Origin of the sequence: Acidovorax sp., from assembly GCF_034519795.1 — a bacterium.
Classification (GTDB): Bacteria; Pseudomonadota; Gammaproteobacteria; order Burkholderiales; family Burkholderiaceae_C; genus Acidovorax.
Genome location: NZ_JAXHOB010000027.1, coordinates 168,163 through 223,278, shown reverse-complemented (window position 1 = coordinate 223,278; position 55,116 = coordinate 168,163). Strand labels below are relative to the sequence as shown.

Below are 55,116 nucleotides of genomic sequence, written 5' to 3'. Positions count from 1 at the left end.
AGGGCTTCGCGCGAATCCCCTCGTGTCTTCTATGGGCCCATCGCGTATTTACCAACCTATTTAAGACCAGGAGCCATCATGGCCGTTCAGCAAAACAAAAAGTCCCCTTCCAAGCGCGGTATGCACCGTTCGCACAATGCCCTGAATGTGCCAGGCATTGCAGTGGAACCCACCACCGGCGAAACCCATCTGCGTCACCACATCAGCCCCAACGGTTTCTACCGTGGCCGTCAGGTGCTCAAGAACAAGTCTGAAGCCTGATCTTCAGTACCCCTCAAAGGCCCGTTGCTACTAAATTTGTAGCGCGGGCCTTTGTTTTGACCGTTGTATCCATCTTCCGGCCCGCGCTGTTGGCCGGACAAGTCGCCCATGATCACACTGGCTGTTGACTGCATGGGGGGCGATCACGGCCCCCGCGTCACGCTCGCGGCGTGCCGTCAGTTCCTTGGCAATCACCCGGATGCCCGCTTGCTGCTGGTCGGCCTGGCGGACAGCCTGAAGGATTTTTCCCACGACCGCGCCACCATTGTCCCCGCCACCGAGGTGGTGGCCATGGACGACCCGGTCGAAGTGGCCTTGCGCCGCAAAAAAGACTCTTCCATGCGCGTGGCCATCCAGCAGGTCAAGGATGGCACGGCGGCGGCTGCGGTCTCTGCCGGCAACACCGGCGCCCTGATGGCCATTGCGCGCTACCTGCTCAAGACCCTGGACGGCATCGACCGGCCTGCCATTGCCACCCAGTTGCCCAACAACCAGGGGCGCGCCACCACGGTGCTCGACCTGGGTGCCAATGTGGACTGCTCGGCAGAGCATCTGCTGCAGTTCGCGGTGATGGGCTCGGCCTTGGTGTCGGCCCTGCGCGATGATGGCGGGGAGCCCACCGTCGGACTGCTCAATATTGGTGAAGAAATCATCAAAGGCAGCGAAATCATCAAAAAAGCTGGCGAACTGCTGCGATCTGCGGCGGAAGCGGGTGATCTCAATTTCTACGGCAACGTCGAGGGCAATGACATCTTCAAGGGCACGGTGGACATCGTGGTCTGTGACGGATTTGTCGGCAACGTGGCGCTCAAGGCCAGCGAAGGGGTCGCGGCCATGGTAATTGGAGGGCTCAAGAATGAGTTTTCCCGAAACATTTTTACCAAAGCTGCTGCCATCGTCGCTTATCCGGTGCTAAAAGCTCTGATGGCCCGTATGGACTACCGGCGCTACAACGGCGCAGCCCTGCTCGGGTTGCGCGGACTGGTGTTCAAGAGCCATGGTTCGGCCGATGCCATGGCCTTCGAGCAGGCCTTGAACCGGGCGTATGATGCAGCCCGCAACAACCTGCTCGACCGTGTCCGGGCCCGGATTGCGCATGCGGCGCCGCTCCTGGCCCCTGCCGATGCCCAGCCCCGGCCTGCAGCGGCGACGACACATTAATGAGACGCTATTCCCGCATCACCGGCACTGGCAGCTATCTGCCACCGCGCCGGCTCACGAATGCCGACCTGGTGGCCGAGCTGGCCCGTGATGGCATCGAAACTTCGGACGAATGGATCGTCGAGCGCACGGGAATCCGGGCGCGGCATTTTGCAGCCCCCGATGTGGCGGCCAGCGATCTGGGTCTCGAAGCGGCGCGCAATGCCCTTTCGGCTGCGGGCCTGCAGGCGCAGGACATCGACCTGATCATCGTCGCCACGTCCACGCCGGACATGGTGTTTCCCTCGGTGGCCTGCATTCTGCAGAACAAGCTCGGGGCCAACGGCTGCCCGGCCTTCGATGTGCAGGCCGTGTGCAGCGGCTTCGTCTATGCGCTGTCGGTGGCCGATGCCATGATCCAGACCGGCGCTGCCAACCGCGCCCTGGTGATCGGCGCCGAGGTGTTCAGCCGCATCCTCGATTTCAAAGACCGCACCACCTGCGTGCTGTTCGGTGATGGTGCCGGGGCCGTGGTGCTGGAAGCGTCCGACACGCCGGGCATCCTGTCGAGCGACCTGCATGCCGATGGCAAGCATGTCGGCATCCTGTGCGTGCCGGGCAATGTCTCGGGTGGCCAGGTGCTCGGCGATCCCGTGCTCAAGATGGACGGACAAGCCGTGTTCCGGCTGGCCGTAGGGGTGCTGGAAAAGGCGGCCCACGCGGTGCTGGCCAAGGCCGGCTTGACCGAGGCCGATGTGGACTGGCTGATTCCCCACCAGGCCAACATCCGCATCATGCAGGGCACGGCCCGCAAGCTCAAGCTGCCGATGGACAAGGTGGTGGTCACGGTGGACCAGCACGGCAATACCTCGGCGGCCTCCATTCCGCTGGCGCTCGACCACGGTGTGCGCAGCGGGCAGGTCAAGAAGGGTGAAACGCTGCTGCTCGAAGGCGTTGGCGGTGGATTCACCTGGGGCGCCGTGCTCCTGAAGCTGTAGGTTGCCGCCCCTGGGCGGTCTGCAGAACCCGATTCCTTTTATCTACCTGTGCTGGCATGAAGTCATTTGCATTTGTTTTTCCCGGGCAGGGCTCACAGTCGGTTGGCATGCTCGATGGCTGGGGTGATCACCCGGCGGTTGCCGAGGCCCTGCGCGAAGCCTCGGATGCGCTGGGCGAAGACATTGCCCTGCTGATCAAGGAGGGGCCCAGGGAGGCCCTGGCCCTGACCACCAACACCCAGCCCGTGATGCTGGCCGCCGGTGTGGCGGCGTGGCGTGTGTGGCGTGCCGAGGGCGGTGCCACGCCTGTCGCGCTGGCCGGACACTCGCTGGGGGAGTACTCGGCGCTGGTCGCCGCAGGCGTGTTGACGCTGTCGCAGGCAGCCCCTCTGGTGCGCCTGCGCGCCGCCGCGATGCAGGAGGCCGTACCCGTGGGCACCGGTGCCATGGCGGCCATCCTGGGCATGGATGCTTCCAAGGTCATCGCCGGTTGCGCCGAGGCGGCAGCCACGTTCGGTGCAGGCAGCACCGAGGTGGTGGAGGCCGTGAATTTCAACGACCCCATCCAGACCGTGATCGCTGGCACCAAGGCCGCGGTGGACAAGGCCTGCGAGGTGCTCAAGGCCGGCGGCGCCAAGCGCGCGCTGCTGCTGCCGGTGTCGGCGCCTTTCCATTCGAGCCTGATGAAGCCCGCAGCCGACAAGCTGCGCGAGGCGCTGGCCAGCGTGGCGCTGGCGGCGCCCGCCATTGCCGTGGTCAACAACGTGGATGTGGCGGTACACAGCGATGCCGACGCGATCCGTGATGCCCTGGTGCGCCAGGCCTTTGGCGCGGTGCGCTGGGTGGAGTGCGTGCAGGCGCTCAAGGCGCGCGGCGTGACGCACATCGTGGAGTGCGGCCCCGGCAAGGTGCTGGCGGGCCTGACCAAGCGCATCGACCCCGAACTGGTCGGTGCGGCAGTATTTGACACGGCCTCGCTGGCCGAAGCACGGGAGTTGCTGGCATGACGGAATCTGTTCAACCCACCCAGGTGGCCCTGGTCACCGGCGCGTCGCGCGGCATCGGCGCGGCGATTGCACTGGAGCTGGCCGTGCGCGGCTACCAGGTGGTCGGTACGGCCACCACCGACGAGGGTGCGGCGCGCATCTCTGCGGCCCTGGCGGGTTACCCGGGCAGCAAGGGGGTCAACCTCAACGTGAACGACGGTGCGGCCATCGAGGCCACCGTCGATGCCATCGTCAAGCAGCAGGGCGGCCTGCACGTGCTGGTGAACAATGCCGGCATCACGCGCGACACGCTGGCCATGCGCATGAAGGACGACGACTGGGATGCGGTGCTGGACACCAATCTCAAGGCGGTCTTTCGCGTGAGCCGTGCCGCGATCCGTCCCATGATGAAGCAGCGTTTCGGGCGCATCATCAGCATCACCAGCGTGGTCGGTGCATCGGGCAATCCGGGCCAGGCCAACTACGCTGCCGCCAAGGCCGGTGTGGCCGGCATGACGCGCGCACTGGCGCGCGAGCTGGGCAGCCGCAGCATCACCGTGAATTGCGTGGCCCCCGGGTTCATCGAGACGGACATGACGGCAGGCCTGCCCGAAGAGCAGCAAAAAGCCCTGCAAACGCAGATCGCTTTGGGCCATCTGGGCAAGCCTTCGGACATCGCCCACGCGGTCGCCTACCTCGCTTCACGCGAGGCGGGCTATGTGACCGGGCAGGAGTTGCATGTCAATGGCGGCATGTACATGTAATTGTTGAAAGATAACGCCGGTTCATCCGGACGGCGGGCTGCTGAGGGGCTTCTCCTTAAGCGGCTAGAATCGCGGATTCATTCACAACCCCCAGAGGGAAACCATGAGCGATATCGAAGCACGCGTCAAAAAAATCATTGCCGAACAACTCGGTGTGGAAGAGTCCCAAGTCACCAATGAAAAGGCCTTCGTGGCAGACCTCGGTGCCGACTCGCTCGACACGGTGGAGCTGGTGATGGCCTTGGAAGACGAGTTCGGCATCGAGATCCCTGACGAAGACGCCGAGAAGATCACGACGGTGCAAAACGCCATCGATTACGCCAACACCCACCAGAAGGCCTGAGCCGGCGCACTGCGCCTGACTTGAGCGATCAGCAGAAGGTTTTTACGCATGAGCCGTCGTCGCGTTGTCGTGACCGGCCTGGGTTGCGTCAGCCCCGTGGGAAACACGGTGGCCGATGCCTGGGCCAATGTCCTCGCTGGAAATTCCGGCATTGACCTCATCACCAAGTTCGATGCGTCGAACTTTGCCTGCAAGATTGCAGGGGAGGTCAAGGGGCTTGACCTGGAGTCGTACATCAGCGCCAAGGATGCGCGCGCGATGGACACCTTCATCCATTTCGGCATCGTCGCGGCAGCGCAGGCCATCCAGGATGCGGGGCTGCCCACCGGAGAGGCGCTGGACGACGAGTTCGCCACGCGCATCGCCTGCGTGATCGGATCTGGAATCGGCGGCCTGCCGCTGATCGAGGACACCCATGCCGAGCTGACCAACCGCGGGCCACGGCGCATCACGCCGTTCTTCGTGCCGGCATCCATCATCAACATGGTGGCGGGCCACGTGTCCATGCGTTTTGGCTTCAAGGGTCCGAACCTGGCAGTGGTGACGGCCTGCACGACGGGTCTGCACTGCATCGGCGAGGGCGGCCGCATGATCGAGTACGGCGACGCCGACGTCGTGATTGCCGGTGGCACGGAATCCACGGTGTCGCCCCTGGGCATCGGCGGCTTTGCCGCGATGCGTGCGCTGTCCACCCGCAACGACGATCCCAAGACGGCGTCGCGCCCCTGGGACAAGGACCGCGACGGCTTCGTGCTGGGCGAGGGAGCTGGCGTGCTGGTGCTCGAGGAGTATGAGCACGCCAAGGCCCGTGGCGCCAAGATCTATGCCGAGCTCAGCGGCTTCGGCATGAGTGCCGATGCCGGCCACATGACCGCTCCGAACATGGACGGCCCGCGCCGCGCCATGGTCAGCGCCATGCGCAACGCCGGCGTCAACCCCGGGGATGTGGGCTACCTGAACGCGCACGGCACTTCCACGCCCCTGGGTGACCTCAACGAGACCAATGCCATCAAGGCGGCGCTGGGCGATGCCGCCTACAAGACCGTGGTCAGCTCCACCAAGTCGATGACGGGCCACCTGCTGGGTGGCGCGGGCGGGATCGAAAGCGTGTTCACCGTGCTGGCGCTTCACCACCAGAAGGTGCCGCCGACCATCAACCTGTTCAACCAGGATCCCGAGTGCGATCTCGATTACTGTGCCAACACGGCCCGTGATCTGAAGATGGACTATGCGCTCAAGAACAACTTCGGCTTTGGCGGGACCAACGGCTCCCTGGTGTTCAAGCGGGTCTGAGCGACCTTTGCCTGCACGGCCTGGCTTGTGTAGCGCAGCCATGGCGCGCGCTGGCACGCGGTTTGCGGCAAACTGCAGGGCGATGATGTCCCTGCATTGCCCTTTTCCTCCATGAAATCTGCGGCGCGCCAGGCTCCTGCCGTGCGCTTTCCGGTGCGGCGCAGCCGCGCCGTGGGCGGCGTGCTGGCCGCCATCGCGCTGCTCGGAAGTGCAGCGTTGCTGGCCTGGTGGCTGCTCGGGATCGATCAGGGGCGGGCATCTGCCGGCGTCGGCGTTGCCGCCTGGCTGGCTGCGGTGGCCGGTGCCTGGCACTGGTGGCGTGGCCAATTTTGCGGGGAGCTGCAATGGGATGGCCAGCAGTGGCGGCTGGACAGCCTGCTGCCGGGGCGCTCGCCGATGCCGCTGCAAGGCGCGCCCGAGGTGCAGTGGGACCTGCAAGGCCACCTGTGGGTGTGTGTGCATGCAGCCGCCGGGCGGCCGCGCATCTGGCTATGGCTGGAGAGCCGCCAGCAGCCCGAGCGATGGCCTGATCTGCGCCGTGCGGTATATTCGCGCGCCGGAACGGGCACGGTGAGTGCCGGAGAATTCGCGCCGATCCACAGCCGACAGGCGTGAACCCAGAGATTCGATGACAGCCCAAACGCCGCCTCCCACACCCGACAACAGCGATCTTCTCCTGGTGGAGCGCACGGTGGCGGGCGACCAGCGGGCGTTCGAGCTGCTGGTCATCAAGTACCAGCGCCGCATCGAGCGCCTGATCGGTCGCATGGTGCGCGATACCGACCTCATCCCGGACATCGCCCAGGAAACCTTCATCCGCGCCTACCGGGCCCTGCACCAGTTCCGGGGCGATGCCCAGTTCTACACCTGGCTGTACCGGATTGCCGTCAATACGGCCAAGAAGGCGCTGATGGACATGAAGCGCAACCCGGTGATTTCGGAGAATGCGCTGAGGGGCGCCGACGATGACGATGAAACTTCTCGTGTCGGACACGAACTAACCAGCGACGAAACCCCTGAAACGGTGCTGGCGGCCAATGAAATAGCCCAGGCGGTGAATGCCGCCATGGAGGCGCTGCCCGAGGATTTGCGCCAGGCAGTGACATTGCGCGAGATCGAGGGGCTCAGTTACGAAGAGATCGCCGCCGCCATGGGGTGCCCCATCGGCACGGTGCGGTCGCGTATTTTCCGTGCGCGGGAGGCGATTTCGGCCCGCGTGCGCCCGATGCTGGAAAACCAGACGGGCAAAAGGTGGTGATGGTGGTGTACGGCAAGGGCGAAGCAGTGTCTGGTGGCGGATATGCAGGTGAGACCATGAACAATGATGTGACGACGACGAAGCGCGAACAGATTTCGGCACTGGCCGATGGCCAATTGCACGGCGATGCGTTTGCGGACGCCATGGCGTGTGCCGTCGATGACGATGGCCTGGCCACCTGGCAGCTCTACCACATGGTGGGGGATGTGCTGCGGTCGAACGAGCTGGCGCGGGCCGACGGCAGCAACCTGCTGCTTGCGCGCCTGCGCGAACAGATGGCCCAGGAGGCCCCGGTGCAGCGCCCGGTGGCGCTGGCGCCCGAGCCCGAACTGGCCGTGGTGGCGCAGGCGCAGCTGCCTGCGGCCAATGCCTCGGTGTTCCGCTGGAAGATGGTGGCCGGCGTGGCCTCCCTGGCGGCCGTGGCGGCCATCGGTTGGTCGTCCCTCGGCGTATTGCAGGGTGGCAGCGCGTCCCCTGGCGCGCAGATGGCGGCTGTAGGGGCCCCTGTGCTGCCGGTGGCCCAGGTCTCCCAGGGCACGCCGCCCCCGGCACCTCTGGTCGCCGTGGCCGACAGCGAAGGGCAGCAGGTCATGATCCGCGACCCGCGCCTGGATGAACTGCTGGCGGCCCACAAGCAGTTTGGCAGCACCTCTGCGTTGCAGATGCCTGCGGGCTTCCTGCGCAACGCCACGTTTGCCACGCCCGGCCGGTGAAGGTTGCCGGCTGCCTCGCAATGGGATTGATGCCTGATTTTGCCCTCGTGGATGCCGCGCAGCGCCTGCGCTGGCGCCAGGTGATTACCAGCGCGGCCTGGTGGGTCTGTGCCGGCATGGCGTCCGTTGCGGGCGTCCATGCCCAGTCCGTGCAAGGGGCGCCGGGATCGGCGCTGCCACCGCTGTCGGTGGTGACCCCTGCCCGGGATATCGGCCAGTGGATCGAGCGCATGCACCAGGCGCCGCGCAACCGTTCCTATGTCGGCACCTTCGTGGTGCTGTCCTCTTCGGGCGCCATGTTCAGCTCGCGCATCTGGAATGCCTGTGATGGCAAGCAGCAGCTCGAGCGTGTGGATGGCCTGAGCGGCAAGCCACGCAAGGTCTTTCGGCGCAACGACGAGGTGCGCACCTTCCTGCCCGAGGAGCGCACCGTGCGCACCGAGCGTGGGGACGCGCGGGGGCTCTTTCCGCAATTGCCGTCGGTGCAGGGTACGTCCCTGGCAAAACACTATGAAGCCCAGATGCTGGGCCAGGAGCGCGTGGCAGGCCTGGATGCCGATGTGGTCTGGTTCAAGCCGCTGGACCCCTTGCGCTTCGGTTACCGCATCTGGAGCGAACGGGAGTCGGGTCTGGTGGTCAAGATGCAGACCCTGGCGGCGGACGGCAGGGTGCTGGAGCAGGCGGCGTTCTCCGAGCTCGACCTCAACGCCTCCGTTCCCATGGACAAGCTCGCGCGCATGATGGACGACCTGTCGGGCTACAAGGTGATCGCTCCGGCGGCGGTCAAGACGACGGCTCTGGACGAGGGGTGGAGGCTGCGCCAGCCGGTGGCGGGTTTCGTCGCCCAGAGCTGCCACAAGAGGGCGTCTGCGGCTTCTTCTGGCGCACCTGCAGTGCTGCAGTGCCTGTATTCCGATGGCCTGGCCACGGTGTCGCTGTTCGTGGAGCCTTTCGATGCGCAGCGCCACGGTGCGCAGGGCCAACTGGGCAGTGTCGGGGCCACGCAGATGCTGGGCCAGCGCATGGTGCCCGATGCCTGGGTGACGGCGGTGGGTGAGGTGCCGATGCAGACGCTGCGCCTGTTCGTCGGGGCGCTGGAGCGCGCGCGCTGATCCAGGTCGCCGCCCTGCGGCGGGGGCCGGGGGTTTCGGGAACCATTTGCCGGCCCTCCTTTCACATGCAGTGACAGATTTTTGACGTTCCCCCCCATTTCATGAAAGGTCGATGATGTCCAAGTTTGATTGGAGTACGCTGCGTGCCCTGGCGATGTTTGGCATGGTGGCGACAGTGGCCGGCGTGGCTGTGGTGCCCACGCAGGTGGCGATGGCGCAGTCCGCAGTGGTGCGTGGCTTGCCCGATTTCACCGACCTGGTGGACCAGGTCGGTCCCTCGGTCGTGAACATCCGCACGCGTGAAAAGGCCTCGGAGCGCTTGGGTGCGAACGGCATGGACGAGGAGATGCTGGAGTTCTTCCGCCGCTTCGGCGTGCCCATTCCCAACATGCCGCGCCAGCAGCGTCCCCAGCGCCCGCAGCAGGACGAAGAGCCGCAACCGCGCGGCGTGGGCTCGGGTTTCATTCTCACGGCCGACGGCTTCGTGATGACCAATGCGCACGTGGTCGACGGGGCGGACGAGGTCATCGTGACCTTGACCGACAAGCGGGAATACAAGGCCCGTATCGTGGGGGCCGACAAGCGCACCGACGTGGCCGTGGTCAAGATCGAGGCCACCGGGCTGCCGGCGGTGAAGGTGGGCGATGTGACCCGCCTGAAGGTGGGAGAGTGGGTCATGGCCATCGGCTCACCCTTCGGTCTCGAAAACAGCGTGACCGCCGGCATTGTGAGTGCCAAGGCACGCGATACCGGCGACTACCTGCCCTTCATCCAGACCGACGTGGCCATCAACCCCGGCAATTCCGGCGGCCCGCTGATCAACATGCGCGGGGAGGTGGTGGGGATCAACAGCCAGATCTATTCGCGCTCGGGCGGTTTCATGGGCATCTCTTTTGCCATCCCGATGGACGAGGCGATCCGTGTCAGCGAGCAGTTGCGCTCTTCGGGCCGCGTGACGCGTGGCCGTATCGGCGTGCAGATCGGCAACGTGACCAAGGACGTCGCGGAGTCGATCGGCCTGGGCAAGGCGCAAGGCGCTTTGGTGACCGGTGTCGAATCGGGCTCGCCTGCAGACAAGGCCGGGGTGGAGGCGGGCGACATCATCACCCGCTTCGATGGCAAACCCATCGAGAAGGTGGCAGACCTGCCGCGCCTGGTGGGCAACACCAAGCCGGGCACCAAGAGCGCCATCACCGTGTTCCGCCGTGGCAGTGCACGCGACCTGTCCATCACCGTTGCCGAGATCGAGCCCGACAAGCCGGTGGCCAGCAAGCCTGCGGAGCGCGAAGAGAAGCCCAAGGCATCGGCAGCGGCCCAGCAGTTGGGCCTGTCCGTGCTGGAGCTCACCGATGCGCAGAAGAAGGACCTCAAGCTCAAGGGCGGTGTGGCCGTGGCATCGGCCACCGATGCCGCTGCGCGTGCAGGCCTGCGCGAAGGCGATGTGATTCTTTCCGTTGCCAACACGGAGATCGCGGGCCTCAAGGAATTCGAGGCGGTGGTGTCCAAGGCGGACAAGAGCAAGCCCCTGAGCGTGCTCTATCGCCGCGGCGAATGGACCCAGTATGCGGTGATCCGTCCTCTGCGTTGAGGGGTCGGCGGGGTTCCCAGGGGGTATCGGAGAGGGGTGTCCCGATGGCAATTCCCTCTGCCCGGGGTCGGGTTTTCCGGGAAAATCGCGCCGGAACCTGAACCTCTCTGGGGCCCGAAAAAAATTTCAGGGGTTAGCTCTCGCTAACATCTGGAACAGGGCATCAACCAGTTTCGATAGAATGTAGGGGTCTGTTCAACCGTTATGTGCATATTGAACGGCTCCTGCTCCACCATGCGGGATGCCCCGTGTTCATGCACAGCTGATCCACAGCTCACCCACAAGTTGTTCATCGGTGCATGGTCTGGATCTGTGAATAAACTGTGTATAAAATTCCTGTTGCAGTCAGGCAACGACCCTTTTCCTGCCAGTGCCGGGCTGCTCCCGACACGCTTTTTGCCTACAATGAAGATCCAACTATCGCAGTTGCCAATGATTGTTGGTTCAGGGCGCGTCGCCACTCGACGCGCCCTTTTTTCTTGTGCGCGCCGTTTTAATTCAATTACTTGACGCTTCCCGTTGATGAACCACATCAGAAATTTTTCCATCATTGCGCACATCGACCATGGCAAGTCGACGTTGGCCGACCGCTTGATCCAGCGATGCGGTGGCCTTGCGGACCGCGATATGGAGGCCCAGGTTCTGGACTCGATGGACATCGAAAAAGAGCGTGGGATAACCATCAAGGCGCAGACCGCTGCGCTGCAGTACAAGGCCCAGGATGGGCAGGTCTACAACCTCAATCTGATCGACACGCCAGGGCATGTCGACTTCTCGTACGAGGTGAGCCGTTCGCTGTCGGCATGCGAAGGCGCATTGCTCGTCGTCGATGCCTCGCAGGGTGTTGAAGCACAGACCGTGGCCAACTGCTACACCGCGCTGGACCTCGGTGTGGAAGTGGTGCCCGTGCTCAACAAGATGGACCTGCCCAATGCCGATCCGGAGAATGCGAAGGCCGAGATCGAGGACGTGATCGGCATCGATGCAGGGGATGCGATTCCCTGCTCTGCCAAGACCGGCATGGGCATCGACGACATCCTCGAAGCCATCGTGGCCAAGGTGCCCGCACCGCGTGGCAATGCCGACGGCCCGCTGCGCGCGATGATCATCGACAGCTGGTTCGACAGCTACGTCGGCGTGGTGATGCTGGTGCGCGTGGTCGATGGCCGCCTGCTCAAGGGCGAGCGCATCAAGATGATGGCCAGCGAAGCGGTGTACAACGCAGACAACCTCGGTGTGTTCACCCCCGCCAACGAGCCGCGCAACTCGCTCGACGCGGGCCAGGTGGGCTACATCATCGCCGGCATCAAGGAATTGCAGGCCGCCAAGGTGGGCGACACCATCACGCTCGAAAAGAAGCTGCCCAACAACGCCGGGCCCGCCACCGAAGCGCTGCCGGGTTTCAAGGAAATCCAGCCCCAGGTGTTCGCCGGCCTGTACCCGACGGAAGCCAGCGAGTACGACTCGCTGCGCGACGCGCTCGAGAAACTCAAGCTCAACGACGCTTCGCTGCACTACGAGCCCGAGGTCAGCCAGGCGCTGGGCTTTGGGTTCCGTTGCGGCTTCCTGGGTCTGTTGCACATGGAGATCGTGCAGGAGCGCCTGGAGCGCGAGTTCGACCAGGACCTGATCACCACCGCGCCCAGCGTGGTCTACCAGGTGGTCAAGGCCGATGGCGAGACCGTCATGGTCGAGAACCCCTCCAAGATGCCCGACCAGGGCCGCCTGGAAGAGGTGCGCGAGCCCATCGTCACGGTGCACCTGTACATGCCCCAGGACTATGTGGGCCCGGTGATGACGCTGGCCAACCAGAAGCGTGGCGTGCAGATCAACATGGCCTACCATGGCCGCCAGGTCATGCTGACCTACGAGATGCCGCTGGGTGAGATCGTGCTCGACTTCTTCGACAAGCTCAAGTCGGTCTCGCGCGGCTATGCATCGATGGACTACGAGTTCAAGGAGTACCGTGCCTCCGACGTGGTCAAGGTGGACATCCTGCTCAACGGCGAGAAGGTCGATGCGCTGTCCATCATCGTGCACCGCTCGCAGTCGCAGTACCGCGGCCGGGCCGTGGTCGGCAAGATGCGCGAGATCATCAGCCGCCAGATGTACGACGTGGCCATCCAGGCGGCCATCGGTGCCAACATCATCGCGCGCGAGACCATCAAGGCCCTGCGCAAGAACGTGCTGGCCAAGTGCTATGGCGGCGACATCTCGCGCAAGCGCAAGCTGCTGGAAAAGCAGAAGGCGGGCAAGAAGCGGATGAAGCAGATCGGTTCGGTCGAGGTGCCCCAGGAGGCCTTCCTCGCCATTTTGCAGGTGGAAGATTGATGCAGTTCATGCAAGTTCTCACGGCCGCCATCCTGGCCGCCTTCATTGGCTACATCGGCTCCTGGTACTTTGGCCTCATCGAAGGAAATTTTGCGCTGCTGATGTTCCTGGCCACGGTGGTCACCGGTGCTTTCTGGCTCGCCGAGCGCCTGTACTTCCTGCCCCAGCGCCGCCGCGCGGCCCAGGCCATCGAGGATGCGGCCGTGCAGCGCCGGGCCGAACTGGACCGCATGGGCATCCAGAAGGTGGATGTGGATGTGCAGGAAGCCCAGGGGCGCTTGCTCATGCAGCCCTGGTGGCTGGATTGGACGGCCGGCCTGTTCCCGGTGATCGCCGCCGTGTTCGTGCTGCGCTCCTTCCTGTTCGAACCCTTCAAGATTCCTTCGGGCTCGATGATCCCGACCCTGCTGGTGGGGGACCTGATCCTGGTCAACAAATTCACCTATGGCGTGCGCCTGCCGGTGATCAACACCAAGATCATCGAGGGCAACAAGCCGGTGCGCGGCGATGTGATGGTGTTTCGCTATCCGCCGCAGCCCAGCCTGGACTACATCAAGCGCGTGATCGGCGTCCCGGGTGACGAAGTGGCCTATCTGAACAAGCGCCTCACGATCAACGGGCAGGCAGTGCCCACCACCAATGCCCCGGACTTCTTCGAGGAAGACACCATGCGCTACTTCAAGCAACTGGAGGAGCAGGTGGACGGCAAGCCCCACCGGCTGCTGAACAATCCCGAGGTCCCGGCATTCATCCAGGGCGCCAGCAATTTTGCGTACCGCGAGAACTGCCGCTACAGTGTCGAGGGTGTCGTCTGCAAGGTGCCCGAAGGCCACTACTTCATGATGGGAGACAACCGCGACAATTCGCTGGACTCCCGTTATTGGGGTTTCGTGCCGGACGCCAATATCGTGGGCAAGGCCTTTTTTGTCTGGATGAATTTCGGTAATCTCAAGCGCATCGGGCCTTTTCATTGACCGATAGCCCATTTCCATCAACATTGAGAGGGGAGAGCATGCACACCCATCGTTTTGCCAGCCGCTCGCGCCAGCGCGGCCTGTCCTTCATCGGCGTGATTTTCATCGGATTGATCTGCGTGGCAGCGTTTGCCATTGGCGGCCAGTCCTTGCCTATCTTTCTGGAATACCAGGCCATCAACAAGGCGGCAACCAAAGCTGCCAAGGAAGAGACCACGGTTCCCGGGATACGCGGTAGCTTCGACCGAGCCGCTTCCATTGACAATATCAGCTCCATTTCCGGCAAAGACCTGGAAGTGACCAAGCGCGGCGACAAGACCGTTGTGAGCTTCAAATATTCACGCGAGATCCCCCTCGCCGGTCCGGCGTTTCTCGTCTACCGCTTCGAGGGACAGACCAAGTAGTGTCCCCCAGTCTTCTTGCGCTGCAGGACCGCCTGCAGCACCCTTTTTCCGACCCCTCGCTGCTGCAACGCGCCATCACGCACCGCAGTTTTTCCGCCGACCACAATGAGCGGCTCGAATTCCTGGGGGACTCCGTCCTGAACCTCGCGGTGGCGAGCCTGCTGTACCAGCGCCTGGGGTCTTTGCCCGAAGGCGACCTCTCGCGTGTGCGGGCCAACCTGGTCAAGCAGGACACCTTGCACCAGCTGGCATTGCGCTTGCGCGTGTCCGAGGTGCTGCGCCTGGGCGAAGGCGAATCCAAGTCCGGTGGCCAGCAGCGCCCCTCGATCCTCGCCGATGCGCTGGAGGCGTTGATCGGCGCGGTGTACCTCGACGCCGGTTACCTCCAGGCCGAAGCCCTGGTGCACCGCCTGTTCCAGGCGGTGGAGATCAATCCGCAGATGCAGGCGGCCTCCAAAGACCCGAAGACCGCGTTGCAGGAGTGGCTCCAGGGCCGCAAAATGAAGCTTCCGCAGTATGCCGTCGTGGCCACCGTGGGGGCGGCGCACCGCCAGACCTTCGATGTCGAGTGCGATATTCCCGAACTGGGCCTGACCGAGCGTGGCATCGGCGGCTCCCGCCGTGCCGGCGAGCAGGCCGCGGCAGCGGCCATGCTGGCCACACTGAAAGCAAAGAACCTATGAACGACGACGCCACCCAAGACACGGCGGGCGATGCCGGCACCCCTCCTGCTTCCCAGACCCCGGGGGATCTGGATGCCATGCTGGCCGCTGCAGGCGCGCCGGCGGCCGTGCCGGGCCAGCGCTGCGGCGTGATCGCCATCGTCGGCAAGCCCAACGTGGGCAAGTCCACCCTGCTCAATGCCCTGGTGGGCCAGAAGATCAGCATCACCTCGCGCAAGGCGCAGACCACGCGCCACCGCATCACGGGCATCCGCACGCGCGAGCAGACCCAGTTCGTCTTTGTCGACACCCCGGGCTTCCAGACCCGCCATGCGACGGCCCTGAACAAGTCGCTCAACAAGACGGTGATGGGCGCCATCGGCGATGTGGACCTGATCCTTTTCGTCGTGGAGGCGGGCAATTTCACGCTGGCCGACGCCAAGGTGCTGTCGCTGTTCAAGCCCGGCATCCCGACCTTGCTGATTGCCAACAAGCTCGACATGGTCAACCGCCGCGCCGAACTGGCCCCCTGGCTCAAGAGCATGCAGGAGCGCCACCCGTTTGCCGAATTCGTGCCCATGTCGGCCAAGAACAAGGGCGACATCGAGCGCCTCTTCGGCATCTGTGCCAAGTACCTGCCCGAGCAGGCCTGGTGGTATGGCGAGGACGAACTCACCGACCGCAGCGAGAAGTTTCTGGCCAGCGAAACCGTGCGCGAGAAACTGTTCCGCTTCACCGGCGACGAGCTGCCCTACACCTCCACCGTGGTCATCGACAAGTTCGAGGAAGAGGCGAGCAAGCAGCACAGGCGCCTGGTGAAGATCGCCGCCACCATTGTCGTCGAGCGTGACAACCACAAGATGATGGTCATCGGCGACAAGGGCGAGCGCCTGAAGCGCATCGGCACCGAGGCCCGCCAGGAGCTTGAAAAGCTCATGGACGCCAAGGTGTTCCTGGAGCTCTGGGTCAAGGTGCGCTCGGGCTGGGCCGACGACGAAGCGCGCGTGCGCTCCTTCGGCTACGAGTGAGGATGGCCGCCGCGGTGCTCCACACGCCGGGTCTTCGTGCGCCCGCAGCGTAAAGAAGAAAGCCGCCCGTGGCCGTTGCCAAGCGCATCTCCGATGAGCCCGCCTTCGTGCTGCACAGCTACGACTGGAGCGAATCGAGCCTGATCCTGGAGGTGTTCTGCCGCCGCCAGGGCCGCGTGGCACTGGTCGCCAAAGGTGCCAAGAAGCCCAGCTCCAACTTCCGCCCCGTGCTGCTGCCGCTGCAGCCGCTGCTGCTCACCTACACCCTGTCGGGCGATGGCTTGGCCGACATCCATGCCCTGAAAGGGGCCGAATGGGTGGGTGGGCATGTCATGCCCACGGGCGATGCCCTGCTGTCGGGCATGTACCTCAACGAATTGCTGCTGCGCCTGCTCGCCCGGGCCGATGCGCACACTGCGTTGTTCGATGACTATGCCGGCGTGGTGCGCGTGCTTGCCAGCGAGCATGGCGATGCGCTCGAGCCTGTGCTGCGCAGCTTCGAGCTGCTGCTGCTGCGCGAGATCGGCCTCTTGCCCAGCCTGGATGCGCAGACCATGACCCTGGAACCCCTGCACCCCACCACGCGCTACACGCTGGTGGCCGAAGGGGGATTGCGCACGGCCTCTTCGGGCGATCGTGTCGCGCTGCCGGGCAGCCAGTGGCAGGCCCTGCAGGCGGCGCTGGACAGCCATGCATCCAGCTATACCGCCACCCTGCGTGCCTGCGCGCCCGTGGCCGCCGAGCTCAAGCCCCAGCTGCGGGCGCTCTTGCAATACCATTGCGGCAGTCCCACGCTGCGCACCCGCCAGCTCATGATGGATCTGCAGTCTCTCTGACCTCTCCACACCGCATGCCACACCCCACGCCGCACCGTACCGCCCTGTCGGTCAACGTCAACAAGGTCGCCCTGGTGCGCAACACGCGCCACCTGGGCATTCCCAGCGTCACGCGCGCGGCGCAGGTGTGCCTCAAGGCCGGAGCGCGGGGCATCACCGTGCACCCCCGCCCGGACGAACGCCACATCCGCGGCCAGGACGTGTTCGAGCTGGCCGAGCTCATGAAGGCCTGGCCCGACCGGGAGTACAACATCGAGGGCAACCCCTCGCAGAACCTCATGGACTTCATCCGCCAGGTGCGTCCGCACCAAGCCACCTTCGTGCCCGACAGCGAAGACCAGTTCACCAGTGACCATGGCTGGAGCTTCCCGCAGGACGCCGCTCGCCTGGCCCCCCTGATCGCCGAGTGCAAGGCTTTGGGCGTGCGCGTGAGCCTGTTCATGGACCCGACACCCGAGGCCATGGCCGCGGCCAAGGCCGTCGGGGCCGACCGCGTCGAGCTCTACACCGAGCCCTACGCCGCCGCCTGGGGCACACCCGCGCAGGCAGAACAGCTGGAGTGCTACCGGGCCGCTGCCCAGGCTGCGCTCGATGCCGGGCTGGGCGTCAATGCCGGCCACGACCTGAACCGTGACAACCTCACCGCCTTCGTGCGCGAGGTGCCCGGTGTGCTCGAAGTGTCCATTGGCCACGCGCTGATCGCCGACGCGCTGGAGCTGGGCTACGCCGCCACCGTACAGGCCTACAACGCCTGTATCGCCGCCGCCGATTGAGCGCCGCGCCATGATCTACGGCATCGGAACCGACATCTGCGATGTGCGCCGCATCCAGGCCAGTCTGGAGCGCCATGGCGACCGCTTCGCCGAGAAGGTGCTGTCCGAGGGCGAGCTCGCCACCTGGCGCGCGCGCACGGCGCGCTGGCCGGACCGCGGCCTGCGCTACCTGGCCACCCGCTTTTCCGCCAAGGAGGCCTTCAGCAAGGCCATCGGCCTGGGCATGCGCATGCCCATGACCTGGCGCCACTGCGAAGTCGCCAAGCTCGCCTCGGGCCAGCCCGTGATCGTGCTGCACGGCGCGCTCAAGGCGTGGTTCGAAGAGCGTGGCCTGAAGGCCCACCTGAGCGTGACCGACGAAACGGACTACGCGGCCAGCTTCTGCGTGGTCGAAAAGGCGCAGTGATCCTCGCGGGCGCGCGCCTGCCCGTGTATCCGCAAACCACTCCTTCCTGACTATCCAGAGATCCCATGACCGAACACGCACCCGTCATCCTCGATGTGGCCGGCACGTCCCTCAGCGCCGACGACCGCCGCCGCCTGGCCCACCCGCTCACGGGCGGCGTGATCCTGTTCGCCCGCAACTGGGACAACCGTGCCCAGTTGCTCGGCCTGACCAGCGCCATCAAGGCCGTGCGCGACGACCTGCTGATCTGCGTGGACCATGAAGGCGGGCGCGTGCAGCGCTTTCGCACCGATGGCTTCACCCACCTGCCGCCCATGCGTGCCCTGGGCACGATGTGGATGGACGATGGCAAGGGCGCCAAGGCAGTGCCCGGCAGCGGCGCCCTGCGCGCGAGCAATGCGGCCACGGCTGCCGGCTACGTGCTGGGCGCCGAGCTGCGCGCCTGCGGCGTGGATTTTTCGTTCACCCCGGTGCTCGACCTCGACTGGCAGGACGAAGGTGCTGGCTCACGCAGCGGCGTGATCGGCGACCGCTCCTTCCACCGCGATCCGCGCGTTGTGGCGCTGCTGGCCAAGAGCCTCATGCACGGCCTGCTCCAGGCCGGCATGGCCAACTGCGGCAAGCACTTTCCCGGCCATGGTTTCGTCAAGGCCGACTCGCACACCGAGGTGCCGGTGGACACGCGCAGCCTCAAGGCCATCCTGGCCGACGACGCCGCCCCGTACCCCTGGCTCAGCAGCACACTCACCAGCGTGATGCCGGCCCACGTGATCTACCCCAAGGTGGACAGCCGTCCTGCGGGCTTCTCCCAACGCTGGCTGCAGGACATCCTGCGCCGCGAGATGCGCTTTGATGGCGCCATCTTCAGCGACGACCTGAGCATGGAAGGGGCGCGCCGCCTCGATGGCCAACTGGTCAGCTACACCGATGGTGCCCTGGCCGCGCTGGAGGCTGGTTGCGACCTGGTGCTGCTGTGCAACCAGAGCGTGGGCGATGGCAAGGCAGTGGACGAACTGCTCGACGGCCTGGCCGAGGCCCGAGCCCAGGGCCGCTGGCAACCCAGCGTGGACAGCGAGTCGCGCCGCATCGCCCTGCTGCCCGAAACCTTTCCCCAGGCCTGGGACGATCTCATGTACCAGCCGGCCTACCTGCAGGCACTGGACCTGCTGCCCTGAGCGCGCTCTGGCGGTTCAGGGCGCTGGCGTGGCGGGCAGAGGTTCCTGCGCCGGGGCGGATGGCGCGGGCAGCGTGGGCGCTGCCGGCGCGGCGGGCGCTGCCGCCGCAGGTGGCGGCCCTCGCCAGCGCCGTACCACGCGCTGGAAGATCAGTGCGTTGGGTATCTGCAGCCAGGTGCCGTCCGGGCCCGCATGCTGGTGGTCTTCGAGCGTGGTGTACAGCAGGTTGATGTCGGTTACCCGCCCTTTGGCGCCGGGCTTTTCGGCCGTGTCCAGCACCTCGATGTAGTCGCCCACGCGGAACGGCCGCACCGTGAAGATCAGCAGTGCGCAGAACAGGTTGGACAGCACGCTCCACGCCGCGAAAAAGGCCACGGCACCCACCGTGGCAAAGCCCGTGAGGGCTGTCCACAGCACCGTGGCCGACACACCCATGCGTTCGAGCACCAGCAAAAAGGCGCTGGCCACGAGGGTCCAACGGATCAGGCCCTTGATGGGCACCAGGAGCTCATCGGGCAACTGGTAGTGGGCGGCGGCACGCGCGACCAGGCGCCGCAGCAGGCGCTGCAGCATCCAGGCCACGAAAACAATCAGCAGGATCTGCAGGCCGGGCACGATCACGTCGAGCCAGTCCTGCACCCAGTCGGGCAGGCGCGTCTTCAAAGCTTGCAGACCGTTGGTGGCCATGGGAAAGGGGCGCCTGCGGGCGCGAAGAAATCGGAAAAGATCGCCATCAGCTGCGCAACTGCTCCAAGGTATCCATCTGCATCTCGAAACTGAAGAAGCGGTTGCGGCCCTGGGCCTTGGCCGCGTACAGGGCCTGGTCGGCGCGCATGATCATGCTCTCGGCATTGGTGCTGTCGTCGGGCACGCAGGTGGTGATGCCGCCCGACAGCGTGAGTGCATCGCCCAGGGGCGAGTCCGGATGGGCTATGCCGCGCACCTTGAGCAACTGGCCCAGGGCCCGCGCAAAGGTCATGGCGCCCGACCGGGGGGTGTTGGGCAGGATCAGCGCGAATTCCTCGCCGCCATAGCGCGAAGCCACATCGCGCGGGCGCACGCACACCTCGCGCAGCAGGCGGCCCACCTCTTTCAGGCAGGCATCGCCCTGTACATGGCCGCTGGCGTCGTTGAACAGCTTGAAATGGTCCAGGTCGCACAGCATCAGCGTGAGCGGCGTGCCATCGCGCCGGGCCGACAGGATTTCGCTGTGCAGCATGCGGTCGAAGCCCCGGCGGTTCACCAGGCCGGTGAGCGCGTCCACCTCCACCATTTCGTTGAGCCGCTGGTTGGCCACGTGCAGTTCGGCCGACACCGACACCAGCCGCCGGCGCATGTCCAGAAGGCGCTGCATGGCGCGCAGCTTGGCCATCAGCACGATGGGCTTGACAGGCTTGACCAGGTAGTCGTCTCCCCCCACCTCGATGCCGCGCCACACATCGAGCTCGTTGTCCAGGCCTGACAGGAAGATGATGGGCGTCCAGTCACCCGCCTCGCTCTCGCGCATCTGCTGGGCCACCCAGTAGCCGTCCTGGCCGGGCAGCCGGATGTCCAGCAACACCAGGTCCGGTCGGTGCGCCTTGAACAGGGTCAGTGCGGCGGCCCCCTCGGGGGCTTCGAAGATCTCCGACACCCCGGCGTGCCGCAGCTCCGCCACCAGCGCCGCCCGCACGGAGTTCTGGTCTTCGACCACCAGCACCGAGAAGCGGTTGCGGGACGAGGGCCCGATGGCCGTGGCGGGGTAGGGCGCGCTGCGGGGAGTGAAGGGCACGGTGACTCCTTGGGGCAAAGCTCAGGAGGCGAACGGCAGGCCGCTCAGGACTCCCGTCGCAGTGCCGGGAACAGTATCACGTCGCGGATGCTCGGGCTATCGGTCAACAGCATCATCAGGCGGTCGATGCCGATGCCGCAGCCGCCCGTGGGGGGCATGCCGTACTCCAGGGCGCGCACGAAGTCGTGGTCGTAGAACATGGCCTCGTCATCACCGCCGTCCTTGGCGGCCACCTGGGCATGGAAACGCGCAGCCTGGTCCTCGGCGTCGTTGAGCTCGCTGAAACCATTGCCGAACTCGCGCCCGGTGATGTACAGCTCGAAGCGCTCGGTCACCTCGGGGCGGGTGTCGTTGGCGCGTGCCAGCGGCGAGATTTCGGTCGGGTGCTCCATGATGAAGGTGGGCAGCCACAGCTTGTCTTCCACCGTCTCTTCGAAGTACAGCACCTGCAGGCTGGCCAGCGAACGGGTCGAGAGCTTGTTCTTCTCCTCGTTCAGGCCCAGCTTCTTCAGGGCGCTGGTCAGCCAGGCAGCATCGTCCACATGGGCGCCCGCCTCGGTGTACTGGAAGATGGCTTCGCGGATCGTCAGACGCGCGAACGGCTGCGACAGGTCCACGGCGCGGCCCTGGTAGCTCAGCTGCAGCGAACCCGTGGCCTTCAGCGCCACTTCGCGGATCAGCGTCTCGGTGAAATCCATCAGGTCCAGGTAGTTCCAGTACGCCGCGTAGAACTCCATCATGGTGAACTCGGGGTTGTGGCGCACCGAGATACCTTCGTTGCGGTAGCTGCGGTTGATTTCGAACACGCGCTCGAACCCGCCCACGATCAGGCGCTTGAGGTAAAGCTCGGGCGCGATGCGCAGGTACATCTCCTGCTCGAGCGCATTGTGGTGCGTCACGAAGGGCTTGGCATTGGCGCCGCCCGGGATCGGGTGCAGCATCGGCGTCTCGACCTCCAGGAAGCCATGGTCCACCATGAACTCGCGCAGGCCGCTCACGGCCTTGCTGCGCGCAATGAAACGCTTGCGCGCCTGCTCGTCGGTGATCAGGTCCACGTAGCGCTGGCGGTACTTCTGCTCCTGGTCGGCCATGCCGTGGAACTTGTCGGGTAGCGGGCGCAGGCTCTTGGTCAAGAGGCGCAGGCGCGTCACCTTGATCGACAGCTCGCCGGTCTTGGTCTTGAAGGTGGTGCCCTCGGCACCCACGATGTCGCCCAGGTCCCAGTGCTTGAAGGCGGCATAGGCTTCCTCGCCCAGTGCATCGCGGGTCACGTACAGCTGGATCTGGCCGCCGGTATCGCCCAGCGAGCCATCCTGCACCGTGGCGAAGCTGGCCTTGCCCATCACGCGCTTGAGCATCATGCGCCCGGCCACGCTCACCGTGGCGGGGTTGGCTTCCAGGGCCTCGGCATCGAGCGGGCCATAGGTCACGTGCAGGTCTGCCGCCTTGTTCGCCGGCTTGAAATTGTTGGGGAACGCCACCGCGCCGCCCTGGGCCTGTGCCTCGCGCAGGGCGCGGAGCTTTTCACGGCGTTCGGCCATGAGCTTGTTGTCGTCCGGGGGCACTGGAGGGGTGTTCTGTTCAGACATAGGTGCGGTCAATGCGGTGCGCGCGTGGTGCGTCGTTGTGGAGGGCTGCCGGGGGCTGCACATTTGCCTGTGCCGCGGCGGCGAACCGGCCATTTTATCGGCTTGGCGTGCCCTGCACGGTTTTTGCCCCTGCGCTCCGGTTTTTCAGCCGCTCAGCGCGGTGGGACAGGGCTGCCGCCGGGCGCGCGGGCTGGACGCAGCACGGCCTGTGCGGTGCGCACGAGGATCACCAGGTCCTGCCACAGGCTGGGGTTTTGCGCATAGCGCGCGGCGTAGCCCAGCTTCACGGGCAGTATCTCCTCCACATAGGTGCGCTCGGGGTCGGCGCTCTGTGCCAGCAGCGCACCCTCGTTGCGAAAGGCGATGGAGGCCAGGTCGGTGATGCCCGGGCGCACGCTCAGCACGATGGCGCTGAGCTCGGCCGGGTACATGGCGACATAGCGCGGCACTTCGGGCCGGGGCCCCACCAGGCTCATGTCGCCCTTGAGCACGTTGAACAGCTGGGGCAGCTCGTCGAGCTTGCTGTGGCGCAGCCAATGCCCGGCGCGGGTGATGCGCGCGTCCTCTCCCACCGTGATGGCCGGGCCGGCACGGTCGGCCCCGGTGTGCATGGAGCGGAACTTGTAGATGTGAAAGCTGCGCCCGTGGCGGCCCACGCGCTCCTGGCGGTACAATGCTCCGCCCGCCGAATCCCAGCGCACCCAGAGCGCGATGGCCAGCAGCACCGGGCCGAGCGCCAGCAAGGCGCTGCCCGCCACCACGATGTCCATCAGGCGCTTGAGCATGCTCATCCCAGCAGGGTCTGCAGGGCCTTGATCACGCGGTCCTGGTCGGCATCGGTCATGGCCGTGAACAGCGGAATGCTCACCATGGCCTGGTAGGCCGCGTCGGCCTGCGGAAACATGTCGGGCGTGAGCTGGTAGCGGTCGCGCCAGTAGGGGTGGCGGTGCAGCGGCACGTAGTGCACGCTGGTGCCGATCCCCAGGTCCGACAGGCCTTGCACCAGCGCGTCGCGCGACAGGCGTGCACCAGGCGCCAGGCGGATTACATACAGGTGCCAGGCATGCACGTCGCCTGCCGGTGCCTCGGCCGGCAGCACCAGTGGCAAGCCTGCCAGCGCCGCGTGGTAGCGCTGCGCCAGGTGCTGGCGCCTCTGCACGAAGGCCGGCAGGCGCGCGAGCTGCTGCACGCCCATGGCCGCAGCCACGTCGGTCATGTTGTACTTGAAGCCCGGGGCCACCACCTCGTAGTACCAGGCGGGCGTCTTGGACGTGAAGCGGTCGAAGGCATCGCGGTTCATGCCGTGCAGGCGCATCACGCGCATGCGCTTGGCGAGATCCGGGTCGCGCGTCACGGCCATGCCGCCTTCGCCGGTGGTGATGGTCTTGTTGGCGTAGAAGCTGAACACCGTCACGTCGGAGGCCAGTTGGCCCACCAGCGTCCCCTTCCAGGTCGTGGGCAGGGCGTGGGCGGCGTCTTCCACGACCTTGAGGCCATGTTCCTGGGCGATGGCCAGGATGGCTTCCATGTCGCAGGCCAGGCCGCCATAGTGCACCGGCATGATGGCCTTGGTGCGCGGCGTGATCGCGGCGCGCACCCGGGCCGGGTCCATGTTCAGTGTCACCGGGTCCACGTCCACCAGCACCGGGTCGGCACCCAGGTAGCGCACCACCTCGGTCGTGGCCGTGAAGGTCAGTGTGGGGGCGACCACCTCGTCGCCCGGGCCGATGCCCAGGGCTTCCAGGGCCAGGTGCAGGCCGGCCGTGGCTGAGTTCACGGCCAGGCTGTCCACGCCGCCGCCCAGGTAGTCGGTGAAGGCCTGCTCGAAAGCCCGGGTCTGCGGGCCGGTGGTGACCCAGCCCGAGCGCATGGCCTCGGCAACGGCGTTCACCTCGGCATCGCCGATATCCGGGCGGGCAAAGGGGAGGAAGGGCAGGGCGGAGGTGTCAGCGTTCGGCATGGTCGGATGGCAAGGGGTTGGCGGGGGCAGCGCCACGGCCGATGGCGTGGTACTCCAGCCCCGCAGCGCGCAGCTCGGCTGGCTCGAAAAGATTGCGGCCGTCGAACACCACGCGCTCGCGCAGCGTGGCAGCCAGATGGGCGAAGTCCGGGCTGCGGAATTCCTTCCACTCGGTGGCGATGACCAGCGCGTCTGCGCCCTGCAGCGCCGCATCGGCCAACTGCACGAACGTAAGACCTGTGCGCTCGCCCAGCGCTTGGTGCGCCTGGTCCATGGCCTGGGGGTCGTAGGCAACCACCTCGGCGCCCAGGGCCAGCAGCCGTTCGATGATGGCCAGGCTCGGCGCCTCGCGCATGTCGTCGGTGCCGGGCTTGAAAGCCAGGCCCCAGAGCGCGAAGCGCCGGCCTGCGAGGTCGGCGCCAAAGCGTGCGACGATCTTGTCGGTCAGCACCTGCTTTTGGCGGTCGTTCACGGCCTTCACGGCGGGCAGGATGTGGAACTCCTGCCCCGCATCCTGCGCTGTCTTGATGAGCGCGCGCACATCCTTGGGAAAGCACGATCCGCCGTAGCCCGTGCCTGCGTAAAGGAAATGCGTGCCGATGCGCGGGTCCATGCCGATGCCGGTGCGCACGTTCTCGATGTCGGCGCCGAGCTTCTCGGCCAGCAGCGCCAGCTCGTTCATGAAGCTGATGCGCGTGGCCAGCATGGCATTGGCCGCGTACTTGGTGAACTCGGCGCTGCGCACGTCCATCACCACCAGGCGGTCGCGGTTGCGCATGAAGGGTGCGTACACGGCGCGCATGAGCTCGGTGGCGCGTTCGTCCTGGGTGCCCACGATCACGCGGTCCGGCCGCATGAAGTCCTGCACCGCGCTGCCTTCCTTGAGGAACTCGGGGTTGGACACCACGGCAAAGTCTGCCGACAGGCTGCGGCCCGCCAGCACGCCGGCCACGGCCTCGTGCACCCGGTCGGCCGTGCCCACGGGCACCGTGCTCTTGTTGACGATGAGCTTGTAGCCCGCCATGCGCTCAGCGATCGAGCGTGCCGCCGCCAGCACATGCTGCAGGTCGGCCGATCCGTCTTCGCTCGGGGGCGTGCCCACGGCGATGAACTGCAGCAGGCCATGCGCCACGGCGTGGTCGGTGTCGGTCGTGAATTCCAGGCGGCCGGCGTGCGCATTGCGCAGCACCACGTCGAGCAAGCCAGGCTCGTGGATGGGCAACTGCCCCTGGTTCAGCGCGGCGATCCGCCGGGCATCGAGGTCCAGGCACACCACGTGGTTGCCCATTTCCGAGAGGCAGGCTCCGGTGACAAGGCCCACATAGCCGGTGCCGATGACGGTGATTTTCATGGAGCGTAATTCAGTGCGGTGCGGGGATGCCAACGGTCAGGCCGGCTTGGCCAGCCAGGTCAGGCGGTGGGTGCGCAGTGGGTACAGCAGTGCGGATGTGGGCCCGATGCAGGCCGCAGGCAGCCTGCGCGCAATCGGCGGCGCCAGCGTGATCCGCCGCGACTGCACCTGCGCGTGGGGAAACAGGCGGCGCAGCTCGGCCAGGGGCACGCCGCGCACATCGGGGTTGCGGGGATTGTCCACCACGAAGTCGTAGACCAGCACACCGCCGCCCGGCGCCACCCAGCGCCACAGCACATCGGCCATGCGCTGGCGGAATGCCGGGTCCAGCAGCGAACTGAACAGGGTGAAGGCCAGCACCGCGTGCTGGCTGCCCTCGGCCACGGGCGCCAGCGTGGCATCGCCTTCGATGATGCGCACGGCTCCTGGCAAGCCGGCGCGTGCCTGCGCGGCGCGCTCGGCGATCAGCTCCAGCCCCTGCAGGCGCTCGGGGCGCGCCCCCAGGCGCAACAGGTCGTGCAGGTTGCCGCCCGCGCCACAGCCCACCTCGGTGATGGACCGGTCCGCCAGGCCCATCCAGCCGTGCGCGTTCCACAGCCGCACTTGGGCGCGCAGGCGCTCCTGCTGCGCCTGCAGGGCCGAGGCGCTGGCCATCAGTTGGTAGCGCAGGGCATCCTGCGCAGCGTCGCGGCGCGCGTAACGCGCCTGCACGGCCTGGGGTTCGGTCGGGTGGCTCATCGCGTGATCCGGGCGAACCGGGCCGAGGGCGTGCGGGCGCGCAGCACATCCCACAGGCCACGCCAGGTGCCCAGGCCATAGGCCACGTGGTAGGCCGCAATCACCACCGGCAGCCGCGCCAGCAATTGCCAGCGGCCTGCACTGCGCGCGGCCGACACCGAGGCCAGGGCCACGTAGGTCGCATACAGCGCCACCAGTGCCGCCAGCGGCAGCGCGGTCCAGGGCAGGCACAGCGCGAACAGGCCGAGCGCCGCCACGAAGGCTGCCGGCACCACCTGTCGCAGCGACCCCGCCTGCCCGTGCTTGCGCATGACGAACGGGCGCCAGTAGCCGTACTGCCGCTGCTGTGCGAACAGGTGGGAGAGCGAGTTGCGCGGGTGGTAGAGCGAATGGATCAGCGGGCTTTGCCAGATGCGCCCGCCCGCCAGGCGCAGGCGCAGGTTGTGCTCATCGTCCTGGTTGCGCACCAGGGCTTCGTCGAAGCCGCCGATGCGCTCGAACACGGCGCGTGGCCAGCAGCCCAGGTAGACCGTGTCCACCTCGCCGTCGAACCGGGTGTCGCGCGAGCGTGCGCCGCCCACCACCCAGCGGCACTGGAAGGCGGCGGCCACGGCCTCGCCCAGGGGCCCCGTGCCCTCGGCCACCCACGGGCCGCCCACATTGTCGGCACCGGTGCGCGCCAGCGCCTCGATGCAGCGCGCCACATAGTCGGGCGCAAAGCGGGTGTGGATGTCCAGGCGCACGATGACATCGCCGCGCGCGCGCGCAATGCAGGCATTGAGCCCGGTGGAGACGATGCGCCCGGGGTTGTCCACCCACTGCAGCCGCGCGTCCTGTGCGCTGCGCGCAATCAGCAACTCGCGCGTGCCGTCGTCGCTGCAGCCATCGGCCACCAGCACTTCCATCTGCCAGCCGGGCGGCAGCACCTGCGCCAGGGCGCTGTCGCAGAAGGCCTCGATGTGCGCTGCCTCGTTGCGGCAGGGTGCGATCACGCTGACCCATGCCGGGGTGTCCTGGGGCCGGCTCATGGGGTGCCCATCCGTTCTCGGTAAAGTCGGTCCATTGTGTCCATCTGTACGGCGCGGTCGCCGTCGCGCGCAATGCGCTGCACATTCTCCTGTCCATGGCGCTGCATCCGGGCGTCGTCGGCGGCCAGGGCTTGCAGGCAGCGCGCCAGTGCCGCCGCATCGCGTGGCGGTACCAGCAGGCTGGCATCCAGCCAGGCGCGGTTGGCGTCCAGGTCGCTGGCCACCACGGTCAGGCCGCAGGCCATGCTTTCGAGCACCGAGACCGAGGTCGCGTCGCTCGTCGGTACCGAGACCGACAGCTTGCACTGCGCCAGCACCCGCGCCATGCCCGCATCGTCCAGCCGGCCGTGAAAGACCACCTGCCGTTCCAGTCCTCTGGCGCTCACCAGCGCGCGCAGCGCAGCTTCCATCGATCCGCCGCCCAGCAGGTGCAGTTGCACCTGCGCCTCGGGATGGCGTGCCACCAGCGCGCCCACGGCCTCGATGATGGTGTCGATGTTGTAGTTGGGCTCCCAGGAGCGCAGGCTCACGAGCTGCAGCCCGGTCTTGCCGGCCCAGGGCGCGGGCGCAAAGCGCGCCAGGTCCACACCCCAATGGATCTCCTGCACGGCGCAGGCCGGGCCGTAGGCCTTGGCTGCATCGATCAGGCTCTGCGAGTCACCGGTGATCAGGTCCGCCCGGCGCAGGCTCCAGCCCGTGAGCCAGCGCACCAGCGTATTCGTCTGCGGCGTCACCAGCAGGTCGCTGCCCCAGGCCGTCATCACCAGCGGATGTCGGCCGCAGCGGGCCGCCAGGTAGCCGTAGGACGTGATGTAGTGTGCGTGCACGATGTCGGGCGCCAGCGCCTGCACGTAGCGGCGCGCCTGCCGCACGCGCAGCAGCCAGTCGCTCGAGCGGCGCACGGGGGCCAGCACCTTCTGCTCGACCCCATCGACAGGTGCCGGGCGTGCCGTGACCAGCGATACCCGGTAGCCGCGCGCACGCATCTCCGCCGCCCAGCGCTGGATGTGCGGGCTGGTGGCATCGCCCAGCAGGCACAGGTGCCTGGCTGCATCAGCCATGGGGAATGCCCTCCGCGGCCTGCGGCAGTTCGCCCGCCCAGGCGCGGTAGTGTTCTGCCCACTCAGGGTACTGCGCCAGCAGCGCCGCATCGGCCGTGCGCACATCGCCCACCTGGCGCGCGGGCGCGCCGGCCATCACGGCAAAGTCGGGCACCTCGCCGCGCACCTGCGAGTAGGCGCAGATCAGTGCGCCCCGGCCGATGCGCGTGCCCGCCTCGATCAGGCTGTGCGGCCCGACGAAGGAGTAGGCGCCGATGTGCACGGCCCCTTTCACATAGCCGGGCACTGCGCCGCCCGTATGGGTGGCGTAGCCGCGCCCGAGCAGCCGGATGGCGCGGTGCGAGCTGTGCGTGACGATGCTCACGAAGTTGGTGATCTGCACGCCCTCGTCGATGGTGAGGCCTGCCGTGGCGTCGAGAAAGTTGAACTGGCCGATGAACACATGGTCCGCGAGCACAAGGCCATGCTCGCCCTCGATGCAGGTGCTGGGCGCGATGCGCGTGTGCGCCAGCAGCATGCCGTCCGGCGTGCGTTCGCCGAAGACCATGCGGTACATCAGCGCCTGCCAGATCCGGCGCCGGGCGCGGTTAAGCCAGGCTTTCATCGGGGATGTGTTTCCAGTGGGCAAGGGTGAGGAAGTAGTAGGCGAAGTAGGGCAGCATCGAGGCCGAGAGGCCCCAGGCCGCGCCTTCCAGGCCGCCCAGCGCCAGTCCGGCCAGCAGCCCGGCAAAGAAGGCCAATTGTCCCACCAGTGCCAGGCGCAGCGCCCAAGCCTGCGCGCGCCAGGCCAGCGTGGTCACCGACAGGGGCGAGGCGATGAAGTGCAGGGCGATGTAGGGCGCGATCGCGCGCACCAGCGGGCCGGCCTCGCTCCACTGCGCACCGAATGCGGTGGTGAACAGCCACGGCCCCCAGAGCATCAGCACTGCGGCCATCGGCAGCGCGATGGCCGCCAGCGCCAGCATGCTCTTGCGCACCAGGGCGCGGGCCTCGTCCGCGGTCCGGGCCTGCAGCAGTTGGGGGTACAGCGCCTGCGACAGGGCGCCGCCCAGCAAGGTGGCCGGCGCCTTGAGGTAGCGCAGCGACAGCGCCCACAGACCCGCCGCCGCACCACCCGCCCAGGCCGCCACGGCGATCAGCGTCAGCGTGTCCTGCAGCGCCCCGATGAAGGCATGCGGCGTATTGAGCAGCGGAAAATCGCGGTGCCTTGCGGCCATGGCGCGCAGCGATGCCCAGGGCGTGCGCCACAGCACCGCCCAGCCCCCGGAGGGCGCCGGCCTGGCCAGGGCCACGGCAGCCACCAGGCCTGCGGCCACCGCACCGGCGAGCAGCCCGGCCGCGCCGATCTTGAGCAGGCCCAGCGCCAATTGCAGCAGGGCGGCGCCCCCATGCTGCACCAGGCGCGCGATGGACAGCAGGCCAAAGCGCTGCGAGCGCGTGGCCCACAGCGTGAGCCACTGCGTGGCGGCGATGGACAGCACGGCCAGGGGCAGGGCCCAGGCCAGCGGCATGCCCTGCACGGCCGCGACCACGCCGCCCGCCACCAAGGCGCAGGCCGTGACCGCCAGCAGCACACGGGCACACAAGGCCATGAGTTCGGCCGCACCGGGGTCGGCCTTTTCCAACGGCAGCGCAAATTCATAGCGCGCGCAGCCGACCACGGCCAGGTTGGTGGCAAGGGCCCACAGCAGGGCGAACTGGCCGAATTCGGCTGGCGTGTACAGGCGCGTCAGCGCCGGGCCCAGCAGCAGGGGTAGCGCATGGGCCACCACGCTGCCGGTCAGCAGGGTGGCCGTGGCGCGCAGCAGGGTGGAGCTCACGTCAGTGATCCATGGCGCTGAGCGCTGCCCGCAGCGGATGGAACTGGCGCGCCACAGGCCAGTGCCCCCGCGCAAGGGCCGCCCCGCCGCGAAGGCGGCGTATCCAGCCCTTGCGCTGGGGGCGAAGGCGCGAAGCGACTCAGGGGGGGCTTCATTTCACTCTTGGTGGAAGCCTGGCACCAGCTCGTGCAGCAAGGCCATCATGGCGGCGCTGTCCGCCTGGTGGATGGCCTGCTCCAGCGCCTGCAGGCAGCCCTCCAGCACGTCCCAGGCGAGGTGTTCCTCATGGGCGCGCAGGATGCGCGGGTGCGGCGTGGGCTGCGCGCCATCGCCGATCAGCAGTTCCTCATAGAGCTTTTCTCCAGGGCGCAGGCCGGTGAAGACGATCTCGATGTCGCCCTCGGGGTGCTCCGGGGCGCGCACGCTCAGGCCCGCCAGCGCGACCATGCGCTGTGCCAGGTCCAGGATGGCAATGGGCTCGCCCATGTCCAGCACGAAGACCTCTCCGCCCTGCGCCATGGCGCCGGCCTGCAGCACCAGCTGCGCGGCCTCGGGGATGGTCATGAAGTAGCGCGTCACCTGCGGGTGCGTCACGGTGACCGGGCCACCCGCCGCGATCTGGCTGCGGAACAGCGGGATCACGCTGCCGCTGGAGCCCAGCACATTGCCGAAGCGCACCATGGAAAAGTGGCTGCGCGGAGCACCGCCATCGGCCGGGGAATGCTGGGTGCACGAGGCGATGGCCTGCAGCACCAGTTCGGCCACGCGCTTGCTGGCGCCCATCACGTTGGTCGGGCGCACGGCCTTGTCGGTGGAGACGAGCACGAAGTTTTCGACGCCGCTGGCCATGGCGGCACGCACCATGTTCAGCGTGCCGAAGACATTGTTGCGGATGCCTTCTCCGGCATTGGCCTCCACCATGGGCACGTGCTTGTAGGCGGCTGCGTGGTAGATGGTGCGCGGGCGGTGCGCCTGGCACAGGTCGAGCATGTGCTGCGCGTGGCTCACGCTGGCCAGCAGCGGCACCAGCTCGCAGGCCATGGCTTCCTGCTGCACGATGGACTGCAGCTCCTGGTGGATGCTGTAGAGCGCGAACTCGCTGTGGTCCACCAGCAGCAGGCGCGCCGCGCCCTGGCGCGCGATCTGGCGGCACAGTTCGCTGCCGATGCTGCCGCCCGCACCCGTGACCATCACCCCCTGGCCGCGGATATGGCGGCCCAGCAGTGCGGGGTCGGGCGCCACCGGGTCGCGGCCCAGCAGGTCTTCGAGGTCCAGGTCCTGGAAATCGGTCACCGTCACGCGCCCGCTGGCCAGGTCCGTGAGACCGGGGATGGTGCGTATGCGCACGGGCAGCTCGCGCAGGTTCTCGATGATCTGGTGGCGACGCTGGCGTGGCACGCTGGGCAGCGCCAGCAGCACGTCGGTGATGCCAAAACGCTTGACCACCTCGGCCAGCGCGATGGGCGCGTACACCCGCACACCGTTGATGCTGCGCCCCACCTTGGCGCGGTCGTCGTCGGCAAAGGCTTCGAGCACGTAGTTGCGCGCGCTCACCAGGCCGGCGGCCGTCTGGGCACCGGCCGTGCCGGCGCCGTAGATCAGCAGGCGGTGCGGCGCCTTCGTGGTCTGCCCCGCCAGCCACATCCAGCCCAGCGAGCGGCTGGCGCCCACCAGCAGCAGAAAGATCACCGGCTGCAGAATGCCCACACTGCGCGGTATGCCGATCCACTGGCCCGCCATCAGGATGGCGAACAGCAGCGCCCCGTAGATCGCCACGGCCTTGCCGGTCGTGACCAGCGCGGTGATGCCGGTGTAGCGGAAGATGGCGCGGTACAGCCCCAGGTTCACGAAGATGGGGAAGGCCAGCAGCGGTGCCAGGCCATAGGCCAGCCACTGCATGCCCTCGGGCCAGTGCAGCATGTCCAACCGCAGGGTGAAGGCCAGCCACATGGCGAACAGGCCCATGGCGATGTCCAGCGCCACCACCACCAGCCGCTTGACCGGGCGGGGCCACTCCAGAACGTTGCTCAGCACGGGTTTGCCGCTTTGCCAGATCCGCAGGTCACTGCGCGATGCCGGTGCGTTCCAGCACGTCGCCCACGAGCTCCAGCCGCACCAGGGGGTTGTCCAGTTCCATCAGGCGCTGCTTGAGTTCCAGCGGCACGGGCAGCAGCTCGCACCAGCGGTTGGCCACCCAGCCGCAGTCGTCGAGCTGGGCGGCGCTGGGCACCAGCGCCGTGGGGCTGTCGGGGTCGCGCTGCTGCAGGGTGTTGAGCACCTGCGCCAGGGCCTGCGATGCCTTGCGCAGGTCGTCGGGCACGGGCACGGCCATGTCGGGGTCCAGGTGCGTCACATCGGCGATCCACAGTCCATGCACCAGGTGGCTGCGTTGCATGATGCGAAAACGCTGGCTGCCACGGCACTGCAGGGTGATGAGCCCGGCCTGCGGTGACTCCAGTTGCTCGATGACGGCCAGGGTGCCGATTTCGCTGAACTGCTCTTCGGGGGCGCCCGCCTGGCGCACCTCGTGGCCCTGGGTGAGGGACACCACGCCGAACGGCGCGCCCATCTGGTGGCATTTGCGCACCATGTCCAGGTAACGCACTTCGAACACGCGCAGGGCCAGAAGCCCGTCGGGAAAGAGGACGGAACCCAGGGGGAAAAGGGGCAAAGATGACAGGGAAAGGGGTTGTGTCATGGGGCGAAACCTTGGCCCGCTATCATCCCATGGCGCGGGCTGCTTTCGCACCGCCCGCTTTCCTTTTTGCCGCTCCCATGTTCTTCCAGATCGCTTCCTTCCTGCTCGATGTCGTCGGTGGCCTGCTCACGGGCGCCTGTCTGCTGCGCCTGTACATGCAGTCGCAGCGCGTGCCGTTTGGCAACCCCATCGGCGGGCTGGTCTTTGCGCTCACCGACTGGATCATCCTGCCGCTGCGCAAGCTGATCCCCCCGGTGGGCAAGTGGGACCTCTCCAGCCTGGTGGCTGCCATTCTGTTCCAGGTGCTGCAGTACGTGTTGTTCCTGCTGCTCGTCGGCGCGGCTGCCGCCTGGGCCTGGCTGCCCTGGCTGGTGTTGTTCGGCCTGGCCAAGGTGGCGGTGTCGGGGCTCATGGGCCTGCTCATCGTGCATGCGGTGATGTCCTGGATCGCTGCCCGCTCGCCGCTGTCCGATGTGGTGTGGCGCCTGTGCGCCCCCGTGCTGCGGCCGTTCCAGAAGGTGATTCCCCTGCTCGGCGGTGTGGACCTGTCGCCGCTGGTGGTACTGGTGCTGCTGCAGGTGCTGATGATCGTGCTGGCCAACCTGCAAGCCAACGTCATGCGCTGACGCTCTTCGGGCCCCCAAGCAAAAAGCGCCTGTCGGAGACAGGCGCTTTTTTGATGACCGGCGTGCGCTCAGAGGCTGGAAGCTTTGGCGTGCAAGGCGGGCATGGACGAAAGACTCTCAACCTCTCAGAGCACCGCGTCGGCCGGAAGGCGCTGCAGCATGGCCAGGCTGCTGGCCACGGTGTTGCGCAGTTCGCGGCGGTCGCAGATGAAGTCCACCGCGCCCTTGGTCTGCAGGAACTCGGCGCGCTGGAAGCCCTCGGGCAGGGTCACACGCACGGTCGATTCGATCACGCGCGGGCCGGCAAAGCCGATCAGTGCCTTGGGCTCGGCAATCACGATGTCGCCCACGAAGGCGAAGCCGGCGCTCACACCGCCCATGGTCGGGTCGGTCAGCACGCTGATGTAGGGCAGGCCCTTCTTGGCCAGGCGGGTCAGCGCGGCATTGGTCTTGGCCATCTGCATCAGGGACAGCAGGCCTTCCTGCATGCGCGCACCGCCGGTGGCGGTAAAGCACAGGAAGGGCACCTTCTGCTCGATCGCGGTTTCCACGCCGCGCACGAAGCGCTCGCCGACCACGGAACCCATGGAGCCGCCCATGAAGTCGAACTCGAAGCAGGCGACCACCACGTTGATGCTTTTGACGGCACCGCCCATGACGATCAGGGCATCGGTTTCGCCCGTGTTTTCCAGCGCTTCCTTGAGGCGCTCGGGGTACTTGCGGCTGTCCTTGAACTTCAGCGCGTCCACGGGCAGCACTTCCTGGCCGATCTCGTAGCGGCCTTCGGGGTCCAGGAAGGCGTCCAGGCGCGCCCGCGCACCGATGCGGTGGTGGTGGCTGCACTGGGGGCAGACGTTCTGGTTGTGCTCCAGGTCGGACTTGTAGAGCACCGTTTCGCAGCTCGGGCACTTGATCCACAGGCCCTCGGGCACCTGGCGGCGCTCGGTCGGGTCGGTTTGCTGGATTTTGGCGGGCAGGAGTTTTTCGAGCCAGGACATGTGTTTTCCTCGTCAATGACAGGGTTTCGGGGCATTTTGCCGGTTGCCGTGCCGACAGGGCAGGGCGCAAAAAGACCGGAACCGTGTGTGTAACCACGATGGGCGTCCGCCGGGCTGGGCGAACGCCAAGGGGCACATTATGCGTCGAGTGCCTTGCGGATCCCGCGCAGGAAGTCCACGGTGATCGCCACCACCTTCTCATGCGGCTGGTCCTCGATCAACTGGATGATGCGCGTGCCGATCACCACGGCGTCGGCCACCTTGCCGATGGCCTGGGCGGTGGCGGCGTCGCGGATGCCGAAGCCCACGCCCACGGGGATCTGCACATGCTGGCGGATGCGCGGCAGCATCTGCTCTACCGCGGAGGTGTCGAGCGCGCCCGATCCGGTCACGCCCTTGAGCGACACGTAGTACACATAGCCGCTGGCCACGCGCGCCACCTGGGCCATGCGTTCGTCCGTGCTGGTGGGGGCCAGCAGGAAGATCAGGTCCATGCCGTGCGCGCGCAGGCTGGCCGCAAAGGCCTCGCATTCCTCGGGCGGGTAGTCCACCACGAGCACGCCATCCACGCCGGCCGCAGCCGCGTCGCGCACGAATGCGCCGGCGCCGTGCACCTGGTCGTAGCGCTCCACGGGGTTGGCATAGCCCATGAGCACCACCGGGGTGGTGCTGTTGCGCTTGCGAAAATCGCGCACGTGGTCGAGCACCTGGGCCATGCCGATCCCGAGGGACAGGGCCTTTTCGCCCGCCTTCTGGATCACCGGGCCGTCGGCCATGGGGTCGGAAAAGGGCACGCCCAGCTCGATCACGTCGGCGCCCGCCTCCACCATGCCGTGCATGAGGGCCGGGGTGATGTCGGCGAACGGGAAACCGGCGGTGACGTAGGGCACCAGGGCCTTGCGGCCCTGCGCCTTCAATTGGTCGAAAGTGGTGCTGATGCGGTTCATGGCTTGGCCTCTGCACCCTTCACGGACAGTCCGCGCATGGAGGGGCGGTCGTAGAAATCTTCGCCCGACAGGTCGGCCACCGTGCCGATGTCCTTGTCGCCGCGCCCGGACAGGTTGACCAGGATGGACTGGTCGGCGCGCATGGTCGGTGCCAGCTTCATGGCATAGGCGAGGGCGTGGCTCGATTCGAGCGCAGGAATGATGCCCTCCACCCGGCACAGGTGGTGAAAGGCTTGCAGCGCTTCCTTGTCGGTGATGCCGACGTACTCGGCGCGGCCGATCTCCTGCAGCCAGGCGTGCTCGGGGCCCACGCCCGGGTAGTCCAGGCCGGCGCTGATGCTGTGCGTCTCGGTGATCTGGCCATTGGCGTCCTGCAGGATGAAGGTGCGGTTGCCGTGCAGCACACCCGAGCTGCCGCGCTGCAGCGATGCCGAGTGCTTGCCGCTGTCCAGGCCCTCGCCGGCCGCTTCCACGCCGATCAGGCGCGTCTTCTCGAACGGGATGTAGGGGTGGAAGATGCCCATGGCATTGCTGCCGCCGCCCACGCAGGCGATCACGGCATCGGGCTGCTCGCCCTGCACCTTCTGTTCGGCCAGCATCGGGGGCATCTGCGTGAGGCATTCCGTGCCGATCACGCTCTGGAAGTCGCGCACCATCATCGGGTAGGGGTGCGGGCCCGCCACCGTGCCGATGATGTAGAAGGTGTTGTCCACGTTGGCCACCCAGTCGCGCATGGCCTCGTTGAGCGCATCCTTCAAGGTCTTGCTGCCCGACTCCACGGGCACCACGGTGGCGCCCAGGAGCTTCATGCGGTAAACATTGGGACTCTGGCGCTTGACGTCCTCCGAGCCCATGTAGACCACGCATTCGAGGCCGTAGCGCGCGCAGATGGTGGCCGTGGCCACGCCGTGCTGCCCGGCGCCGGTCTCGGCAATGATGCGTGGCTTGCCCATGCGCCGCGCCAGCATGGCCTGGCCGATCACGTTGTTGATCTTGTGGGCGCCGGTGTGGTTGAGGTCTTCGCGCTTGAGGTAGATCTGCGCGCCGCCCAGCTCGCGGCTGGTGCGCGCGGCATGGTAGACGGGCGAGGGCCGGCCCACGAAGTGTTTGAGCTCGTACTGGAACTCGGCCAGGAACTCGGGGTCGTGCTGGTAGCGGGCATAGGCCTCGCGCAGTTCGTTGATGGCGTGGGTCAGCGTTTCGCTGACGAAGCTGCCGCCATAGGAGCCGAAATGGCCCGAAGGATCAGGTTGCTGATAGGAACTCATGGGGATTCTTTGCAAGTTGTGCATCGGCCGCACGCACGGCGGCAACGAAGCGATGGATTTTTTCGGCGTCCTTGATGCCCCTCAAGGGTTTTCCATCGGGCCCCTGGGCCTCGACGCCGGAACTGACATCAACCGCCAGCGTGCTGCAACGCGGGCGTACTTGCAAAATGCCATCGGTCACGTTTGCAGGCGTGAGTCCACCAGACAAAACGAGGTGAGAGCCGACGCTTGGTGGAAGGAGTGACCAATTGAATGCCTTGCCGCCGCCGCCGTACCCTTCGACATGGGCGTCGAGCAGGATGGCCTGGGCGTTTGAAAAATCGTGTGCGTATTTTACGAGGTCGAATTGTGCCGCATCCGGGCCCAGGGGTATTCGGGCCGCGCGCAGGTAGGGCCGCGCACCGTTTGCGGTGGCTGCCTGGCATTGCTCCGGCGTTTCGTCGCCATGGAACTGCACGGTGGCGCCGGCGATCTGCGCGCTGGCGGCCACCACCTCCTCGGTGCTGGCGTTGACGAACAGCAGCACCGGGGTGACGAAGGGCGGCAGGCGCCGCGCCAGCTCGGCAGCGCGCGCTGCCGTGACGGCGCGCGCACTCTGGGCGAACAGCACGAAGCCGATGGCATCGGCGCCCGCCGCCACGGCGGCATCCACATCCTCTTCACGCGTCAGTCCGCAGATCTTGATGCGGGTGCGTGCGGCGGGGTAGGGGGCGGCTTGGGAGGGCGGGGAGGTGCTCATGGGAGCCAATCATACGCAGCCGTGCGCTGGGGCAGGCCCCATGCGGCGTCGTAGACCGGTCCCTGGAAGTACAGCCCGTCGGGCGAGAAGGTCGGCGCCGCCGCATCGCGCGAGCGCGCCTGCAGCACCTGCTCGATCCATTCGGGCGGCTGGTCGCCCCGGCCGATCGCCACCAGGCAGCCCATGAGGTTGCGGATCATGTGGTGCAAAAAGGCATTCGCTTCGAACTCGAAGCGCCAGTAGCAGGGGCTCCAGCCGAGCTCGGGGTGCGGCTCCCCGAGGCCACGCTGCGTGATGTCGATGCGCGACAGCGTCTTGACCGGCGACTTGGCCTGGCAGGCCGAGGCGCGAAACGAGCTGAAGTCGTGCTCGCCCAGCAAGTGGTCGGCCGCCTGGCGCATGGCCGCAGGGTCCAGCGGGTGGTAGACCCAGCCCACGCGCCCGGCGTCCACGCTCGGGCGCACGGGCGACTGCAGCAGCACATAGGCGTAGCGGCGCGCCACGGCACTGCCACGCGAGTGGAAGCTGTCGGGCACATGGGCGGCCCATTGCACCGCAATGTCGGGGGGCAGGAAGGTGTTGGTGCCGCGCACCCAGGACGAGGGCGGCCGGTCCAGGGGGGTGTCGAAATGCACCACCTGCATCAGGCCGTGCACCCCCGCATCCGTGCGGCCGGCGCACAGGGTGCTCACGCGGTGCGTGGCAAAGCGCGCCAGGGCCGCTTCCAGCTTGTCCTGGATGGTGTTGCCGGACAGCTGGCTCTGCCAGCCGCTGTAGGGCTGGCCGTTGTAGCTGACACCCAGGGCCACCCTCATGGGCGGGCCTGGGCTCGGGTGGGGTAGCTCAGGGCCGTGGCAGCCGAGTGCATCAGCCCAGTTCGACCAGCATGCGCTGGGCGCGGGTGCGCAGGGCGCCGCTCGATTCGGCCACGACCTCTTCGATCAGCGTGCGTGCACCGTCGGTGTCGCCGATGGCGTTGAACTCCTCGGCCAGTGCCAGCTTGGTGGCCAGCGGGTCGTCCTGGGCAGCGGCCGATCCGTCGTCTTCCGGCGAGATGGGCACGGCGGCCGTGGGGATTTCCACTTCGCGCGAAGCCGGGGCGGCCATGGGCTTGGAGGGCGCCGTCAGGTCCAGCGACAGCTCGCCCAGGTCGAAGTCCATCGGACCGGAGTCCTGGGCGTCGGCCAGCGGCATGGGGCCGGTGGGCGCCATGGTGAGTTCATCGCTGGGCGCTGCCGCACGGGCTGCCGGTGCAGGCGTGGGGGCCGGTGCCGGCGCATTCCAGGCCGCATCGGCCGACAGGTCGGGCAGGTCGAAATCGTCGCTGGACAGCACGGGCTCCATGCGCTGCGGTGCGCGTGGTGCGGGTGCAGCGGCCGTAGCGGTGGCCGCCGCCGCGGCGGCCGCAAATCCGCCGGGGGGGGCAGGCGGTGCATCGGTCAGCGCGTCGTCGGGCAGATCGAGGTCCAGGTCCAGGTCCAGATCGGGTGGCAGGGCGGCGGAGGCCACGGGGGCACCCGTGAAGGTGCTCACGAACGCGCCGGGAACCGAGGGGCTCTCGTCTTCCACCATGCCGGGGCGGCCGCCGGGCTGGTACAGCGGGTTTTCAGGCTCGATACCGCGACCCAGGTCGACGATGCGCGCCCAGTCGGGGCCCTCGCCCTGCGTCAGCTTGAAGACTTCTCCGGCCACGGCCTCCAGGGCCTTGCGGTCCTGGCGCTTGGCATAGATCTCGGCCAGCTTCACGTGCACGGACACGCGGGCCGGGTTGTGGCGCACGGCTTCCTTGAGGATTTCCTCGGCCTGCAGATCGCGGCCGTAGGCCAGGTACACATCGGCTTCGGCCACGGGATCCACATCGCCGCCGGCATCGAGCTGGCTGGGCGAGTAGGCCATCGACGAGCCGGTGGTCATCTCGCTGTTGGCGGTGTCCACGCGCTGGCCGCCACTGGCACCGAAGAACGAATCGGGCTGGATGCGGCTTTCCAGGAAGGAGCTGTCCACACCCGCATTGTTGCGCCGGCGCTGGATCACGCGGTAGGCGCCATAGCCCAGCAGCAGGGCCAGCAGGCCGCCACCGGCCAGGGGGATCAGCGGGTCGTCGAGCAGGCCATCGAAGAAGCCGGGCTCTGCCACCGGTGTGGGTGGCGGCAGCACGATGGGCTTGGAGGCGGGGGCTGCTGGGGCTGCAGGGGCCGCATCCGACGCAGGGCTTGCGCTGGCCTCGGCCGATGCGCCGCTGGTGGGTTCGGAGGCCGCCATTGCCGGTGGGGCTTCGGGGGCGGCTGGCGTGGCGGGCACGCCGGGCACGGCCACCTGGGCGGGTGTGCTCGCCGCGGGGGCTGCGGGGGCAGCAACGGGCGGTGCTGCCGGTGTGGCCGGCGTCGAGGGGGCTGCGGCCGATGCGGCGCCCAGCTTGTTCAGGTCGCTGATGTTCTTGGACAGCTCGGCCATGCGGGCCGATGCGTCGCTGGCCTGCTTGTCCTTGGCCAATTGGTCTTCGGCGGCCTTTTGGCCCTTCACGGAGCCCTTGGACAGCGTGAGCTTGTCGGGGGCCGTGGTGGCCGGCTTGCTGTCTTCCACCCGGGTCTGCACCGAGCCCGTGGCCGAGCGTTCGGCCGATGCCACGGTGGTGGACGGGGCGGATTCGGCCAGCTTGCGGCGGAAGGCGTTGAAATCACGGCTCTGCGCGGCCAGGATCTGACGGGCTTCGGGCGCAGGCGTGGCCTGGGCCGTGGCCTGGTCGGGCATCTGCAGCACGGCGCCGGCCTTGACGCGGTTGATGTTGCCGCCGATGAAGGCGTCCGGATTGGCGCGCTGCATGGCCACCAGCATCTGGTCGAGCGAAACCCCATCTGGGCGGTTGGCATTGGCGATGCGGCCAGCCGTGTCGCCCGGCTGCACGGTCACGCTGCCTTCGGCAGGCGTGGCACGCGGCGCGGCCGGTGCACGGGCAGCGGCGGCGGGTGCTGCTGCGCTCGAAGGACGGCCAGCCACGGCGGGCGGGGTCTCGGTGCGCGAAGCCGGGGGGGTGATCTGGGGCGCTGCGGTGACCGTTGGAGCTGGGCGGCGCATCGCTGGCGGGTCGAACAGCATGGTGTAGCTGCGCACCAGGCGGCCCGAGCCCCAGGTGGCGTCGAGCACCAGATCGACGAAGGGGTCGTTCACCGGGCGGTCGCTGGACAGGCGCAGCACGGCCGAACCATCGGCGCGGCGTTGCAGTTGCACCTGCAGGTTGTTCATGGTGGGCGAGTACTCCATGCCCTGGGCGCGAAACACTTCCGGCGTGGCCGTGCTGGCCTTCAGCGTCTCTGCCTCTGCAGGGGTGATCTGCGGCAGGTCGATCTCGGCGCGCAGGGGCTCGCCCAGCGCGGATTGCACGGTGATGCGGCCCAGCGCGAGCGCGGAGGCATCGGTGGCATAGAGCCCTGCGGTTGCCACGGCCGCAGCCGCCAGCACAGAAAATTTCCAACGATGCATGTTTGCCATCAACTGATTGGGTTGTGCGGCTCGGTCGAGCGGTGCTGTTTTTCTCATGGTCTGGTCCCGCCCCGGCGCGTGAAAATATGTAAAAAGCACCATAGCATCAATGTTTTGCACTGACAAGCTGAGGTGGCGCGGAAGCTTTGCCCCTGGTGTTCATGCACCAGATTGGGGCGTTTAGATGTTGCCAATTGCCAACGTCACGTAACCGGGTGTGTCAGGCTGCCAGGCGCAAAAAAGCGCGCGCAATCTGCATTGCGCGCGCTTTCGACAGGACTTGCCCGGGGGTAGCTTAGGCTGCCAGCAGGATGCGCAGCATGCGGCGCAGGGGTTCGGCGGCGCCCCAGAGCAACTGGTCGCCGATGGTGAAGGCGCCCACGTACTCGGGGCCCATGGCCAGCTTGCGCACGCGGCCCACAGGGATGGTCATGGTGCCGGTCACGGCCACGGGGGTCAGGTCCTTGATGGTGGCTTCACGCGTGTTGGGCACCACCTTCACCCACTCGTTGTCGGCGGCGATCATGGCCTCGATGTCGGCCACGGGCACGTCCTTCTTGAGCTTGAAGGTCAGCGCCTGGCTGTGGCAGCGCATGGCGCCCACGCGCACGCAAAAGCCGTCCACCGGGATGGCGCTCGAGCCGAAGCCCTCGCCCTGGCCCAGGATCTTGTTGGTTTCGGCCATGCCCTTCCACTCTTCCTTGGACATGCCGTTGCCCAGGTCCTTGTCGATCCAGGGGATCAGCGAGCCGCCCAGCGGCACGCCGAAGTTGGCCGTCTCGGCGCCCGTCAGCGCACGCTGCTTGGCGATGACCTTGCGGTCGATCTCCAGGATGGCGCTCTTGGGGTCGTCCAGCAGGGACTTCACCTCGGCGTTCAGCGTGCCGTACTGCGTGAGCAGTTCGCGCATGTGCTGGGCGCCGCCGCCGCTGGCGGCCTGGTAGGTCTGGGTGCTCATCCACTCGACGAGGCCGGCCTTGTACAGCGCGCCCACGCCCATCAGCATGCAGCTGACGGTGCAGTTACCGCCGACCCAGTTCTTGCCACCCTTGGCCAGCGCGTCCTGGATGACGGGCAGGTTCACGGGGTCGAGGATGATGACGGCGTCCTTTTCCATGCGCAGCGTCGAGGCGGCGTCGATCCAGTGGCCGTTCCAGCCGGTGGCGCGCAGCTTGGGGAAGACTTCGGAGGTGTACTCGCCGCCCTGGGCGGTGATGATGATGTCGCAGCGCTTCAGGGCGTCGATGTTGAACGCATCCTGCAGCGTGGTCTCGTTCCTGGCCGCTGCAGGGGCCTTGCCGCCCGCGTTGGAGGTGGAGAAGAACAAGGGCTCGATCAGGTCGAAGTCATTTTCTTCGGCCATGCGATCCATCAACACCGAGCCGACCATGCCGCGCCAGCCGACCAAACCTACCAACTTGCTCATTTCAACGCCCCTTTTCAGATTAAGAAACAGTGCCAGACCGGACTGCTCGCCTGGCTCGTCAGGCCAGGAAGGGCGCACGACGAACCAGGCTGAGTCAGCCCTTAATGGTCGTGGTTTTGGTGATGGTTGCGCGCGCAGCCACACCGGCCGTGGCGGCGGGTGCAATGTTCAGGGCGAACGTGTGGGCGGCAAACATAAGGCGCCGAGTATATCGCAAGCCCGGCAAGGCGCTCAAGGGGGCGTTGGCGGCATGCCGCAATGAAAAAGGCGGTCCTTGGACCGCCCTTTGCACGATGCAGCAGTTGCCTGCGCGCTGCCGCGCTTACTTCAGCGCTTGCACCACGGCATCGCCCATCTGCGCGGTGCCGACCTTGGTCGTGCCTTCGCTCCAGATGTCGGGCGTGCGCAGGCCCTGGGCCAGCACCTTCTGCACGGCGGCCTCGATGCGCTGGGCGGCGGCTTCCTGGTTCAGCGAGAAGCGCAGCATCATCGCCGCCGAGAGGATGGTGGCCAGCGGGTTGGCCACGCCCTTGCCCGCGATGTCGGGGGCGCTGCCGTGGCTGGGCTCGTACAGGCCCTGGTTGCTGCTGTTGAGCGAGGCCGAGGGCAGCATGCCGATGGAGCCGGTGAGCATGGAGGCCTCGTCCGAGAGGATGTCGCCGAACATGTTGCCGGTGACCACCACGTCGAACTTCTTGGGCGCGCGCACCAGTTGCATGGCGGCGTTGTCCACGTACATGTGGTCCAGTTCCACGTCGGGGTATTCCTTGCCGACTTCGGTCACGATGTCCTTCCAGAACTGGAAGGTCTCGAGCACGTTGGCCTTGTCCACGCTGGTCACGCGCTTGCTGCGCTTGCGTGCGGCCTGGAAGGCCACGTGGGCGATGCGCTCCACCTCGGGGCGGCTGTAGCGCATGGTGTCGAAGGCTTCCTCGGCGCCGGGGAAGTGGCCGTCGGTGGCGATGCGGCGCCCGCGCGGCTGGCCGAAGTAGATGTCGCCCGTGAGCTCGCGGATGATGAGGATATCCAGGCCCGAAATGAGTTCGGGCTTGAGGCTCGATGCGCCCACCAGTTGCTCGTAGCAGATCGCAGGGCGGAAGTTGGCGAACAGGCCCAGGTTCTTGCGCAGGCCCAGGATGGCCTGCTCGGGGCGCAGGGGGCGGTCCAGCTTGTCGTACTTCCAGTCGCCCACGGCGCCGAACAGGATGGCATCGGCCTCCTTGGCCAGCTTGAGCGTGGCGTCGGGCAGGGGGTGGCCGTGCGCCTCGTAGGCGGCACCGCCCACCAGGGCCGATTCCATCTCGAACTGGAGGTCCAGCACTTCGAGAACCTTGACGGCCTCCGCGACGATTTCGGTGCCGATGCCGTCTCCCGGCAGAACTGCGATTTTCATGAAGGACTTCTTCTTAAAGTGAATGGCCGCGCCCCGGCGCCATTGCCGGGTGGACAGCCACTGGTCGATGAACTGGTGGTGGGGTCAGGAGACCATGCTGTGCGCCAGCCAGGGCTTGGTGGCCAGGCGCTGGGCTTCGAAGGCGCGGATCTTGTCGGACTGGCGCAGGGTCAGACCGATGTCGTCGAAACCGTTGAGCAGGCAGTACTTGCGAAACGCCTGCACCTCGAACGGGATCTCTTCGCCCTGTGGGCGCACGACGACCTGGCGTTCCAGGTCGACGGTGAGCTGGTAGCCGGGAAAGGCCGCCACCTCGTCGAACAACTGGGCCACGGTGGCCTCGGACAGCACGATGGGCAGGAGGCCGTTCTTGAAGCAGTTGTTGAAGAAGATGTCGGCGAAGCTCGGCGCGATCACGGCGCGAAAGCCGAACTGGTCCAGCGCCCAGGGGGCGTGCTCGCGGCTCGATCCGCAGCCGAAGTTCTTGCGCGCGATGAGCACGCTGGCACCCTGGTAGCGCGGCTGGTTGAGCACGAAGTCGGGGTTGGGCTTGCGGCTGGCGGGGTCCTGGCCGGGCTCGCCATGGTCCAGGTAGCGCCATTCGTCGAACAGGTTCACGCCGAAACCGGTCTTCTTGATCGACTTGAGGAACTGCTTGGGGATGATGGCGTCGGTGTCGACGTTCTCGCGGTCCATGGGGGCCACGAGGCCCTTGTGCACGGTGAATTTCTGCATGGTGGCTTGCCTTACTTGTTGGCGGCGCGCTCAAGGGCGCCGCCGGCCCGCTGGACGTCCTGGCCCACGCCCTTGACGGTGTTGCAGCCGGCCAGCAGGAAGGCCAGCGAAAGGGCGATGAAAGTGGCGGTCTTCTTCATGACGGGACTCCTTCGGTCGGTGGGTGAAAAGGCCAACGGGCGTTGGATCAATGGAGGGGTGAAAGGGTTCAGGAGAACTGGCGGATGTCCACGAAGTGGCCATGCACGGCCGCAGCTGCGGCCATGGCGGGGCTCACCAGGTGGGTGCGCCCGCCGGCGCCCTGGCGGCCTTCGAAGTTGCGGTTGCTGGTGCTGGCGCAGCGCTCGCCGGGCTCCAGGCGGTCGGCGTTCATGGCCAGGCACATGGAGCAGCCGGGCTCGCGCCACTCGAAGCCCGCGGCCTTGAAGATCTCGTGCAGGCCTTCGCGCTCGGCCTGCTCCTTGACCAGGCCCGAGCCGGGCACCACCAGGGCCAGCTTCACGTTGCTGGCCACCTTGCGGCCCAGGTTCTTGACCACGGCAGCGGCTTCGCGCATGTCCTCGATGCGGCTGTTGGTGCACGAACCGATGAACACCTTGTCGATGGTGATGTCGTTGATCGGCTTGCCGGGGGGCAGGCCCATGTAGGTCAGCGCGCGTTCGATGGCGCCGCGCTTGTTGGCGTCCTTTTCCTTGTCGGGGTCGGGCACGCGGGCGTCGATGCCCAGCACCATCTCGGGCGAAGTGCCCCAGGTGACCTGCGGCTGGATCTCGGCCGCGTCGAGCTTGACCACGGTGTCGAAGTGCGCGTCGGGGTCCGACTGCAGGGTCTTCCAGTAGGCGACGGCCTGGTCCCACTCCACGCCCGTGGGCGACAGGGGGCGGCCACGCACGTACTCGATGGTCTTGTCGTCCACGGCCACCAGGCCGGCGCGCGCGCCGCCTTCGATGGCCATGTTGCACACGGTCATGCGGCCTTCCATGGACAGGCTGCGGATGGCCGAGCCCGCGAATTCGATGGTGTAGCCCGTGCCGCCAGCCGTGCCGATCTTGCCGATGATGGCCAGCACGACGTCCTTGGCGGTGATGCCCTTGGCGAGCTGGCCGTCCACCTGCACCAGCATGTTCTTGGCCTTCTTGGCCAGCAGGGTCTGCGTGGCCATGACGTGCTCGACTTCGGAGGTGCCGATGCCGTGCGCCAGCGCACCGAAGGCGCCGTGCGTGCTGGTGTGGCTGTCGCCGCAGACCACGGTCATGCCCGGCAGGGTGGCGCCGTTTTCGGGTCCGATCACGTGGACGATGCCCTGGCGCTTGTGCATGAACGGGAAGAACGCCGCAGGGTGGATCTGCGCCATGTTGTCGTTCAGCGTGGTGATCTGCTCCTTGCTGATCGGGTCGGTGATGCCGTCGTAGCCGCTCTCCCAGCCCGTGGTGGGCGTGTTGTGGTCGGCGGTGGCGACGATGGAGCTGGTGCGCCAGACCTTGCGGCCGGCCTCGCGCAGGCCTTCGAAGGCCTGGGGGCTGGTGACTTCATGCACCAGGTGCCGGTCGATGTAGAGGATGGAGGTGCCGTCCTCTTCGGTGTGGACGACGTGCTCGTCCCAGATCTTGTCGTACAGGGTGCGTCCCATGGTGCGTCTCTTTCAGGTGGGTAATGTGATTTTAGTGGGGCCTGCCCTGGGGGGCGAGCGCCTCGGTGGCGGGCGCGGCGTGCGTGCGCGCCACCCCGGACTGCTGCGGTGCCAGGTGCTCCACCAGCAGCCTGGCGGTCACGGGCAGGGCGTCGAAATCGCGGGCCACCACGCGCAGCTCGCGGTGGGCCCAGGCCTCGGCCAGCGGTATCGCGCGCAGGTGGCCCACGCCGCGCATCAGCTCGAAGGCGCGGTCGGGCAGCAGGCCCACGCCCAGGCCGTTGTCGATCATGCGGCACATGGCATCCAGGCCGGTGACCTGGATGCGCTGGCGCAGCGGGCGCCCGGCCGCGGCTGCCGCGGCGCGCATGGCCAGGCTGATGCTGCTGTTGGCGTGCAGGCCGACGATGTCCCAGTCCAGCACCTCCTCGAAGCCGATGGCGCTGTGCTCTGCCAGCGCATGCGCCTCGGGCACCACCAGCACCAGGTGGTCGGCGCGGTAGGGGCGGCTTTGCAGCTCGTTGCCGCCGGTGCCGGTGGCCATGCCGACGTTGCAGATGCCCAGGTCGGCGGCACCCTCGTGCACGGCGTTGAGCACATCGCTGCTCAGGTGCTCCTGCAGGTCGATCTTGATCTGGCTGTGCTCGCGCGCAAAGGCGCCCAGGTCCTCCGGCAGGAACTGGAAGATGGCCGAGATGTTGGCGTGCATGCGCACGTGGCCGCGCACGCCGTCGGCGTATTCGCTGAGCTCGCCCTGCATGCGTTCCAGGCCGAACAGCACCGTGCGCGCATGGTGCAGCAGGCTCTCGCCCGCAGGCGTCAGCGTCACGCCGCGGCTGTGGCGATAGAGCAGGGCCGTGTCCACGGCGGTTTCCAGGTCCGACAGGCGCTTGCTGACGGCCGAGGCCGCGATGAATTCGCGCTCTGCCGCACGGCCGATGCTGCCGAGTTCACACACCGCCACGAACAGTTGCAGCGAAGTGAGGTCAATGCGGCGCGCAAAACTGCGCTCGGAGCTTTTCATCGGGTCTCTGGGTTCTTGGTGCTTCTCGTTTGGAGAGGGCGTCAGCGTATTTTCCTGTAAAAAGTACCCGGCTGTCATCGCGAACCGCGATGTCGTCCATCGCGCATGCGGCCTTTCTGGCGTGCGCGGGCATGAAAAAACCGCACGGGCCTGGCGGCGCCGTGCGGTGGCGGGGCAGAGGCTGGGTGCTCAGCTGAAGAAGTTCTTCAGCCGGTCCGTCCAGCTCTCGCCGCTGGGCGAGTGGCGGGCGCCGCCCTTTTTCAGGGAGTCTTCCAGTTCGCGCAGCAGCTTGCGCTGGTGCTCGGTCAGCTTGACCGGGGTCTCGACCGCGATATGGCAGTACAGGTCGCCCGGGTAGCTGGCACGCACGCCCTTGATGCCCTTGCCGCGCAGGCGGAACTGCTTGCCGGCCTGCGTGCCTTCGGGGATGTCGATGGCCGCCTTGCCGGCGAGCGTGGGTACCTCGATCTCGCCGCCCAGCGCGGCGGTGATGAAGCTCACCGGCACCTGGCAGTGCAGGTCGTCGCCATCGCGCTCGAAGATGTCGTGCTTCTTCAGGCGGATCTCGATGTACAGGTCGCCTGGCGGGCCGCCATTGGTGCCGGGCTCGCCGTTGCCGGTGCTGCGGATGCGCATGCCGTCGTCGATGCCCGAAGGGATCTTCACCTCCAGCGTCTTTTGCTTCTTGAGCTTGCCCTGGCCGTGGCAGGTGGTGCAGGGCTCGGGAATGATCTTGCCCGTGCCGCGGCAGTGCGGGCAGGTCTGCTGCACGCTGAAGAAGCCCTGGCGCATCTGCACCGTACCGCTGCCCGTGCAGGTGGCGCAGGTCTTGGCGCTGGTGCCGGGCTTGGCGCCGCTGCCGTGGCAGGTGTCGCAGCTCTCCCACGAGGGGATGCGGATCTGCGCATCCTTGCCGCGTGCGGCTTCCTCCAGGGTGATCTCCATGGCGTAGCTCAGGTCGCTGCCGCGGTAGACCTGGCGGCCACCGGCGCCACGCCCACGCCCGCCCTGCTGGCCGAACATGTCGCCGAAGATGTCGCCGAACGCCTCGGCGAAGCCGCCAAAGCCCTCGGCGCCCGCGCCGCCGGGGCCACGCATGTTCGGGTCCACCCCGGCGTGGCCGTACTGGTCGTAGGCCGCCCGCTTTTGCGGATCGGAGAGCATCTCGTAGGCCTCCTTGGCCTCCTTGAACTTCTCTTCGGCAGGCTTGGAGGCATCACCCTGGTTGCGGTCGGGGTGGTGCTTCATCGCGAGCTTGCGATAGGCCTTCTTGATCTCTTCATCCGAAGCGTTCTTGGGAACGCCCAGGATTTCGTAAAAGTCTCGTTTGGACATGGTCTTTCTGGGCCCGGTTGGAACAGGAACGCCGCGCAAGCCCCCCGGTCAGGAAACTCGCGCGGCGGCTCGGGTCAAACGGGGCGTGTTCAGCCCTTCTTGACTTCCTTCACCTCGGCATCGACCACGTTGTCGTCGTCGGGCTTGCTGCTGGCGGAGGAGGACGATGCCTGCTGGCCGCCCGAGGCGTCACCCGCGCCGGCGCCGGCGGCCGCCTGCGCGGCTTGCGCGTCGGCGTACATCTTCTCGCCCAGCTTCTGGCTGGCGGCCATCAGGGCCGTCGTCTTTTCCTCGATGGCCGCCTTGTCTTCGCCCTTGAGCACGTCTTCCAGGGCCTTTGCGGCCGAGGTGATGGCTTCCTTCTCGCTGGCGTCGAGCTTGTCGCCATGCTCGGCCAGGCTCTTGTTCACGCTGTGCACGGCGGCTTCGCCCTGGTTGCGTGCCTGGATCAGCTCCAGCTTCTTCTTGTCGTCGGCCGCGTTCAGTTCGGCGTCCTTCACCATCTTCTGGATCTCTTCTTCCGACAGGCCGGAGCTGGCCTTGATGGTGATCTTGTTTTCCTTGCCCGTGCCCTTGTCCTTGGCGCCCACGTGCAGGATGCCGTTGGCGTCGATGTCGAACGACACTTCGATCTGCGGCGTGCCGCGCGATGCGGGTGGAATGCCTTCCAGGTTGAACTCGCCCAGGAGCTTGTTGCCCGAAGCCATCTCGCGCTCGCCCTGGAACACCTTGATCGTCACGGCCGGCTGGTTGTCGTCGGCGGTCGAGAAGGTCTGTGCGAACTTCGTCGGGATCGTGGTGTTCTTGGTGATCATCTTGGTCATGACGCCGCCCAGGGTCTCGATGCCCAGGGACAGGGGGGTCACGTCCAGCAGCAGCACGTCCTTGCGGTCACCCGAGAGCACCTGGCCCTGGATGGCGGCGCCCACGGCCACGGCTTCGTCGGGGTTCACGTCCTTGCGCGGTTCCTTGCCGAAGAACTCCTTGACCTTCTCCTGCACCTTGGGCATGCGGGTCATGCCGCCCACCAGGATCACGTCGTGGATGTCGGAGACCGACACGCCAGCGTCCTTGATGGCCGTGCGGCAAGGCGCGATGGTGCGCTCGATCAGCTCTTCCACCAGGGCTTCCAGCTTGGCGCGGGTCAGCTTGATGTTCAGGTGCTTGGGACCGGAGGCGTCTGCCGTGATGTAGGGCAGGTTGATGTCGGTCGCGGCCGAGTTGGACAGCTCGATCTTCGATTTTTCGGCGGCTTCCTTCAGGCGCTGCAGGGCCAGCACGTCCTTGGACAGGTCCACGCCCTGTTCCTTCTTGAACTCGCTGATGATGTAGTCGATGATGCGCTGGTCGAAGTCTTCGCCGCCCAGGAAGGTGTCGCCGTTGGTCGACAGCACTTCGAACTGCTTTTCGCCGTCCACGTCGGCGATCTCGATGATGGACACGTCGAACGTGCCGCCGCCCAGGTCATACACGGCGATCTTGCGGTCGCCCTTTTCCTGCTTGTCCAGGCCGAAGGCCAGGGCCGCGGCGGTGGGCTCGTTGATGATGCGCTTGACATCCAGGCCTGCGATGCGGCCGGCGTCCTTGGTGGCCTGGCGCTGGGCGTCGTTGAAGTACGCGGGCACGGTGATGACGGCTTCCGTCACGGGCTCGCCCAGGTAGTCTTCGGCCGTCTTCTTCATCTTGCGCAGGATGTCGGCGGACACCTGCTGGGCCGACAGCTTGTTGCCGCGCACTTCGATCCAGGCGTCGCCGTTGTCGGCGGCCACGATCTTGTAGGGCATCAGGTCGATGTCCTTTTGCACTTCCTTCTCGGTGAACTTGCGGCCGATCAGGCGCTTCACGGCGTACAGCGTGTTGCGCGGGTTGGTCACGGCCTGGCGCTTGGCCGAGGCGCCGACGAGGATCTCGCCGTCTTCCTGGTAGGCCACGATGGAGGGCGTGGTGCGGGCGCCTTCGCTGTTTTCGATCACGCGGGTCGTGTTGCCCTCCATGATGGAAACGCAGCTGTTGGTGGTGCCCAGGTCAATACCGATGATTCTTCCCATGATGTTCTTCTCCGCGATGTTTGAGTGATTTGGATAACTAGTAACGTGTGGATAACTTGGCTGGCTTCAAGCCGTTATCCACCATTTTTTATTTGGGAGCGGTGACGGTCACCAGGGCCGGGCGCAGCACGCGGTCGGCGATCTTGTAGCCCTTTTGCAGCACGGCCACCACGGTGTTGGGCTCCTGCTCGGCAGGCGCCACGCTGATCGCCTGGTGCTGGTGGGGGTCGAACTTCTCGCCGGCAGGCGGGTTGATGGCCAGCACCTTGTTGCGCTCCAGCGCCGAAGTCAGCTGGCGCAGGGTGGCATCGGCGCCTTCGCGCAGTTGCTGGGGGGTGGCTTCCTTGATGCCCAGGGCGGCGTCCAGGCTGTCGGCCACGGGCAACAGGCTCTCGGCAAAGCTCTCGATGCCGAACTTGCGCGCCTTGGTGACCTCGTCCTCGGCGCGGCGGCGGGCGTTTTCGGCCTCGGCCTTGGCGCGCAGGAACTGGTCGGCCAGCTCGGCGCTCTTGGCCTTGAGCTCGGCCAGCTCGCCTTGCAGGCGCGCCAGCTCGTCAGAGGCATTGGCGGCCATGGCGGCTTCAATTTCTTCGGGGGAGGCGTCTTGGGAGGTGGTTGGCTGGCTGTTGTCGGACATGTCTTGGTCTTCGTAAATAAAACAGTACGCGCACAAGGTTGGGCGTGTGTGTGGTATTTCAAGTTCGCGCGCAATGCGGGGGACATCTGCGGCGACCTGGGCGAGGGGATTGGCCGGGCGGCAAGCCTCTTGGAGCAGGGGTGAGTGTACAAGGTCAAAGATGCGGGCTATAATCTACGGCTTTGCCCTTGCCACACCGCTTCTAGACGCAGCGGGTGGTTTCACCCAAAAGGAGTCTGCATGCGTCATTACGAAATCATTTTGTTGATCCACCCGGATCAAAGCGAACAAGTTCCAGCCATGCTGGAGCGCTACAAGGGCATGATCACCGCTGGCGGTGGCAAGGTGCACCGCGTGGAAGACTGGGGCCGCCGTCAACTGGCGTACCTGATCAACAAGCTGGCCAAGGCCCACTACCTGTGCGTGAACATCGAAGCCGACCAGGCCGTGATGGCTGAACTGGAGCATGCCTTCAAGTTCAACGACGCCGTGCTGCGCCACCTGACGGTTCAGAAGAAGAAGGCCGACACGGGCCCATCTTCGATGATGAAGACCGTCGAGCGCGAAGAAGCCCGCAAGGCCAGCCAGGCGGAATACGCCGCTGCCGGCGAGCGCTGATCGTCCACCGCCCTTTCGGGAGTGGAGAACCGCGTCGTCTTGACGGCCTGTATCGCCGAGGCTGAGGCCCTGCGCTACACCCCCGCCGGCTTGCCCGCCCTTGCCCTTCGGCTCGAACACGAGTCCAGGCAGAACGAGGCAGGCGAACCGCGGGATGTCAAGGCAGCCATGAAGGCCGTCGCATTCGGTGCGATGGCCGAGCGGCTTGCGAGGCAGCAGATTGGAAGTCGATGGACTTTCAGCGGCTTTCTCGCCACGCCGCGCAATGGCAGGAACGCTGTGCTCCACATCCAGGATATTCAACAAAATTAATTTTCAAGGGGTCCGCAATGGCCACGTTCAAGAAGTTCAACAAAGACAAGCGCCCAAAGCGCAACACCCAGTCCCTGCTGTTCAAGCGCAAGCGCTTTTGCCGGTTCACGGTGACCGGTGTTGAAGAAATCGACTACAAGGATGTCGACACGCTGCGCGATTTCATCGCCGAAAACGGCAAGATCATCCCCGCGCGCCTGACCGGCACGCGCGCCATCTTCCAGCGCCAGCTGAACACCGCCATCAAGCGCGCCCGCTTCCTGGCCCTGGTGCCTTACAGCGACCAGCACAAGATCTAAGGAGCACAACCCATGCAAATCATTCTGCTCGACAAGGTTGTGAACCTCGGCAACCTGGGCGAAATCGTCAAGGTCAAGGACGGCTACGCACGCAACTTCCTGATCCCTTCGGGCCGCGCACGCCGCGCCACCGAATCGGCCAAGGCCGAGTTCGAAGCCAAGCGCGCCGAACTGGAAAAGGCTGCTGCCGCCAAGCTGGCGCAAGCCCAGGCCGAAGGCGAAAAGCTGGCCGGCACCACGGTCAAGCTGACGCAAAAGGCTGGCGTGGACGGCCGTCTGTTTGGTTCCGTGACCAACCAGGACATCGCCGAAGAGCTGAACAAGCAAGGCTACAAGGTCGCCAAGGCCCAGGTTCGCCTGCCCAACGGCCCGATCAAGGTCGTCAGCGAAACCACGGTCAGCGTGGCTCTGCACACCGACGTGGTGGTGGACGTCACTGTGTCGGTCTACGGCGAAACCGCCTGATCGCCAGCACGTAGTAACCTGCGTGACTTGCCGCGAAAGCCGCCCTCGGGCGGCTTTTGTCTTTGCGACTGCGCCATCTGTACAGGATTGCCCACCGGTAATCCACAGATTGCCCCAAGGCTTATCCCCGGATGCCAGACCGTGCTGGTGAGGGGGTGCGCTCCATCAGGTCCCTGCCCGGAGAAATTCCATGTCCGCTGTCTTCCCCCCGCTTGACGAACAGGGTTTCGTGCCGCCATCCGGTTCCAGCGAGGACCAGGAGATTGCCAAGCTGCGCACGCCGCCGCACTCCATCGAGGCCGAGTCCAGTGTGCTGGGCGGCCTGCTGCTGGACAACAACGCCTGGGACCGCGTGGGCGACCTGCTGGTCGAGAGCCACTTCTACCGGCACGAGCACCAGATGATCTACTCGGCCATCGGTGCGCTGATCAATGGCAGCAAGCCGGCCGACGTGATCACCGTCTTCGAGCACCTGAAGAACCAGGGCAACGCCCAGGATGCAGGTGGGCTGGCCTACCTGAACAACCTGGCGCAGTACGTCCCGAGCGCGAGCAACATCCGCCGCTATGCGGAAATCGTGCGCGAGCGCGCCATCCTGCGCAAGCTGGTCACGGCCAGCGACGAAATCTCCACCAACGCCTTCAATCCCCAGGGCAAGACGGTGGAGCGCATCCTGGACGAGGCCGAGGCCAAGATCTTCGCGATCGGCGAAGAGGGCTCGCGCACCAAGCAGGGCTTCCAGTCGCTCGACAACCTGGTGATCGACCTGCTCGACAAGGTGCAGGAGATGGCCGACAACCCGGTCGATGTGACCGGCGTGCCCACCGGCTTTGCCGACCTGGACCGCATGACCTCGGGCCTGCAGGCCGGCGACATGGTGGTGCTGGCGGCGCGCCCTTCCATGGGCAAGACCTCGTTCGCGGTGAACATCGCCGAACACGTGGCGCTCAACGAAGGCTTGCCGGTCGCCATCTTCTCGATGGAAATGGGCGCCGCCCAGCTGGCGGTGCGTATCGTGGGCTCCATCGGCCGCGTGAACCAGGGCAACCTGCGCACCGGCAAGCTCACCGACGACGAATGGCCGCGCCTGACCGAGGCCATCGAGCGCCTGCGCACCGTGTCGCTGCACATCGACGAAACCCCGGGCCTGACGCCGGGCGAGCTGCGTGCCAACGCCCGCCGCCTGGCGCGCCAGTGCGGCAAGCTCGGCCTGATCGTGGTCGATTACCTGCAGCTCATGAGCGGCTCGGGCGCCGGCAGCGCCGACAACCGCGCCACCGAACTGGGCGAGATCTCCCGGGGCCTGAAGATGCTGGCCAAGGAGCTGCAATGCCCCGTGATCGCGCTCTCGCAGCTCAACCGCTCGGTGGAGCAGCGCACCGACAAGCGCCCCATGATGTCCGATCTGCGCGAATCGGGCGCCATCGAGCAGGATGCGGACATCATCATGTTCATCTACCGCGACGACTACTACAACAAGGACAGCAAGGAGCCCAACGTGGCCGAGGTCATCATCGGCAAGCAGCGTAACGGCCCCACCGGCACCGTGAAGCTGTTCTTCCAGAAGAACCAGACCCGCTTCGAGAACCTGGCCATGGGCAGCGGTGGTGATGATTATTGACCCCGCCCCCTGAGGCGCTTCGCGCCTTCCCCCTGAGGGGGACGCCCCCGGTGCGGCGGGGCGGCCCTTGCACGGGGGCGCTGGCGAGGGCGCGCCCATCTCAGGCGCCATCGGAATAAAAAAGGCCCCTGCCATCGGCAGGGGCCTTTTCATTGTTGGGCAGCGCGGTTCGTCAGAGTACCTCGCTGGCAAAGTCTGCCAAGCGTGAGCGCTCACCTCGCGCCAGCGTGATGTGGCCGCTGTGCGGCCAGCCCTTGAAACGGTCCACCGCATAGGTCAGGCCCGAGGAGCCTTCGGTCAGGTAGGGCGTGTCGATCTGTGCCAGGTTGCCCATGCAGATGATCTTGGTGCCTGGGCCGGCGCGCGTGATCAGCGTCTTCATCTGCTTGGGCGTCAGGTTCTGCGCCTCGTCGATGATCACGTACTTGTTCAGGAAGGTGCGCCCGCGCATGAA

The 55,116-nt window shown here is 66.6% G+C and carries 56 protein-coding genes (1 of these 56 only partly in view); 27 read left to right on the top strand and 29 right to left on the bottom strand.

Going from position 1 to position 55,116, the window contains the following annotated elements; translation table 11 throughout:
• Positions 1 to 78: 78 nt before the first annotated feature.
• The 21 genes from rpmF to nagZ all read left to right on the top strand — a co-directional run bounded on the left by rpmF (position 79) and on the right by nagZ (position 19,045).
• Complete coding sequence (gene rpmF / locus U5N23_RS28690; protein ID WP_005794249.1) at positions 79 to 261, top strand: 50S ribosomal protein L32; 183 nt, start codon at positions 79 to 81, stop codon at positions 259 to 261.
• A 108-nt stretch (positions 262 to 369) separates the two neighbouring features.
• Complete coding sequence (gene plsX, locus U5N23_RS28685; RefSeq protein ID WP_322596097.1) at positions 370 to 1,422, top strand: phosphate acyltransferase PlsX; 1,053 nt, start codon at positions 370 to 372, stop codon at positions 1,420 to 1,422.
• Complete coding sequence (locus U5N23_RS28680; protein WP_007848202.1) at positions 1,422 to 2,399, top strand: beta-ketoacyl-ACP synthase III; 978 nt, start codon at positions 1,422 to 1,424, stop codon at positions 2,397 to 2,399. The genes plsX and U5N23_RS28680 overlap by 1 nt, the downstream gene beginning before the upstream one ends.
• A 56-nt stretch (positions 2,400 to 2,455) precedes the next feature.
• Positions 2,456 to 3,406 (top strand): ACP S-malonyltransferase, encoded by a 951-nt coding sequence (fabD, locus tag U5N23_RS28675; RefSeq protein WP_322596096.1) that lies wholly within the window; start codon positions 2,456 to 2,458, stop codon positions 3,404 to 3,406.
• Positions 3,403 to 4,149, top strand: coding sequence for a 3-oxoacyl-ACP reductase FabG (gene fabG, locus U5N23_RS28670; protein WP_322596095.1), 747 nt, complete (start codon positions 3,403 to 3,405; stop codon positions 4,147 to 4,149). Before fabD ends, fabG begins: the two co-directional genes overlap by 4 nt.
• Positions 4,150 to 4,252: 103 nt before the next feature.
• Positions 4,253 to 4,492 (top strand): acyl carrier protein, encoded by a 240-nt coding sequence (gene acpP, locus U5N23_RS28665; protein WP_003058049.1) that lies wholly within the window; start codon positions 4,253 to 4,255, stop codon positions 4,490 to 4,492.
• A gap of 48 nt (positions 4,493 to 4,540) precedes the next feature.
• Positions 4,541 to 5,785 carry a beta-ketoacyl-ACP synthase II gene (gene fabF, locus U5N23_RS28660; RefSeq protein WP_322596094.1) on the top strand — a complete coding sequence of 415 codons (1,245 nt, stop codon included), beginning with the start codon at positions 4,541 to 4,543 and terminating at the stop codon, positions 5,783 to 5,785.
• 111 nt (positions 5,786 to 5,896) lie between these two features.
• Positions 5,897 to 6,400, top strand: coding sequence for a hypothetical protein (locus U5N23_RS28655; protein WP_322596093.1), 504 nt, complete (start codon positions 5,897 to 5,899; stop codon positions 6,398 to 6,400).
• Between the two features lie 13 nt (positions 6,401 to 6,413).
• The gene (rpoE, locus tag U5N23_RS28650; RefSeq protein ID WP_322596092.1) at positions 6,414 to 7,043 is read left to right on the top strand and encodes an RNA polymerase sigma factor RpoE; all 630 of its coding nucleotides are present in this window, start codon (positions 6,414 to 6,416) and stop codon (positions 7,041 to 7,043) included.
• Between the two features lie 56 nt (positions 7,044 to 7,099).
• Entirely contained in the window at positions 7,100 to 7,756 is a 657-nt protein-coding gene (locus U5N23_RS28645) for a sigma-E factor negative regulatory protein (protein ID WP_322596091.1), read from the top strand.
• Between the two features lie 29 nt (positions 7,757 to 7,785).
• The gene (locus U5N23_RS28640; protein WP_322596090.1) at positions 7,786 to 8,868 is read left to right on the top strand and encodes a MucB/RseB C-terminal domain-containing protein; all 1,083 of its coding nucleotides are present in this window, start codon (positions 7,786 to 7,788) and stop codon (positions 8,866 to 8,868) included.
• A 115-nt stretch (positions 8,869 to 8,983) separates the two neighbouring features.
• Complete coding sequence (locus U5N23_RS28635) at positions 8,984 to 10,456, top strand: DegQ family serine endoprotease (RefSeq protein ID WP_322596089.1); 1,473 nt, start codon at positions 8,984 to 8,986, stop codon at positions 10,454 to 10,456.
• Between the two features lie 522 nt (positions 10,457 to 10,978).
• On the top strand, positions 10,979 to 12,787 hold the full coding sequence (gene lepA / locus U5N23_RS28630; RefSeq protein ID WP_322596088.1) for a translation elongation factor 4: 1,809 nt from the start codon (positions 10,979 to 10,981) through the stop codon (positions 12,785 to 12,787).
• Positions 12,787 to 13,761 (top strand): signal peptidase I, encoded by a 975-nt coding sequence (gene lepB, locus U5N23_RS28625; protein WP_322596087.1) that lies wholly within the window; start codon positions 12,787 to 12,789, stop codon positions 13,759 to 13,761. The genes lepA and lepB overlap by 1 nt, the downstream gene beginning before the upstream one ends.
• Positions 13,762 to 13,799: 38 nt before the next feature.
• Entirely contained in the window at positions 13,800 to 14,165 is a 366-nt protein-coding gene (locus U5N23_RS28620; RefSeq protein ID WP_322596086.1) for a DUF4845 domain-containing protein, read from the top strand.
• On the top strand, positions 14,165 to 14,848 hold the full coding sequence (gene rnc / locus U5N23_RS28615) for a ribonuclease III (RefSeq protein WP_322596085.1): 684 nt from the start codon (positions 14,165 to 14,167) through the stop codon (positions 14,846 to 14,848). Before U5N23_RS28620 ends, rnc begins: the two co-directional genes overlap by 1 nt.
• Complete coding sequence (gene era / locus U5N23_RS28610; RefSeq protein ID WP_322596084.1) at positions 14,845 to 15,855, top strand: GTPase Era; 1,011 nt, start codon at positions 14,845 to 14,847, stop codon at positions 15,853 to 15,855. Before rnc ends, era begins: the two co-directional genes overlap by 4 nt.
• 68 nt (positions 15,856 to 15,923) lie before the next feature.
• Positions 15,924 to 16,691 (top strand): DNA repair protein RecO, encoded by a 768-nt coding sequence (gene recO, locus U5N23_RS28605; RefSeq protein WP_322596083.1) that lies wholly within the window; start codon positions 15,924 to 15,926, stop codon positions 16,689 to 16,691.
• 14 nt (positions 16,692 to 16,705) lie between these two features.
• Positions 16,706 to 17,464, top strand: a complete 759-nt coding sequence (locus tag U5N23_RS28600; RefSeq protein WP_322596082.1) for a pyridoxine 5'-phosphate synthase — start codon at positions 16,706 to 16,708, stop codon at positions 17,462 to 17,464.
• A gap of 10 nt (positions 17,465 to 17,474) precedes the next feature.
• Positions 17,475 to 17,870 (top strand): holo-ACP synthase, encoded by a 396-nt coding sequence (gene acpS / locus U5N23_RS28595; RefSeq protein ID WP_322596081.1) that lies wholly within the window; start codon positions 17,475 to 17,477, stop codon positions 17,868 to 17,870.
• A 65-nt stretch (positions 17,871 to 17,935) separates the two neighbouring features.
• The gene (nagZ, locus tag U5N23_RS28590; RefSeq protein ID WP_322596080.1) at positions 17,936 to 19,045 is read left to right on the top strand and encodes a beta-N-acetylhexosaminidase; all 1,110 of its coding nucleotides are present in this window, start codon (positions 17,936 to 17,938) and stop codon (positions 19,043 to 19,045) included.
• 15 nt (positions 19,046 to 19,060) lie between these two features.
• On the opposite strand, the gene U5N23_RS28585 is transcribed toward nagZ, so the two are convergent.
• The 13 genes from U5N23_RS28585 to U5N23_RS28525 form a co-directional block, all read right to left on the bottom strand.
• Complete coding sequence (locus U5N23_RS28585) at positions 19,061 to 19,732, bottom strand: mechanosensitive ion channel family protein (protein WP_322596079.1); 672 nt, start codon at positions 19,730 to 19,732, stop codon at positions 19,061 to 19,063.
• A 46-nt stretch (positions 19,733 to 19,778) separates the two neighbouring features.
• Positions 19,779 to 20,774 (bottom strand): diguanylate cyclase domain-containing protein, encoded by a 996-nt coding sequence (locus U5N23_RS28580; RefSeq protein WP_322596105.1) that lies wholly within the window; start codon positions 20,772 to 20,774, stop codon positions 19,779 to 19,781.
• Between the two features lie 86 nt (positions 20,775 to 20,860).
• Positions 20,861 to 22,405: a lysine--tRNA ligase gene (gene lysS, locus U5N23_RS28575; protein ID WP_322596078.1), complete on the bottom strand. Its 1,545-nt coding sequence runs from the start codon at positions 22,403 to 22,405 to the stop codon at positions 20,861 to 20,863.
• A gap of 152 nt (positions 22,406 to 22,557) precedes the next feature.
• Positions 22,558 to 23,190, bottom strand: a complete 633-nt coding sequence (locus U5N23_RS28570) for a sugar transferase (RefSeq protein WP_322596104.1) — start codon at positions 23,188 to 23,190, stop codon at positions 22,558 to 22,560.
• Positions 23,191 to 23,192: 2 nt separating this feature from the next.
• The gene (locus tag U5N23_RS28565; protein WP_322596077.1) at positions 23,193 to 24,365 is read right to left on the bottom strand and encodes a DegT/DnrJ/EryC1/StrS aminotransferase family protein; all 1,173 of its coding nucleotides are present in this window, start codon (positions 24,363 to 24,365) and stop codon (positions 23,193 to 23,195) included.
• Entirely contained in the window at positions 24,352 to 25,716 is a 1,365-nt protein-coding gene (locus U5N23_RS28560) for a UDP-glucose/GDP-mannose dehydrogenase family protein (RefSeq protein ID WP_322596076.1), read from the bottom strand. Before U5N23_RS28560 ends, U5N23_RS28565 begins: the two co-directional genes overlap by 14 nt.
• A 36-nt stretch (positions 25,717 to 25,752) precedes the next feature.
• Positions 25,753 to 26,454, bottom strand: a complete 702-nt coding sequence (locus U5N23_RS28555) for a class I SAM-dependent methyltransferase (protein WP_322596075.1) — start codon at positions 26,452 to 26,454, stop codon at positions 25,753 to 25,755.
• Positions 26,451 to 27,482: a glycosyltransferase family 2 protein gene (locus U5N23_RS28550; RefSeq protein ID WP_322596074.1), complete on the bottom strand. Its 1,032-nt coding sequence runs from the start codon at positions 27,480 to 27,482 to the stop codon at positions 26,451 to 26,453. Before U5N23_RS28550 ends, U5N23_RS28555 begins: the two co-directional genes overlap by 4 nt.
• The gene (locus tag U5N23_RS28545) at positions 27,479 to 28,543 is read right to left on the bottom strand and encodes a glycosyltransferase (protein ID WP_322596073.1); all 1,065 of its coding nucleotides are present in this window, start codon (positions 28,541 to 28,543) and stop codon (positions 27,479 to 27,481) included. Before U5N23_RS28545 ends, U5N23_RS28550 begins: the two co-directional genes overlap by 4 nt.
• Positions 28,536 to 29,147, bottom strand: coding sequence for an acyltransferase (locus U5N23_RS28540; protein ID WP_322596072.1), 612 nt, complete (start codon positions 29,145 to 29,147; stop codon positions 28,536 to 28,538). The genes U5N23_RS28545 and U5N23_RS28540 overlap by 8 nt, the downstream gene beginning before the upstream one ends.
• Entirely contained in the window at positions 29,131 to 30,363 is a 1,233-nt protein-coding gene (locus U5N23_RS28535; RefSeq protein WP_322596071.1) for a lipopolysaccharide biosynthesis protein, read from the bottom strand. Before U5N23_RS28535 ends, U5N23_RS28540 begins: the two co-directional genes overlap by 17 nt.
• A 156-nt stretch (positions 30,364 to 30,519) precedes the next feature.
• Positions 30,520 to 32,397, bottom strand: a complete 1,878-nt coding sequence (locus U5N23_RS28530) for a nucleoside-diphosphate sugar epimerase/dehydratase (RefSeq protein WP_322596070.1) — start codon at positions 32,395 to 32,397, stop codon at positions 30,520 to 30,522.
• Between the two features lie 28 nt (positions 32,398 to 32,425).
• Entirely contained in the window at positions 32,426 to 33,061 is a 636-nt protein-coding gene (locus U5N23_RS28525; RefSeq protein WP_322596069.1) for an LON peptidase substrate-binding domain-containing protein, read from the bottom strand.
• A gap of 77 nt (positions 33,062 to 33,138) precedes the next feature.
• On the opposite strand from U5N23_RS28525, the gene U5N23_RS28520 reads away from it, so the two are divergent.
• Positions 33,139 to 33,687 (top strand): YggT family protein, encoded by a 549-nt coding sequence (locus tag U5N23_RS28520; protein ID WP_322596068.1) that lies wholly within the window; start codon positions 33,139 to 33,141, stop codon positions 33,685 to 33,687.
• A gap of 125 nt (positions 33,688 to 33,812) precedes the next feature.
• Here the strand turns inward: U5N23_RS28520 and accD are convergent, their stop codons facing one another.
• The 15 genes from accD to grpE all read right to left on the bottom strand — a co-directional run bounded on the left by accD (position 33,813) and on the right by grpE (position 51,347).
• Entirely contained in the window at positions 33,813 to 34,685 is an 873-nt protein-coding gene (gene accD / locus U5N23_RS28515) for an acetyl-CoA carboxylase, carboxyltransferase subunit beta (RefSeq protein WP_322596067.1), read from the bottom strand.
• A gap of 137 nt (positions 34,686 to 34,822) precedes the next feature.
• Positions 34,823 to 35,632 (bottom strand): tryptophan synthase subunit alpha, encoded by an 810-nt coding sequence (trpA, locus tag U5N23_RS28510; RefSeq protein ID WP_322596066.1) that lies wholly within the window; start codon positions 35,630 to 35,632, stop codon positions 34,823 to 34,825.
• Positions 35,629 to 36,900 (bottom strand): tryptophan synthase subunit beta, encoded by a 1,272-nt coding sequence (gene trpB, locus U5N23_RS28505; protein ID WP_179681576.1) that lies wholly within the window; start codon positions 36,898 to 36,900, stop codon positions 35,629 to 35,631. Before trpB ends, trpA begins: the two co-directional genes overlap by 4 nt.
• Positions 36,878 to 37,639, bottom strand: a complete 762-nt coding sequence (locus tag U5N23_RS28500) for a phosphoribosylanthranilate isomerase (protein WP_322596065.1) — start codon at positions 37,637 to 37,639, stop codon at positions 36,878 to 36,880. Before U5N23_RS28500 ends, trpB begins: the two co-directional genes overlap by 23 nt.
• Positions 37,636 to 38,454, bottom strand: coding sequence for a tRNA pseudouridine(38-40) synthase TruA (gene truA, locus U5N23_RS28495; RefSeq protein WP_322596064.1), 819 nt, complete (start codon positions 38,452 to 38,454; stop codon positions 37,636 to 37,638). Before truA ends, U5N23_RS28500 begins: the two co-directional genes overlap by 4 nt.
• Positions 38,455 to 38,506: 52 nt before the next feature.
• The gene (locus tag U5N23_RS28490) at positions 38,507 to 41,128 is read right to left on the bottom strand and encodes a FimV/HubP family polar landmark protein (RefSeq protein ID WP_322596063.1); all 2,622 of its coding nucleotides are present in this window, start codon (positions 41,126 to 41,128) and stop codon (positions 38,507 to 38,509) included.
• 286 nt (positions 41,129 to 41,414) lie between these two features.
• A complete protein-coding gene (asd, locus tag U5N23_RS28485; protein WP_322596062.1) occupies positions 41,415 to 42,545 on the bottom strand; it encodes an aspartate-semialdehyde dehydrogenase in 1,131 nt (376 codons plus the stop codon).
• 322 nt (positions 42,546 to 42,867) lie between these two features.
• Positions 42,868 to 43,938 carry a 3-isopropylmalate dehydrogenase gene (leuB, locus tag U5N23_RS28480; RefSeq protein ID WP_322596061.1) on the bottom strand — a complete coding sequence of 357 codons (1,071 nt, stop codon included), beginning with the start codon at positions 43,936 to 43,938 and terminating at the stop codon, positions 42,868 to 42,870.
• Positions 43,939 to 44,022: 84 nt separating this feature from the next.
• Entirely contained in the window at positions 44,023 to 44,673 is a 651-nt protein-coding gene (gene leuD, locus U5N23_RS28475) for a 3-isopropylmalate dehydratase small subunit (RefSeq protein WP_322596060.1), read from the bottom strand.
• An 11-nt stretch (positions 44,674 to 44,684) separates the two neighbouring features.
• Positions 44,685 to 44,813 (bottom strand): entericidin A/B family lipoprotein, encoded by a 129-nt coding sequence (locus U5N23_RS28470; protein WP_007850089.1) that lies wholly within the window; start codon positions 44,811 to 44,813, stop codon positions 44,685 to 44,687.
• A 68-nt stretch (positions 44,814 to 44,881) separates the two neighbouring features.
• Complete coding sequence (leuC, locus tag U5N23_RS28465) at positions 44,882 to 46,303, bottom strand: 3-isopropylmalate dehydratase large subunit (protein ID WP_322596059.1); 1,422 nt, start codon at positions 46,301 to 46,303, stop codon at positions 44,882 to 44,884.
• 31 nt (positions 46,304 to 46,334) lie between these two features.
• Positions 46,335 to 47,327, bottom strand: a complete 993-nt coding sequence (locus tag U5N23_RS28460; RefSeq protein ID WP_322596058.1) for a LysR family transcriptional regulator — start codon at positions 47,325 to 47,327, stop codon at positions 46,335 to 46,337.
• A 189-nt stretch (positions 47,328 to 47,516) separates the two neighbouring features.
• Complete coding sequence (dnaJ, locus tag U5N23_RS28455) at positions 47,517 to 48,662, bottom strand: molecular chaperone DnaJ (RefSeq protein ID WP_322596057.1); 1,146 nt, start codon at positions 48,660 to 48,662, stop codon at positions 47,517 to 47,519.
• Between the two features lie 89 nt (positions 48,663 to 48,751).
• Entirely contained in the window at positions 48,752 to 50,710 is a 1,959-nt protein-coding gene (dnaK, locus tag U5N23_RS28450) for a molecular chaperone DnaK (protein ID WP_322596056.1), read from the bottom strand.
• Positions 50,711 to 50,798: 88 nt separating this feature from the next.
• Positions 50,799 to 51,347 (bottom strand): nucleotide exchange factor GrpE, encoded by a 549-nt coding sequence (gene grpE / locus U5N23_RS28445; RefSeq protein ID WP_057202141.1) that lies wholly within the window; start codon positions 51,345 to 51,347, stop codon positions 50,799 to 50,801.
• A gap of 240 nt (positions 51,348 to 51,587) precedes the next feature.
• Between grpE and rpsF the strand changes: the two genes are divergently transcribed.
• The 5 genes from rpsF to dnaB all read left to right on the top strand — a co-directional run bounded on the left by rpsF (position 51,588) and on the right by dnaB (position 54,662).
• Positions 51,588 to 51,965 (top strand): 30S ribosomal protein S6, encoded by a 378-nt coding sequence (rpsF, locus tag U5N23_RS28440; RefSeq protein WP_057202142.1) that lies wholly within the window; start codon positions 51,588 to 51,590, stop codon positions 51,963 to 51,965.
• Between the two features lie 21 nt (positions 51,966 to 51,986).
• Positions 51,987 to 52,277: a primosomal replication protein N gene (gene priB, locus U5N23_RS28435; RefSeq protein ID WP_322596055.1), complete on the top strand. Its 291-nt coding sequence runs from the start codon at positions 51,987 to 51,989 to the stop codon at positions 52,275 to 52,277.
• Between the two features lie 17 nt (positions 52,278 to 52,294).
• Complete coding sequence (gene rpsR / locus U5N23_RS28430) at positions 52,295 to 52,576, top strand: 30S ribosomal protein S18 (RefSeq protein ID WP_005795932.1); 282 nt, start codon at positions 52,295 to 52,297, stop codon at positions 52,574 to 52,576.
• A 12-nt stretch (positions 52,577 to 52,588) separates the two neighbouring features.
• Entirely contained in the window at positions 52,589 to 53,041 is a 453-nt protein-coding gene (gene rplI, locus U5N23_RS28425) for a 50S ribosomal protein L9 (RefSeq protein WP_007850065.1), read from the top strand.
• Between the two features lie 190 nt (positions 53,042 to 53,231).
• Entirely contained in the window at positions 53,232 to 54,662 is a 1,431-nt protein-coding gene (gene dnaB / locus U5N23_RS28420) for a replicative DNA helicase (protein ID WP_322596054.1), read from the top strand.
• Positions 54,663 to 54,834: 172 nt separating this feature from the next.
• Here dnaB and U5N23_RS28415 read toward each other — a convergent pair whose 3' ends face one another.
• Positions 54,835 to 55,116: the final stretch of a PhoH family protein gene (locus tag U5N23_RS28415; RefSeq protein ID WP_322596053.1), read on the bottom strand. The gene runs 1,488 nt beyond the window's last position; only the last 282 of its 1,770 coding nucleotides appear in the window; its start codon lies off the right edge, out of view; its stop codon occupies positions 54,835 to 54,837.

What these genes read in the sequence shown, in the direction of transcription:
- rpmF (WP_005794249.1), top strand. Translation starts at nt 79, where the DNA reads ATGGCCGTTCAGCAAAACAAAAAGTCCCCTTCCAAGCGCGGTATGCAC.
- plsX (WP_322596097.1), top strand. Translation starts at nt 370, where the DNA reads ATGATCACACTGGCTGTTGACTGCATGGGGGGCGATCACGGCCCCCGC.
- U5N23_RS28680 (WP_007848202.1), top strand. Translation starts at nt 1,422, where the DNA reads ATGAGACGCTATTCCCGCATCACCGGCACTGGCAGCTATCTGCCACCG.
- fabD (WP_322596096.1), top strand. Translation starts at nt 2,456, where the DNA reads ATGAAGTCATTTGCATTTGTTTTTCCCGGGCAGGGCTCACAGTCGGTT.
- fabG (WP_322596095.1), top strand. Translation starts at nt 3,403, where the DNA reads ATGACGGAATCTGTTCAACCCACCCAGGTGGCCCTGGTCACCGGCGCG.
- acpP (WP_003058049.1), top strand. Translation starts at nt 4,253, where the DNA reads ATGAGCGATATCGAAGCACGCGTCAAAAAAATCATTGCCGAACAACTC.
- fabF (WP_322596094.1), top strand. Translation starts at nt 4,541, where the DNA reads ATGAGCCGTCGTCGCGTTGTCGTGACCGGCCTGGGTTGCGTCAGCCCC.
- U5N23_RS28655 (WP_322596093.1), top strand. Translation starts at nt 5,897, where the DNA reads ATGAAATCTGCGGCGCGCCAGGCTCCTGCCGTGCGCTTTCCGGTGCGG.
- rpoE (WP_322596092.1), top strand. Translation starts at nt 6,414, where the DNA reads ATGACAGCCCAAACGCCGCCTCCCACACCCGACAACAGCGATCTTCTC.
- U5N23_RS28645 (WP_322596091.1), top strand. Translation starts at nt 7,100, where the DNA reads ATGAACAATGATGTGACGACGACGAAGCGCGAACAGATTTCGGCACTG.
- U5N23_RS28640 (WP_322596090.1), top strand. Translation starts at nt 7,786, where the DNA reads ATGCCTGATTTTGCCCTCGTGGATGCCGCGCAGCGCCTGCGCTGGCGC.
- U5N23_RS28635 (WP_322596089.1), top strand. Translation starts at nt 8,984, where the DNA reads ATGTCCAAGTTTGATTGGAGTACGCTGCGTGCCCTGGCGATGTTTGGC.
- lepA (WP_322596088.1), top strand. Translation starts at nt 10,979, where the DNA reads ATGAACCACATCAGAAATTTTTCCATCATTGCGCACATCGACCATGGC.
- lepB (WP_322596087.1), top strand. Translation starts at nt 12,787, where the DNA reads ATGCAGTTCATGCAAGTTCTCACGGCCGCCATCCTGGCCGCCTTCATT.
- U5N23_RS28620 (WP_322596086.1), top strand. Translation starts at nt 13,800, where the DNA reads ATGCACACCCATCGTTTTGCCAGCCGCTCGCGCCAGCGCGGCCTGTCC.
- era (WP_322596084.1), top strand. Translation starts at nt 14,845, where the DNA reads ATGAACGACGACGCCACCCAAGACACGGCGGGCGATGCCGGCACCCCT.
- U5N23_RS28600 (WP_322596082.1), top strand. Translation starts at nt 16,706, where the DNA reads ATGCCACACCCCACGCCGCACCGTACCGCCCTGTCGGTCAACGTCAAC.
- acpS (WP_322596081.1), top strand. Translation starts at nt 17,475, where the DNA reads ATGATCTACGGCATCGGAACCGACATCTGCGATGTGCGCCGCATCCAG.
- nagZ (WP_322596080.1), top strand. Translation starts at nt 17,936, where the DNA reads ATGACCGAACACGCACCCGTCATCCTCGATGTGGCCGGCACGTCCCTC.
- U5N23_RS28585 (WP_322596079.1), bottom strand. Translation starts at nt 19,732, where the DNA reads ATGGCCACCAACGGTCTGCAAGCTTTGAAGACGCGCCTGCCCGACTGG.
- lysS (WP_322596078.1), bottom strand. Translation starts at nt 22,405, where the DNA reads ATGTCTGAACAGAACACCCCTCCAGTGCCCCCGGACGACAACAAGCTC.
- U5N23_RS28570 (WP_322596104.1), bottom strand. Translation starts at nt 23,190, where the DNA reads ATGCTCAAGCGCCTGATGGACATCGTGGTGGCGGGCAGCGCCTTGCTG.
- U5N23_RS28565 (WP_322596077.1), bottom strand. Translation starts at nt 24,365, where the DNA reads ATGCCGAACGCTGACACCTCCGCCCTGCCCTTCCTCCCCTTTGCCCGC.
- U5N23_RS28560 (WP_322596076.1), bottom strand. Translation starts at nt 25,716, where the DNA reads ATGAAAATCACCGTCATCGGCACCGGCTATGTGGGCCTTGTCACCGGA.
- U5N23_RS28555 (WP_322596075.1), bottom strand. Translation starts at nt 26,454, where the DNA reads ATGAGCCACCCGACCGAACCCCAGGCCGTGCAGGCGCGTTACGCGCGC.
- U5N23_RS28550 (WP_322596074.1), bottom strand. Translation starts at nt 27,482, where the DNA reads ATGAGCCGGCCCCAGGACACCCCGGCATGGGTCAGCGTGATCGCACCC.
- U5N23_RS28545 (WP_322596073.1), bottom strand. Translation starts at nt 28,543, where the DNA reads ATGGCTGATGCAGCCAGGCACCTGTGCCTGCTGGGCGATGCCACCAGC.
- U5N23_RS28540 (WP_322596072.1), bottom strand. Translation starts at nt 29,147, where the DNA reads ATGAAAGCCTGGCTTAACCGCGCCCGGCGCCGGATCTGGCAGGCGCTG.
- U5N23_RS28525 (WP_322596069.1), bottom strand. Translation starts at nt 33,061, where the DNA reads ATGACACAACCCCTTTCCCTGTCATCTTTGCCCCTTTTCCCCCTGGGT.
- U5N23_RS28520 (WP_322596068.1), top strand. Translation starts at nt 33,139, where the DNA reads ATGTTCTTCCAGATCGCTTCCTTCCTGCTCGATGTCGTCGGTGGCCTG.
- accD (WP_322596067.1), bottom strand. Translation starts at nt 34,685, where the DNA reads ATGTCCTGGCTCGAAAAACTCCTGCCCGCCAAAATCCAGCAAACCGAC.
- trpA (WP_322596066.1), bottom strand. Translation starts at nt 35,632, where the DNA reads ATGAACCGCATCAGCACCACTTTCGACCAATTGAAGGCGCAGGGCCGC.
- trpB (WP_179681576.1), bottom strand. Translation starts at nt 36,900, where the DNA reads ATGAGTTCCTATCAGCAACCTGATCCTTCGGGCCATTTCGGCTCCTAT.
- U5N23_RS28500 (WP_322596065.1), bottom strand. Translation starts at nt 37,639, where the DNA reads ATGAGCACCTCCCCGCCCTCCCAAGCCGCCCCCTACCCCGCCGCACGC.
- truA (WP_322596064.1), bottom strand. Translation starts at nt 38,454, where the DNA reads ATGAGGGTGGCCCTGGGTGTCAGCTACAACGGCCAGCCCTACAGCGGC.
- U5N23_RS28490 (WP_322596063.1), bottom strand. Translation starts at nt 41,128, where the DNA reads ATGGCAAACATGCATCGTTGGAAATTTTCTGTGCTGGCGGCTGCGGCC.
- asd (WP_322596062.1), bottom strand. Translation starts at nt 42,545, where the DNA reads ATGAGCAAGTTGGTAGGTTTGGTCGGCTGGCGCGGCATGGTCGGCTCG.
- leuB (WP_322596061.1), bottom strand. Translation starts at nt 43,938, where the DNA reads ATGAAAATCGCAGTTCTGCCGGGAGACGGCATCGGCACCGAAATCGTC.
- leuD (WP_322596060.1), bottom strand. Translation starts at nt 44,673, where the DNA reads ATGCAGAAATTCACCGTGCACAAGGGCCTCGTGGCCCCCATGGACCGC.
- U5N23_RS28470 (WP_007850089.1), bottom strand. Translation starts at nt 44,813, where the DNA reads ATGAAGAAGACCGCCACTTTCATCGCCCTTTCGCTGGCCTTCCTGCTG.
- leuC (WP_322596059.1), bottom strand. Translation starts at nt 46,303, where the DNA reads ATGGGACGCACCCTGTACGACAAGATCTGGGACGAGCACGTCGTCCAC.
- U5N23_RS28460 (WP_322596058.1), bottom strand. Translation starts at nt 47,327, where the DNA reads ATGAAAAGCTCCGAGCGCAGTTTTGCGCGCCGCATTGACCTCACTTCG.
- dnaJ (WP_322596057.1), bottom strand. Translation starts at nt 48,662, where the DNA reads ATGTCCAAACGAGACTTTTACGAAATCCTGGGCGTTCCCAAGAACGCT.
- dnaK (WP_322596056.1), bottom strand. Translation starts at nt 50,710, where the DNA reads ATGGGAAGAATCATCGGTATTGACCTGGGCACCACCAACAGCTGCGTT.
- grpE (WP_057202141.1), bottom strand. Translation starts at nt 51,347, where the DNA reads ATGTCCGACAACAGCCAGCCAACCACCTCCCAAGACGCCTCCCCCGAA.
- rpsF (WP_057202142.1), top strand. Translation starts at nt 51,588, where the DNA reads ATGCGTCATTACGAAATCATTTTGTTGATCCACCCGGATCAAAGCGAA.
- rpsR (WP_005795932.1), top strand. Translation starts at nt 52,295, where the DNA reads ATGGCCACGTTCAAGAAGTTCAACAAAGACAAGCGCCCAAAGCGCAAC.
- rplI (WP_007850065.1), top strand. Translation starts at nt 52,589, where the DNA reads ATGCAAATCATTCTGCTCGACAAGGTTGTGAACCTCGGCAACCTGGGC.
- dnaB (WP_322596054.1), top strand. Translation starts at nt 53,232, where the DNA reads ATGTCCGCTGTCTTCCCCCCGCTTGACGAACAGGGTTTCGTGCCGCCA.